This is a genomic window from Sphingopyxis sp. KK2, from assembly GCF_001990265.1.
Classification (GTDB): Bacteria; Pseudomonadota; Alphaproteobacteria; order Sphingomonadales; family Sphingomonadaceae; genus Sphingopyxis.
The window spans coordinates 1-56,158 of record NZ_LYVN01000002.1; the positions used below are offsets into that span (position 1 = coordinate 1).

Sequence of the window (56,158 nt, forward strand, 5' to 3'; positions counted from 1 at the left end):
CGCGGGCGGCAAGCCGATGGCCGACGTGCTGCGCGCGCGGCTGGAGAAATTGAGCTGCGATTTCGACCTCAAGGACAATTATTTCGCCTGGCAGGCGTTCGGGCGCGGCTATGGGCGCGGTGCCGACGCGCCGCTGCCGCCCTATCTGCAAGCCGCCAATTATGCGGCGGTCCAGACGCGCGCCGGGCGGGTGACGATGCTCCATGCGAATATGACCGACATGCTCGCCGCGGCCGGGGATGAAAGCTTCGATCGCTATATCTTCCTCGACGCGCAGGATTGGATGACCGACGCGCAATTGCTCGCGCTGTGGACCGAGGTTACACGCACCGCGCGGCCGGATGCGCGCGTGCTGTTTCGTACCGCCGCCGAGCCGAGCCTGCTGCCCGGGCGCCTGCCGGCGGCGTTGCTCGATCGCTGGGACTATCGCGCGGTGGATTCGCTCGGCTTCACCCGGCGCGACCGCTCGGCGATCTATGGCGGGGTCCATCTCTATGTCCTGAAGCGCTGAGCCATGGCCGGGGGGGAGGGCCATGCCGCGCTGATGGACGGGGTGTATCGCGGCCAGCGGCACATCTATGACCTGACGCGCAAATATTATCTACTGGGGCGCGACCGCATGATCGACGAGCTGCAGCCGCCGGTCGGCGGCCATGTGCTCGAGGTCGGATGCGGGACCGGGCGCAACCTGATCGCGGCGGCGCGCAGCTGGCCAGGCGCGCATTTCTATGGGATCGACATCTCGAACGAGATGCTCAAGAGCGCGCGCGCGGCGATCGCCAAGGCGGGTCTTTCGCGGCGGGTGACGGTGGCGCAAGGCGATGCGACCGATTTCGATGCGCAGGCGCTGTTCCGCGTCGGCAATTTCGATCGCATTTTTCAAAGCTATACCTTGTCGATGATTCCCGACTGGCAGGGCGCGATGCGCGAGGCGGTGCGCCATTTGGCGAGTAACGGCGCGCTGCATATCGTCGATTTCGGTCAGCAGGAGGCGATGCCCGACTGGTTCCGTGCGGGGCTGTTCGGCTGGCTCGCGCGCTTCCATGTCGCGCCGCGCGCGATGCTGCCCGAGGCGGCGCGCGAGATTGCGAGCGATATCGGTGCGCGCATGACCTTGGTGCGCCTTTATCGCGGCTATGCCTGGTCGGTGCGGATCGACAAGGGGCTGCGCCGCTAAGCCGCTTGCCAAGCGGCCTCGCACCTGCTCCCTTGGCTGCGGAGGGGCTGATGAACGAGACGATCGTGGCGGCGACGCGCGCCGACAGGCCGGAAATTGTCGAAACGCTGGCGCAGGCGTTCCAGACCGATCCGGCGCTGTCGTGGATATTGCCCGATCCCGACCATCGCGCGCGGGCGCTGCGCGGGCTGTTTCGGGTGCTGGTGCCCGCCGACATGCGCGCGGGTGTCGCGCTGCGCTCGGCAAGCGATGCGTCGGCGGCGCTGTGGCGCGCGCCCGGGCAGGCGCATAGCGGGACGCTGGAATTCCTGCGGACGGTCGTGCCGCTCGTCGCGACCTTCGGCACCGCGCTGCCGCGCGGACTCAAGGTGCAGGACGGCATCGACCGGCACCGGCCCAAGGGGCGCTTCTGGTATCTCCATTATGTCGGCGTGCGGCCCGGGCATCAGGGGAAGGGCCATGGCGGACGGATCATCCGGGCGCAGACGGCGGTCGCCGATAACCAAGGGCTGCCGTGCTGGCTCGAAACCGCGACGCCCGAGAATGTGCCGCTTTACGAGCGGCTGGGCTTCGTCACCCAGGTCGAATGGGACGTGCCGGGCGGCGGCCCGCATTTCTGGGGGATGATGCGGCCGGCGGCCTAGTCGTCGAAGCCGACGAAACGCACCGCTTCGGCGACGCTCTTGCGGTTCGACACCACGGCGTTGGCGGGGAAGTCGTCTTCGGGCCAGCCCAGCGCGACGCAGATCATGATGACCTGGTCGTCGGGGATCTGCGCATGTTCGCGCACCACCGGCGACTGCATGATGCCCTGGCTGTTGATGACGCAGCCGAGGCCGCGCGACCAGGCGGCGTTGACCAGCGCATTAGTCACCGCCCCGCAGTCGAAGGGCGCGATGTCGCTGCCGAGCAGCACGCGGTCATAGGTGACGACGATGCTGACCGGCGCGTCGAACTGGCGAAAACCGCGCAGCACCCAGTCCTGCCGCGCGTCCTTGTCGTCGCGCGCGATGCCCATCGCGCCAAACAATTGCTTGGCGATCTCGATCTGGCGCGCGCGATGGTCGTCGGCGATGCCGTCGAAGCGGCGGAACTCGCGGCTGTCGGGCTTGCCGGCAAGAATGCCCTCGGTATTGCCGCGGCGGATCGCGTCGAGCGCATCGCCGGTGACGACCGAGAAATTCCAGCACTGGTTGTTGAACGACGAGGGTGCGCGCATCGCGACCTCGAGGATCTCGGCGATCAGTGCTTTGGGAACGGGCTTGTCGAGGAAGCCGCGAATGCTGCGGCGTCCCCGGACAACCTCGTCGAAACCCGGTGCGCTGCTCACGCCGCCTTGCGCAGCTCGAGACGGTCCCAGATTTCGGCCAGCGCCTCGGTCAGCTCGCGCATCATCGCTTCGTCATGCGCCGGGCCCGGGGTGAAGCGCAGGCGTTCGGTGCCGCGCGGCACGGTCGGGAAATTGATCGGCTGCACATAGACGCCATATTCGGCGAGCAGGATGTCGCTGATCTTCTTCGCGCGCACCGGATCGCCGACCATCAGCGGCACGATGTGCGTCGTCGAGTCCATGACCGGCAGGCCGGCGTCGCGGAAGCTCTGCTTCAGATAGGCGGCCGCGGCCTGCTGCGCGTCGCGCTCGACGCTCGATTCCTTCAGGTGGCGCACGCTGGCGAGCACGCCCGCGACGAGCACCGGCGACAGGCTGGTCGTGAAGATGAAGCCCGGCGCGTAAGAGCGGATCACGTCGATGATGTTCTTGTCGGCGGCGATATAGCCGCCCATCACGCCGAACGCCTTGCCGAGCGTGCCTTCGATGATCGTCACGCGGCTCGCGGCTTCGTCGCGGTCGGTGATGCCGCCGCCGCGCGGGCCGTACATCCCGACGGCATGGACTTCGTCACAATAGGTCAGCGCGTTATATTTGTCGGCAAGGTCGCAGATCGCGTGGATCGGGGCGACGTCGCCGTCCATCGAATAGACGCTTTCGAATGCGATCAGCTTGGCGGCTTCGGGGTCGTCCTGCGCCATCAATTCTTCGAGATGCGCGAGGTCGTTGTGGCGCCACACGCGCTTTTCGCAGCCCGAATTGCGGATGCCCGCGATCATCGACGCGTGGTTGAGTTCGTCCGAATAGATGATGCAGTTCGGAAGCAGCTTGCCGAGCGTGCCGAGCGTCGCTTCGTTCGAGATATAGCCCGAGGTGAAGAGCAGCGCGCCTTCCTTGCCGTGGAGGTCGGCGAGTTCGGCTTCGAGGTCGACATGGTAATGCGTATTGCCGCCGATGTTGCGCGTGCCGCCCGAGCCGGCGCCGACGTCGTGCAGCGCCTCTTCCATCGCGGCGACGACCTTGGGGTGCTGGCCCATGGCGAGATAGTCGTTCGAGCACCAGACGGTGATCGGCTTTGGCCCGTTGTGGCCGGCAAAGCAGCGCGCGTTCGGGAAAGCGCCCTTGTTGCGCAGGATATCGATGAAGACGCGGTAGCGCCCCTCTTCGTGCAGCCGATCGATGGCGCGTGCGAAAATATCGTTATAGTTCACGTCTCAGCCCCGCAGTCAGGTGCCAATCCAGGCTTGTGGCGCCGCTCCCTCCAGCGGCTATTAACAGCGGGGCCAATAACGCCGAAAGTCCCCGAAAGCCAGTGCGAACGATTCGCAACTTGTGCGGAAAATCAGTGTGATCGAGGCGTCAGATCAGTTCGATGCGATCGAGGCCATAGGGGGCCAGGATCGCCAGCGGCGGCGGCGGGCGATCGTCGCTGCGCGTGAACACTGCGATGCCCGGCGCTGCCGCTTGTGGCCAAGGTTGACCATCGGTGAGGTAAGCGATGCGGCGCGCGATGCCCTCGGCGCCGTCGATCAGGCGGACTTCGGGACCCACTTCGGCCTGCAATTCGTCGGCGAGCAGCGGGAAGTGGGTGCAGGCGAGGACGACGACGTCGAGCCGGTCGCCGCCCGGCTGGTCGCGTAGCCCGGCGATGGCGCGCGCGATCACCGCCGGATCGACGGGCTCGCCGCGCAGCTTGGCCTCGGCGCCGGTGACGAGACCGGGGCTGCCGTGGCGCAGCACGGTCTTGCCTGCGGCGAAGCGTGCGGAGAGGTCGTCGACATAGGGCTGGCGCACCGTCGCCTCGGTGCCGAGCACGCCGATGACGCCGGTCCTGGTGAGTTCGGCGGCGGGTTTGATCGCCGGCACAGTGCCGACGATCGGCAGGTCGAGCGCGGCGCGGACGTGCGTCAGGGCGATCGTCGAGGCGGTGTTGCACGCGATCACCGCGAGCCGCGGCTGGTAACGCTCGACGAGCCGGCCGAGCAGCGCGGGCACGCGTGCGGCCAGTTCGGCCTCGCTCTTCTGGCCATAGGGCAGGCCCGCATAGTCGGCGGCATAGACAATCGGCGCGGTCGGCAGCAGCGCGCGGGTCGGCCCGAGTACGGTGAGCCCGCCGAGGCCGGAGTCGAAGAAAAGGATCGGGGCGTCGGCGTTCGGGGTTGGCATGGTGGCGCCGTAGCAGCGGCGGCGGGGCCGCTCAATGGGCGCCACGAGTTTGTCCGATTTGGCAGTCACCATGCGCGAATGCGTTGATTGCCGCGCTTAATGCCGCCACATAGGCGCAAAGGGAGCAGGGAGCCACATGACGACATATTTGCTGATCGCGGCGGGGTATCTGCTCGGATCGATCCCGTTCGGGGTGATCCTGACGCGCGCCTTTGGCGCGGGCGACCTGCGCCAGATCGGATCGGGCAATATCGGCGCGACCAATGTGCTGCGCACCGGGCGCAAGGGCCTTGCGGCGGCGACGCTGATCCTCGACGGCGCGAAGGGCGCGGCCGCGGTGCTGCTCGCGCGGCATTTCTTCCCCGAAACGGGCGATCATGGCGCGATGGTCGCGGGCGCGGCGGCGATGATCGGCCATTGCTATCCGGTCTGGCTGAAGTTCAAGGGCGGCAAGGGCGTCGCGACCTTGCTCGGCCTGTCGATCGCGCTCGCCTGGCCGATCGGGGCGATTTTCGCGGCGGTGTGGCTCGCTGCGGTGCTGTTGCTGCGCATCTCGTCGCTCGGCGGGATGCTGGGGGCGATCGCGGCGCCGGTTGCGGCGCTGGCGCTCGGCTATCCCGTTTATGCGATCGGCCTTGCGGGGCTCGCGATCATCGTGTTGTGGCGCCACCGCGAGAATATCGCGCGGCTGCGCGCCGGCACCGAGCCGCGCGTCGGCGCCAAGAAGGCGCCTGAATGACCGATGCCGAAAGGCTGGCGCGGCTGCGGCTCATCCGCACGCCGCATGTCGGCCCGGTCAGCTGGCACCAGCTGATGGCGCGTTTCGGGTCGGGCGAGGCGGCGCTTGCGGCACTTCCCGACCTCGTGCTGCGCGGCGGTGCGGGCCGCGCCCGCATCGCGCCGGCCGAAATCGCCGAGCGCGAGATCGAACGCGTCGCGGCGCTCGGCGCGCGGCACGTCTTCAGTGACGAGCCGGACTATTCGCCGCTGATGCGCGAGGTCGAGGGGGCGCCGCCGGTGGTCATCGTTCGCGGCGACACCGCGATGCTCCGGCGGCCGTGCGTCGCGATCGTCGGCGCGCGCAATGCCTCGGCCGTCGCGTGCCGCTTTGCGCGCCAGATGGCGGCAGACCTTGCGGCGCGCGATGTAACGGTGGTCAGCGGGCTGGCGCGCGGGGTCGACACCGCCGCGCATGTCGGAGCGCTCGGCGGGCGCACCGCCGCGGTGATCGCGAGTGGGATCGACATCGCCTTTCCGCCCGAAAATGCCGCCTTGCAGGAAAAGCTCGGGGCCGACCAGTTGCTGATCGCCGAGCAGCCGCCGGGCACCGAACCGCTCGCGCGTCATTTCCCGTCGCGCAACCGGATCATCGCCGGGCTGTCGCACGGGACATTGGTGATCGAGGCGGCGCCCAAATCGGGGTCGCTGATCACCGCGCGCCGCGCCGGCGACTATGGGCGCGAGGTGATGGCGGTGCCCGGATCGCCGCTCGATCCGCGCGCGCAGGGTTGCAACCTGCTGATCCGCGAGGGCGCGACCCTGATCCAGACCGTCGACGATGTGCTCGAGGCGCTCGGCCCGATCGACGCGCGCATGGTCCGCGAACCGGCACGCGCCTATGTCCCGACGCCCGCAGTGCCCGATGCGGGGGAGGGCGAACGGCGCCATATCGTCGAACTGCTTGGCCCGACCCCGGTCGCGATCGACGAACTGGTGCGCCAGTCGGGGTGCACCGCCGCAACGGTGCAGCTGGTGTTGCTCGAACTCGAGCTGGCGGGGCGGGTCGAGCGCCATGCGGGGGCAAAGATTTCGCGGCTGTGACGCGGCGCATAGCGGCTAACCCCAAATAAATTCACGATTCATCGCGGTTCAGCCACGGTTCAGCGGTTGGTCGTGAATCTAATGATATTGTATCACATGGCGGGGAGTTCGATGATGCGAAGCCGATTTCTGACAGGCGCGACGATGATGGCCGTAGTTGCGGGCGGCCTTGCCCCCGCGCCGCTGACCATCGCTTATGCCAAGCCCGGGACCTCGCAGCTGGGCTTTTGCCGCAACGCCGACCCGTTGCCGCGCCTCGACAATGAAGCGCCTGCGCCGAAGCCGCAGGTGAACGTCAGCACCAAGACCAAGGGCGGAGAGCGTGTGAGTAAACGTTCGGGGGCCGTTCGAGAGGAGGCGATATCGGTCGACGCTGCAGCGCCGATCTATGCGCCCGAACCGCCGATGCCGCCTCCGCCGCCACCCCCGCCGCCGATGGCTCCGCCGCCGCCTTCCTACGAGCCGCCGCCGGTGGGGTCGACGTCGGAGGTTGTGGTGACAGGGTCGGCCCGTGCCGCATCCGATGCCGGGTCGTCGAGGATCGCCGCACCGCCGGTGCCGGGCTCGTCGAGCGACTATACCGGGCGCCCACCGGTGCCGCCGCGCCCCTATCCGCAGCCGCAGCCGCAATCGGGGCAACTGACCGCTGGCGAGCATGACGACCTGCTCAATCCCGAACTCTACGCCGCCTATGTCAATCGCACCGATCTGGGTCAGGCGATCCGCACCTTGCCGCGCGTCGACACGATGCGCGTCGTGACGGTGAAGGTGAACGACCGCAACGGCCAGCCGATCCCCTTCGCCGACGTCGTCGTGACCTGCAGCGACGGCAACAGCATCACCATGGCGACGCAGGCCGACGGCAGTGCGGTCTTTTTCCCCGGACTCGACCGGCTGAGCGAGCGCATCACCGTGTCGGCGAAAAAGGCAGGGCGCAGCATCGCCGATGCGCGGCCGGTGCTCGTGTCCGATGCGCCGGGCGGGCAGGTCGTCGGGCTGACCGCCAGCCAGACGGCGACGAAGGCGACCAAGCTCGACCTGATGCTCGTCGTCGACACTACGGGCAGCATGGGCGACGAGATCCGTTATCTCCAGTCGGAGATGCGCGCGATCATCGCGTCGATCACCGCGAAGCATCGCGACCTCGATATCCGCGTCGGCTTTGTCTTCTATCGCGACATCGGCGACGAATATATCACGCGCACGGTGGTGTTCGATCGCGACATCGGCCGTGCACAAGGCACGCTGGCAGCGCAATATGCGACCGGCGGCGGCGATTATCCCGAGGCGATGGACCAGGCGCTGATCCGCGCGGTCGGGCAGGAATGGCGCCCCGACGCGGTGAAATCGCTGCTGCTCGTCGCCGACGCGCCGCCGCATAACGATCTGTTCGGACGCACCTGGCAGGCGGCCGAGGCGGCGCGCGCCAAGCGCATCCATATCACCCCGGTTGCCGCTTCGGGCGTCGCCGACGAGGCGGAATATGCGATGCGCGCGATGGCCGCAGCGACCCAGTCGCGCTATCTGTTCCTGACCGACGACAGCGGCATCGGCAATGCGCATGCGGCGCCGGCGATCGACTGCTATCTCGTCACGCGGCTCGACGCGCTCGTCCGCCGGGTGGTCGACAGCCAGATCAGCGGCCGCCGCATCGAGCCCGAGGACAGCGAGGTCATCCGCAGCGTGGGCAATTACGATGCGGGCAAATGCATATTGCCCGCCGACTTCAAATGGCAGGATTCATAAGCCGTTGACTTGCCCCCGCATCTGTTCGATGCGGGGGCCATGGGTCGCTTCGGGGATCCCCAGCCGCCGGTTTTATCCGGCCGCCGGGGTCGGAGGAAAGATCCATGAAGAAACTGCTGTCGGCCGTCGCCATCGCGGCGATGCTGTTCCAGCCTGTCGCCGTCATCGCCAAGGAAAAGGAGCCGGTAAAGATTGCCGGCCCCGCCAATGCCAAGGGCGTCACCACTGTCGCGGTCGGCGCATTCAACATCGGCTTCATCTTTGAATCGACCGACCAGAGCGCGGCCAGCGGCGGCCTGATCGGCGCGTTCGGCGGCACCACCAAGGCCAAGAGCGAATTGGTCGGGGTGACGCCAGAGATGATGCAAGCGGTCACCGACGCCGCCTATGCCGACTTCGTGACCCAGTTGACGGCCAATGGCTACACGGTCCAGGCACCGACCGACCTGTTCGGTCATGCCGCGCTGGCGAAGACCAAGCCGCAGGAGGCGCCGCTCGACATCAACATCGCGCTCGAAAAGGGCAGCAAGGGCAAGGCGACCTACTACAAGCCGACTGCGCTGCCCGGGCTGCACATGATCCCGGGCGACTTCACGGGATCGGGGATGAGCAGCATCGGCATCAACATGGCCGCCGGACAGGCAAGCATGGCATTCAACAATTACGCCAAACAGTCGGGCGTCGGAGTCATCGACGTCGTCTATCTGATCGACTTTTCGCAGCTCAAGCGCCCCGGCGCGTTCAGCTTCGGCGGGTTGCAGGTGAACAGCGCCTTGTCGGTGAGCGCCGATTATTCGCGCATCACGCTGATCGCGCCGAGCGGCAAGCAGTCGGTGATCACGGTCAAGGCTCCCGTCGCGGTCGAGGGCGAGTTCGTCGAGAAGAGCGACGCGTCGAGCGGCGCCGACAAGGCGATGCAGTCGGCGGGTAACGTCGTCGGCGGGCTCGCGGCGGTTGCGGGCTTCGGCGGGCTGCGCCTGGGCAAGACGCGCAAATTCGCTTTCACCGCCAAGCCCGGCAATTACGAAGAGGGCGCGGCGAAGGCGGCCAATCTCGCGAGCACGTTGCTGATCGGGAGGCTGACGCCGCTGCGTTGATCCTGGTGCGGGCGCTCTCTAAATCCTCTTGACGGGATAGCGGGGCGCCCGCCACCCTCGCGCGTACGTACGTGAGAGACAGCAGGACAAGCTTTTTACATGCAATTGGTTATTGTGGAATCGCCCGCCAAGGCGAAGACGATCGAAAAATATCTCGGCCGCGATTTCAAGGTGTTGGCCAGCTATGGCCATGTTCGCGACCTGCCGCCCAAGGACGGGTCTGTCGATCCCGACGACGGGTTCGCGATGCAGTGGCAGCTCTATCCCGACAAGGCGAAGCGGCTGAAGGAAATCCAGGACGCGGCGAAACAGGCCGATCGCCTGATCCTCGCGACCGACCCCGATCGCGAGGGCGAGGCGATCAGCTGGCACGTCCAGGAATTGCTGCGCCAGAAAAAGGCGCTGCCGCAGACGGTCGACCGCGTGACCTTCAACGCGATTACCAAGCAGGCGGTGACCGATGCGATGGCGGCGCCGCGTGCGCTCGATACCGACCTGATCGACGCCTATCGCGCGCGCCGTGCGCTCGACTATCTGGTCGGCTTCACCCTGTCGCCGGTGCTGTGGCGCAAGCTGCCCGGTGCCAAGTCGGCGGGACGCGTCCAGTCGGTCTCGCTGCGCCTGATCGTCGAGCGCGAGCGCGAGATTGAGGCGTTCAAGGCGCTGCAATATTGGTCGATCACCGGGCTGTTCGAAATGTCGGGGACGCCGTTCAAGGCGCGGCTGGCGCGCTGGCGCGGCGACAAGATCGAGCGGCTGTCGATCACCAGCGAGGCCGATGCGCGCGCCGCCGAGGCCGATGTGAAGGCGGGGCATTTCACCGTCGAGACGGTCGAGACCAAGCCGCTGACGCGCAACCCGCCGCCGCCCTTCACGACCTCGACGCTGCAACAGGAGGCTGCGCGCAAGCTCGGTTTCTCGGCGAGCCACACGATGCGCATCGCGCAGGGCCTCTATGAGGATGGCGCGATCACCTATATGCGTACCGACGGCGTCCAGATGGACGGCAGCGCGATCAGCGCCGCACGCAAGGCGATCGCGACGCGCTACGACGGCGGCTATGTCCCCGACCAGCCGCGCCAGTATCAGACCAAGGCGAAAAATGCGCAGGAAGCGCATGAGGCGATCCGTCCGACCGATTTTTCGAAGGACAAGGCCGGCAGCGGCGACCATGGCCGGCTCTATGAGCTGATCTGGAAGCGTGCGATGGCGAGCCAGATGGCGTCGGCGCGGCTCGAACGCACGAGCATCGATTTGAGCGACGGCACCGGCAAGACGATGCTGCGCGCGACCGGGCAGGTGGTGAAATTCCCCGGCTTCCTCGCGCTCTATGACGAGAGCCGCGATGATGCGGGCGACGATGACGATGCGCGCCTGCTGCCCGCGATGTCCAAGGGCGATGCGCCGGCAAAGACCGGGGTCGAGGTCGAAAGCCACGAAACCCAGCCGCCGCCGCGCTATTCGGAAGCGAGCCTCGTTAAAAAGATGGAGGAGCTCGGCATCGGGCGCCCGTCGACCTATGCGTCGATCCTCCAGGTGCTCAAGGACCGCGCTTATGTGACGGTCGAGAAGAACCGCTTCATTCCCGAAGAGAGCGGGCGGCTGCTCACCGCCTTCCTTGAGCGCTATTTCACCCGTTATGTCGAATATGACTATACGGCGGGGCTCGAGGAAGAGCTCGACGACGTGTCGGGCGGCCGCGCGCAGTGGCAGGCGGTGCTCGAAGCTTTCTGGCGCGATTTCAAGCCGCGCACCGGCGAGGTGATGGAACTCAAGCCGTCGGAGATCACCGCGGCGCTCGACGAATTCCTCGGCCCCTATCTCTTTCCCGACAAGGGTGACGGCAGCGATCCGCGCCTCTGCCCCAATTGCGGCACCGGGCGGCTGGCGCTGCGTGGCGGCAAGTTCGGGCCGTTCATCGCGTGCAGCAATTATCCCGACTGCAAGTTCACGCGCAAATTCGCCCAGCCGGGCGGCAGCGACGGTGGCGATACCGGGCCCGAGGCGATGGGCAATGATCCCGAATCCGGGCTGGAAGTGACGAAGCGCAGCGGGCGGTTCGGACCCTATATCCAGCTTGGCGACGGCAAGGAGGCGAAGCGTTCGTCGATCCCCAAGGATATTCCGGGCGAGGATTTCGACCTCGATTATGCGCTGCGGCTCTTGAGCCTGCCGCGCGAGGTCGGTGTGCATCCCGAAAGCGGCAAGCCGATCATGGCGGGGCTGGGGCGTTACGGCCCCTATCTGCTCCACGACGGCAAATATGCGAAGCTGACCGGCACCACCGAAATCTTCGAGATCGGCATGAACGCCGCGGTGGCGCGGATCGCCGATGCCGCCAATGGCGGCGGACGCGGCCGGACCAAGGCCGAACCGCTCAAGACCTTCGGCGCGCACCCGACCAGCGGCGGCGACATGAAGCTGATGGCGGGACGCTTTGGCCCTTATGTCACCGACGGCACGACCAATGCGACGCTGCCTAAGTCGATGGAGCCTGACGAGCTGACCGAAGAGGAAGCGATCGCGCTGATCGACGCGCGCGCCGCGAAGGGGCCGGCGAAGGGCAAGAAGAAAGCGGCGCCGAAGAAGGCCGCCGCCAAGAAGGCGCCTGCAAAGAAGAAGGCGCCCGCGAAAAAGGCGGCGGCGAAGGACGCCGAATAGCGTTGTGAACAAGCCCTATTCCCCGATGCGGCAGCCGTGATAGGCTGCCGCATCGGGAGAATGCCCATGCGCCGCTTGCTTGCCGCTCTACTCACCGCTTTTTCGATCCCTGCATGCCCTGCGGCTGCGCAGCAGGCCGGGAGCCTGATCACCGCCGAGCCGATGGTCGATACGCCGCCGGGGGTGCAGGCGTGGCGCGTCCAATATTGGACGACCAACGCAAAGAACGAGCCGTTGCGTGTCACGGGCATCGTCGCGGCGCCGCGCGAGGCGGTGCCGCCGCGCCCGCGCCGTGTCATCGCCTGGACGCATGGGGCATGGGGCGTGGCTGAGAAATGCGCGCCCTCGCTCAGCAGCAATTTCTTCGGCGCCTCGGCGGGTGTCGAGCCGTCGGTGCGTGCAGGCTATGTCGTCGTCGCGCCCGATTATATCGGGCTGAACAGCCCGATGATGCATCCCTTCCTGATCGGCGACGAGACTTCGCGCGCGGTGCTTGACGGGGTTCGCGCGGCGCGCGCGATCCCGGGTGCGGCGGCGGGGACCAGTTTCGCGGTATGGGGGGAATCGCAGGGCGGCCATGCCGCGCTGTGGACTGCCACCAACGCGCGGCGCTATGCGTCCGAACTGACGCTCGTCGGCGCCGCTGCGGCCGCGCCGCCGACCGACCTCGCCGCCAATCTGCGCGAAGGCAGCGACAAGAATGCCCGCGCGCTGCTGCTGTCCTTTGCGCTGCACAGCTGGTCGACCTTGTACGGCTATTCGATGGACGGGATCGTCAACAAGTCGAATGCGGGGATCATCCACCGGCTGGCCGAAAATAATTGCGTCAGCTTCGAGCGGAAGCCGAAGCTCGGCACGATCCTCGGCATCTTGACCGTCGCGCGCGTGACCAAGAAGAAGGACATCGGCGCGATCGAACCTTGGAAATCGCTCGCGAGCGCCAACAGCGTCGATCCGGCGCGCGTGCCGGGGCCGCTGCTGATCGCACAGGGCGACAAGGATGTGATCGTCGCGCCCGCCGTCACGCGCCGCTTTGCGCAGGCGGTGTGCCGCAACCGCACCAAGGTCCGTTATGTCGAAATGCCCGGCACCGAGCATGGCGCGAGCGCGAAGGACAGCGTCGCCGAAACGCTGGCATGGATCGGCGCGCGCTTCGACGGGCAGCCGCCGCCGGACGATTGCCGGCGGATTTAGCGGAATGATCTATCTAGCCGAAGGTCGTCGGATCGAGGCGATGAGAATTTGTTAACCAGCGGGTGGCATTCGGTTGATAGGCGCAAATGATCGACAGGAAGGCTAACAGATCGGCACCTACGGAGCCAATCATAATGCTGGGCGGGAGGTCTGCTAATAATAGCCCCGTAAAGCTCGCCAAGATTCCTACGCTCGCAAGGACGGCATATGCTCTTCGTGCAGCGCTGCTCCGGCGCCTGGTGATGGCATGAAAGAATAGCGATGCTAGACCAAAGCCTCCCAACCCGGCGATGATCAAGATGGTGTTCAGCGTTGCTGGGGCGGACATCCACTGAGGGCGGCCCTCGACAAGCAGGATGGTCGTCCATCCCAAAAGGCATACTTGCATAAATACCAAAGCCGAAGTCCACACGAGCCATTCGAAGGCGATGATCGATGGCGGCCGGTGCATATTTTCTCCCCCAATTCACGCAATTGGGGTCGATGTATAGGCAAATGCCGTGGTGCGCTACCGGCTCGTCAACTGGTGCATGCCACCAACGCGGTATGAAAAGTGCGCCCTGCGGCATTGTCACGCTGGATCAGCCGAACGGTCGATCCGGTTCGGCAATTTGTCTTGCCGGGCAGAAAGACCGCCGTTTCAGTCCCATTGAGCAGGCGGACGTGCGCGCGCGTCTTCAGGCTCTTGGCGCCGTCCTGCTCGATGCGGATGATCGTACCGGATATAATGGTTTCGGTCCCGGTCGACGAAACATAGCCCCAGCCCGCGATCAGGAGCACCGCGAGAACTGCAATGGCTATGGCCGACCAGTTCCTCAATATCGACCGAAGACGATGACGCGGCGTATCGAGCGGATCGACGGGCATCGGTTTGCCTAGTCGACCCAGTCGAGGCCCATGTCGCGATAAACGCCGCGGTCCTCGTCCCAGTTCGCCTTGACCTTCACATGCAGGAACAGATGGACCTTGCGGCCCAGCAACTCGGCGAGTTCGGCGCGTGCGCGGCTGCCGATTTCCTTGATGCGTTCGCCCTTGTGGCCGAGGATGATCGCGCGCTGGTTGTCGCGCGCGACGAGGATCTGCTGGTGGATCTCGGCGCTGCCGTCCTTGCGGTTGGTGAACTTCTCGGTCTCGACGGTCGACTGGTACGGCAGTTCCTCGTGGAGCTGGCGATAGAGCTGCTCGCGCGTGATTTCGGCGGCGAGCATGCGTTCGGGGGCGTCGCTGACCTCGTCCTCGGGAAAATGCCAGGGGCCTTCGGGCATCAGCTTTGCCAGATGCGCCTTGAGTTCGGGCACACCGTCGCCGCTGCTCGCCGAGATGAAGAAGGTTTCGTCGAAGGCGAGCCGGCTATTGAGCTCGGTCGCGATGGTTAGCAATTTGTCCTTCTTGGTCAGGTCGACCTTGTTGAGGACCAGATATTTCTTCTCGGGCCGGTTCGCGACGCCCTCGAGCACGCGCTCGACGCGGCCGGTCAGCTTGGCGGCGGCGTCGACCATCACGAGGATCGCCTCGGCTTCCTCGATGCTGCCCCACGCGGCGGCGACCATCGCGCGGTCGAGGCGGCGGGTCGGCGCGAAGATGCCGGGAGTGTCGATCAGCACGATCTGCGTCTCGCCCTCCATCGCGACGCCCATCAGCCGCGTGCGCGTGGTCTGCGCCTTGGGGCTGACGATTGCGACCTTCTGGCCGACGAGCGCGTTGACGATGGTCGATTTGCCCGCATTGGGCGCGCCGACGACGGCGACGAAACCGCAACGATGGGTCATTCCTTCAGTCCTTCCAGAATCGCGAGCATCGCGATTGCGGCGGCCTTTTCGGCCGCCTGTTTCGAGGCGCCTTCGCCCTCGGCCTGGGCGAGCTTGCCGACCGTCACGCCGACGCGGAAGCGCGGGGCATGGTCGGGCCCGTCGCGGCGGATCAGCCGATATTCGGGGGGCTTGCGGCCCTTGGCGGCGGCCCATTCCTGCAGCGCGGCCTTGGGGTGTTTCGGCGCCGCGACCTGCCCGTCGATCATCGCACCCCATTGTTTGACGATGAAGGCGCGCGCGGGTTCTTCGCCGAGGTCGAGCCACAGCGCGCCGATCAGCGCCTCGAGCACGTCGGCGGCGATATTGTCGCTGTGGCGGCCGCCGTCGCCGATCGCTTGGCTGCCAAAGCGGACATGCGCGTTGAGGTCGAGACCCTGTGCGATGCGCGCGCAGGTTTCGCCTGAGGCGAGCGCGTGGAGGCGCGACGAGAGCTCGCCCTCGGCGGCCTTCGGAAAGCGGCGGAACAGTTCGGATGCGATGACGAGGCCGAGCACGCGGTCGCCAAGGAACTCGAGCCGCTGATAATCGCCGGCGCCGCTGCTGCCATGGGTCAGCGCCTCATGGTACAGGCCGATGTCGCGCGGCGCGGCACCGGTGATGGCTGCGATCGTGTCGGCGGTGGCGCCGCCCGTCAAAAGCCATCCCCGATGCGGTCCCAGCGCGCCGCGGTGAACCAGCTGATCGGGTTGATCCAGCTCGCCGACCCGTCGGTCGAGAACATGCCGACCATCGCCTTGCCGACCAGATTCTCCTGCGGAACCCCGCCGCCAAGCCCGCCTTCTTCCATCGGTACGCGGCTGTCGGCGCTGCGGTCGCGGTTGTCGCCCATCAGGAACACCTTGCCATCGGGCACGGTGTAGAGCGTCGTGTTGTCGACGGGCAGATCGACGATATCGAGCACCGCATAGCTCTTGCCGTTGGGCAGCGTTTCCTTGAAGCGCGGGAAGCGGCACTGGCGCGTGCCGTCGGTCGCCTTGATCTCGAAGGCGACGCTGTAACAGGTGTTGAGCAGGCTGTCGTCCTTCGGCACCGGCAGGCCGCGGTTGCGCAGTTCGACGCGCGCCGCCTCCAGCATATTGTCGGTCACCGGGATGACGAGGTCGGGCATCGCTTCGCGCGGCAGCGTCTTGCCGTTGAGCCAGACGATGCCGTCAACGACCTGCACTGTGTCGCCGGGAACGCCGATCACGCGCTTGATCCAGTCGTCGCGGTTCTGCGGCGGCGCCTTGAACACGACGACGTCGCCGCGCTCGGGGGTCTTGGCAAAGATCCGACCGGGGATCAGCGGCACGCTGAACGGCAGGCTGTATTTCGAATAGCCATAGGCCATCTTGTTCACGAGCAGATAGTCACCGATCAGCAGCCGGGGCTGCATTGATTCCGACGGAATATTGAAAGGCGACAGGAAAAAGCTGCGGAAAATCAGCACCGCGATCGCCAGCCAGGCGAGGAAGCGGACGGTGTCGATCGCCTCTTCCTTGGCACTCATCGGGGCGGCGGCGGGAGTGGGGTTCGCAGCGCCGGCGACGGGCGGCGTCTCGGCGGAAAGGCTGGCTTCGGTCATGGCGCGGCATTTGGCGACGAATAGGTCTGCGTGCAAGCAAATATCGGTGGATCGCACTGGCGCGCAGGGCGCGGCGGACCTATGGAAACGGCCACCGGACAGCATAAGGAAGCCGATATATGACGACAGCCGACCAAGCCTGGCAGGCGCTCGCCGACTGGCAGCCGCAGCGGTTGACCGATCTCGTTGCCGCCGACCCCGCCGAGCGGCTGGGCAAGCTGGTTTCGACCGTTGCCGACATCCGCTTCGATTTCGCCAAGACGCATCTCGACGATGCCGCGATCGGGGTCCTGTCCGAACTTGCGGCGGCGCAGGACTTCGCCGGGCGCCGCAAGACGCTCTTCGCCGGCGGCATCGCCAACCCGACCGAGGATCGCGCCGCCGAACATAGCGCCGAACGCGGCGACGGTGCCCCCGAGTCCGTCCACCGCGCGCAGGCGCTGCACCAGCGGATGCGGATGCTGATCGACGCGATCGAGGCGGGTGCCTTTGGCGAGATACGCCACCTGCTCCATATCGGTATCGGCGGGTCGGCGCTGGGCCCCGACCTGCTCGTCGATGCGCTCGGCCGTAATGGATCGCGCTATGACGTCGCGGTGGTGTCAAACGTCGACGGCGCGGCGCTCGCCGAGGCTTTCGCGAAATTCGACCCGGCCTGCACCTTGGTCGCAGTCGCGTCGAAGACCTTCACGACGACCGAAACCCTGCTCAACGCCGCGTCGGCGCTCGAATGGCTCGAGGATGCCGGGGTGCCCGATCCCTTCGGCCGCGTCATCGCGCTGACCGCGATGCCCGAGCGCGCGATGGAGTGGGGCGTCGACGAAACGCGCATCCTGCCGTTCAGCGAGAGTGTCGGCGGCCGCTATTCGCTCTGGTCGTCGATCGGCTTTCCCGCTGCGCTCGCGCTCGGCTGGGACGCCTTTGCCGACATGCTCGAGGGCGCGGCCGAGATGGACCGCCATTTCCGCCTGTGCAACGGCGCCGACAATGTCCCGCTGCTCGCGGCCTTCGCCGACCAGATATATGCCAACCGCCTCGGCTGCCAGACGCGCGCGGTCTTCGCCTATGACGAACGGCTGCGGCTGCTCCCTTCCTATCTCCAGCAGCTCGAAATGGAATCGAACGGCAAGGCGGTGACGCTCGACGGCGAGCCGCTGGCGCGCGAAAGTGCGGTGGTCACCTGGGGCGGGGTCGGCACCGACGCGCAGCATGCGGTGTTCCAGCTGCTTCATCAGGGCACGCATCTGATCCCCGTCGAATTCGTCGTCGCGCGCGAGCCCGACCATCTGCTCGACGAGGCGCATCACGAAACGCTCGTCGCGAACTGCATCGCGCAGGGCGCGGCGTTGATGACCGGGCGGACGAGCGACGACGGCGCGCGCAACTATCCCGGCGACCGGCCGTCGACGACGATCCTGCTCGACCAGGTCACGCCGCGCAGCCTCGGCGCACTGATTGCCTTTTACGAGCACCGCGTCTTCGCCAATGCGGTGCTGCTCGGCATCAATCCCTTCGACCAGTTCGGGGTCGAACTCGGCAAGGAGATGGCCAAGGGGCTCGCCGCGGGAACGGTCGAATTCGATCCCGCGACGCAGGCGCTGATGGCGGCGGCGCTGGGCGAATAGAATGAGCGCAAAATTCGATTGGCAAGCGACGCCCGCGTAACCACATAGGCGGCCGCTGCGAATGCCAGCCAGCATCTTCAGGGGTCCTTCATGAGCAATTTCGACTATGATCTTTTCGTCATCGGCGCCGGGTCGGGCGGGGTGCGCGCTTCGCGTATCGCCGCATCGCATGGCGCGCGTGTTGCGGTGGCCGAGGATTATCGTGTCGGCGGCACCTGCGTCATCCGCGGCTGCGTGCCGAAGAAGCTGCTCGTCTACGGCGCCCATTTCGCCGAGGATCTGAAGGACGCGCGCCATTTCGGCTGGGACGTGCCCGACTGCAAGTTCGACTGGGACCGTCTGCGCGACAATGTCCAGGCCGAGGTCACGCGGCTCGAAGGCCTTTATGGCCAGACGCTCGACAACCACAAGGTGACCGTGCTGAAGACGCGCGCGACGATCGCCGGGCCGCAGAAGGTGCGGCTGGCCGACGGCACCGAGCTGACCGCCGAACGCATCCTCGTCGCGACCGGCGGCTGGCCGCACGTCCCCGAATTCCCGGGCAGCGAGCATGCGATCACCTCGAACGAGGTCTTTCATCTCGAGAAGCTGCCGAAGCGTGTCGTGATCGCGGGTGGCGGCTATATCGCCAACGAGTTTGCCGGCATCTTCAACGAATTCGGTAGCAAGGTGACGATCGTCAATCGCGGCGACACGATCCTGCGCGGTTATGACGAACAGATCCGCGACCGGCTGCTGCAGATTTCGATGACCAAGGGCATCGATTTCAAGTTCAACGCACCCTTCCAGTCGATCAGCAAGAATGACGACGGATCGCTCACCGTGATGCTTGAAGGCTGCGAGCCGATCACTGCCGACGCGGTGCTTGTCGCCGCCGGGCGCGTCCCGAACACCAAGGGCATCGGGCTGGAGGAGGTCGGGGTCGAACTCGACGAGCATGGCGCGATCAAGGTCGACGAGACCAACCAGTCGTCGGTGCCGAGCATCTATGCCGTCGGCGACGTCACCAACCGCATCCAGCTCACCCCCGTCGCGATCCGCGAGGGGCAGGCTTTTTCGGACAGCGTGTTCGGCGGCAAGCCGACGGTGGTCGATTACCAGAATGTCCCGAGCGCGGTGTTCAGCCATCCGCCGATCGGCGCGGTTGGCATGACCGAGGCGCAGGCGCGCAACAAGCTCGGCAGCATCCGCGTCTACACGAGCGATTTTCGCGCGATGAAGAATGTCCTCGCCGGCCGTAACGAGCGCGCGCTCTACAAGATGGTCGTCAACGCCGCGACCGACCAGGTCGTCGGGCTCCACATGATCGGCCCCGATGCGCCGGAGATATTGCAGGCCGCCGCAATCGCGGTGAAGGCCGGGCTGACCAAGGCCGATTTCGATGCAACAGTGGCGCTGCATCCGAGCATGGCCGAGGAACTGGTGCTGCTGAAATAGGGTTCGGCCCTGTAACGCAAATGCGCTATCTTCGCCCGGATAACGGACGAGGGAGGGGCGCATGGCGGGCACGGTTCTGGTCACGGGGGGCAGCGGCTATATCGCGGGCTTCCTGATCCGACAGCTGATCGACAACGGCTGGCACGTCCACACGACGGTGCGCAGCCTGAAGCGCGAGGCCGAGGTGCGCGGCTGGCTGAACGTCGACAATGACAAGCTCGCCTTTTTCGCCGCCGACCTCGAACATGACGCCGGCTGGGCCGAGGCGGTCGCGGGCTGCAGCCATGTCGCGCATGTCGCGTCGCCCTTTCCGCTCGATGTCCCCAGGCACGCCGACGATCTGGTGATCCCCGCGCGCGAAGGCGCGTTGCGCGCGCTGCGCTTCGCGCGCGCGGCAGGGGTGAAACGCTTCGTCCTGACCTCGTCGATGGCGGCGGTCGCCTATGGCCATGGCAAGGGCCGCGATCTCTATAACGAAGCCGACTGGAGCAACCTCGATAACCCCGAGGTCATGCCCTATCCGCGCTCGAAGACCGTCGCCGAGCGCGCCGCGCGCGACTGGGTGGCGGCCGAGGGCGGCGATATCGAATTTGCCTCGGTCAACCCCGCGGCGGTGTTCGGGCCGTTGCTGTCGGACGATCTGTCGACCTCGATCGAGGTCGTGAAGCAGCTTCTCGAGGGAAAGGTGCCGATGTGTCCCGATGTCGGTTTCGGTATCATCGACGTGCGCGACGTCGCCGACATGCACTATCGCGCGCTGACCGTCGATGGGATCCGGGACGAGCGTTTCGTCTGCTCGGGGCCGTTTTTGAAGTTCATCGACGTCGCGAAAATCCTGAAGGCCAATCTGGGCGAACAGGCGCGCAAGGTGCCGACGAAGAAGATGCCCGACTGGTTGCTCAAGGCGCTGGCGATCTTCCGGCCCGAGCTGAAACAGGTCGTCGCCGAACTCGGCAATGTCCGCGGCGGCGACAGCAGCCATGCGATGGCGCGGCTCGGCTGGACGATGCGACCGCCCGAGGAAGCGATCCTCGCGACGGCGCAGGATTTGATCGGCCGGGGGATTGTGAAGGTCTGAAAACAAGTGAACCCCGGCGAAAGCCGGGGCCCAGTTGATTTGGCCGATGGGCCCCGGCCTGCGCCGGGGAACATTTAGGCAATCGTCGGAACGATCCCGCCTTCCGCGCGGATCGCGGCGCCGTTGGTCGCTGCGGCGAGCGGGCTTGCGAGGAACGCCACCGTCGCGCCGATCTCGTCGGCGTCGATCAGCCGGCGGATCAGTGACAGCGGGCGCAGTTCCTCGAAAAAGGCCGTTTCGCGCTCGGCCTCGGGCGCGTCGGGGTTCGACACCACCGACTGGATAAAGTCGACGATGCCCTCGGACCGCGTCGGGCCCGGCAGCACCGAATTGACCGTCACGCCGGTCCCCTTGGTCTGCTCGGCGAGCCCGCGCGCGATGGTCAGCTGCGCGGTCTTGGTCATGCCGTAGTGGATCATCTCGGCGGGGGGCAGCAGCCCGCTCTCGCTCGCGATGAAGATCACGCGGCCCCAGTTTTTTTCGAGCATCTTCGGGAAATAATGCCGCGACAGCCGCGCACCGCTGACCACATTGACCTCGAAGATATGGTGCCAGTCGGCGTCGCTGATGTCGGCGAAGGCCTTGGCCTCGTAAATGCCGAGGTTGTTGACGAGGATGTCGACCGCAGGAACCGCGGCGATCAGCGTCGCGGCGCCCTCGGCGGTCGCGGGGTCGGCGAGCACCGCGCGGATCGTGCCGGCCCGCGCCAGTTCGGTGGCGGCTTCGTCGAGCTTCGCCTGGTTGCGGCCGGTGATGACGACCTCGACGCCCGCCTCGGCGAGGCGCTTGGCGATCGCGAAGCCGATGCCGGCGGTCGATCCGGTGACGAGGGCGGTCTTACCTTGCAGTTTCAGGTCCATGATGCGTCTCCTTGGATGGAAGTGCCTTGATGAACCCGAAGATAGCGCGGTCGCCTATTGTTGATTAGAATGTCGCTTATCATTTCAGAAGTGATTCAAAATCAGGAATGGCGATGGACAATCGGTTCGGCGATATCGAAACCTTTCTCGCGGTGGCGAGCGGCGGCAGCTTCGCGGCAGCGGCCAAGGCGCTGCGGCTCACGCCTTCGGCGGTCAGCCGCAGCATCGCACGGCTTGAGCAGCGGCTCGGCACGATCCTCTTTCGCCGCACGACGCGCTCGCTCGCGCTGACCGCCGAAGGCAGCGCCTATCGCGATCGGATGAGCGTGCTGCTCGCCGAGATCGAGACGGTCGAGGAGGGGCTCGGGCGTGAGAAACAGGGGCCGCGCGGGCTGCTGCGGGTCAACGCCTCGCCGTCGATCGGGGTGCCGTTGCTGCCGATCCTGCCGAAGTTCATGGCGCGCTATCCCGAGATCGTCCTCGATCTCACGCTCTCGGACACGATCGTCGATTTGGTCGAGGAGCGCGCCGATATCGCGATCCGCATCGGCCCGCTGCGCGATACCAGCCTGCGCGCCAAGAAGCTGGGGCATAGCCGTATGGTGCTCGTTGCCAGCCCCGAATATCTCGCGCGGCGCGGGATGCCGCAGACGCCCGACGATCTCGAAACGCATGACTGCCTGCGTTTCAGCTTCCGCCGCTCGATCGACAGCTGGCCCTTTCGCATCGGCGGCCGCGTCGTGCATCGCCCGGTGCCCGGCAGCTTCTTCGGCAATTCGGGCGAACTGGTGCGCCAGATGGCGGTCGCCGGCGGCGGGGTTTCGCGCCATGGGCAATTCCATGTCGCCGCCGACCTCGCGGCGGGGCGGCTGGTCGAATTGCTGGCGGATTATCACCCCGGCGACGGCGAGGACATCCATGCGCTCTACGCGCCCGAGGACCGCGCCGCCGCGCGCATCCGCGCCTTCCTCGATTTTCTCGACGAAGAACTGGTGATCGCGCCTTAGCCGATGCGGTAGGGCACGACGTCGCGGCGGTCGGGATCGACCAGGATTGGGCGGTCGCTCGGCGGGAAGGCGCGCTGGTCGCAATCGTCGCGCGGGCAGATACGGCACGACGATCCGATGCGCGTCGCGGCTTGCGGCGCGGCGACATCGACCCCGTCGGCATAGACGAAGTCGGCGGCATATTGCGCTTCGCAGCCGAGCGCGACGGCGTAGCGGCGCGGGCTGCGCGCATAGCTGCCCGACGGTTTCACCAGCCCCTTCGCCATCGAAACATAACGCAGCCCGTCGGGGGTCTCGGCGAGCTGGAAGAGGATGCGGTCGGGGATCGCCGCCGCCTCATGGACCACCCACAAGGGGCAGGCACCGCCGAAGCGTGCGAATTGCAGCCGCGTTGCCGAGTGGCGCTTGGTGATATTGCCCGCCATGTCGACGCGGCAGAAGAACATCGGGATGCCGCGGGCGCCGGGGCGCTGCAGCGTCGACAGGCGGTGGCACGCCTGCTCGAAGCTGACGCCATAGTCCATGCGCAGCCGGTCGATATCGTGGCGCACCGCGCGCGCGCTGGCGCGGAAGGGCGCGTAGGGCATCAGCACCGCGCCGGCGGCGTAATTGGCGAGCCCGACGTGGAGCAATTGCCGCGCCGCCGCGGTGCGCAGCGGCGAAGCCTCGACCACCGCGGCGATTTCGTTGGCGAGTGCGAGCGCGGCGAGTTGGTGCGCGAGCTGGAAGCGGCGGCTTTCGGCGGGCTGCGACGGGTCGATCACCAGATGGCGCATCGTCGCGTCATAGTCGCGCAGCGCCTGCGTCTGATTATAGACGATCGAGATGCCGAGCGCGTCGCGCAGGCGGCGTTCGATCGTCTCGATCGTGGGGGAGGGCGAGCGGCCGCGCAATTGCCCCGCGAGTATCTCGGCGGCGCGGTCGATGCTGTCGACATAGTTTCCGGCGTCGTGGAACCAGTCGCGCACCTCCTCCCACGGCAGGCGGCTGCCCTCGGCGGTGCCGCCGGTGAGTGCCTCGTCGATGATCTGCAGCCGTTGGCCCGCGCGGCGATAGGCGGCGTGGAGCGCGACGAACTGATCGGCGAGCTGCGGCTGCTGGAGCGCGGCGCGTTCGAGCTGTTCGGGGGGCAGGGGGGAGGCGGCGAAGAGCGGGTCGGCGGCGGCTTCGCGCAGCGCGCCGGCGCGGCGGTCGCCGGTATCGGCGGCGACTTCCTCCCATTCGAGCGGGAAGAGGCGTTGCAGGCGGTCGAGCAGCGCGGGCGTCAGGGGGCGGTCGTCATGCTCGATCTGGCTGAGGTAGGAGGCGGAGATGCCGAGCTGCGCGGCGAAGTCGGCCTGGCGGATCGCGCGGGTTTCCCGAAGTTGGCGAAGTTGTCGCCCAGCGTAGAGTCGGGTTGGCTGCATGATCGGCATGCTACTTTGCAAAGTATGACTTTGCAACTTTGCAAATTCGCATTTGCATCGGAGGCGAAGCGGGCGCAGACGGCGCATTCGATTTATCCGGAGAGACTTATGTCCGCCAATATCGCCGAAATGGAACGCCGCCGCGCCGCCGCCGCCCTGGGGGGCGGGCAGAAGCGCATCGATGCGCAGCACAGCAAGGGCAAGCTGACCGCGCGCGAGCGGCTGAACGTGCTGCTCGACGAAGGCTCGTTCGAAGAGCTCGACACCTATGTCGAACATAATTGCACCGATTTCGGCATGGAAAATCAGAAGATTCCGGGCGACGGCGTCGTCACCGGCAGCGGCACGATCAACGGCCGCCTCGTCTATGTCTTCAGCCAGGACTTCACGGTTTTCGGCGGTGCGCTGTCCGAGCGCCACGCCGAGAAGATCATGAAGGTGATGGACAATGCAATGAAGGTCGGCGCGCCGGTGATCGGCCTGAACGACAGCGGCGGCGCGCGCATCCAGGAGGGCGTCGCCTCGCTCGGCGGCTATGCCGAGGTGTTCCAGCGCAATGTGCTGGCATCGGGCGTGGTGCCGCAAATCTCGCTCATCATGGGCCCGTGCGCGGGCGGCGCGGTTTACAGCCCCGCGATGACCGACTTCATCTTCATGGTGAAGGACAGCTCGTACATGTTCGTGACGGGCCCCGATGTTGTCAAAACGGTGACCAACGAGGTGGTGACGCAGGAGGAACTGGGCGGTGCGATCACGCACACGACCAAGAGTTCGGTCGCCGATATCGCGTTCGAGAACGACATCGAGGCGCTGCTCGCGACGCGCGATTTCTTCGATTATTTGCCCGAAAACAACCGCAGCGGCGTGCCCGAGAGGCCGACCGATGACCCGTGGGACCGCGCCGAGCCGAGCCTCGACACGCTGATCCCGCCCAATGCGAACCAGCCGTACGACATGCACGAACTGATCCGCAAAACGGTCGACGAAGGCGATTTCTTCGAGGTGCAGCCGGCGCATGCGGGCAACATCATCTGCGGCTTCGGACGCATCGAGGGACGCACGATCGGCATCGTCGCGAACCAGCCGATGGTGCTGGCGGGCGTGCTCGACATCAATTCGTCGAAGAAGGCGGCGCGCTTCGTCCGCTTCTGCGACGCGTTCGAAATCCCGATCGTCACCTTCGTCGACGTCCCGGGCTTCCTGCCCGGCACCGCGCAGGAATATAATGGCATCATCAAGCATGGCGCGAAGCTGCTGTTCGCCTATGCCGAGGCGACGGTGCCCAAGATCACGGTGATCACGCGCAAGGCCTATGGCGGCGCCTATGACGTGATGGCGTCGAAGCATCTGCGCGGCGACCTCAACTATGCCTGGCCGACCGCCGAGATCGCGGTGATGGGCGCGAAGGGCGCGGTCGAGATCATCTTCCGCAGCGACATCGGCGATCCCGAAAAGATCGCGCAGCGCACGAAGGAATATGAGGACCGCTTTGCGAACCCCTTCGTCGCGGCGTCACGCGGTTATATCGACGAGGTCATCCACCCGCACAACACGCGCAAGCGGATCGCGTTGGGGCTGCGCAAGCTGCGCAACAAGCAGTTGGAGAACCCCTGGAAGAAGCATGATAATATTCCGCTTTAGTGCCGCCATTCTGGCTTCGGCTGCGGCGCTGGTGATATTCGCTGGTTGTCAGCGAACGATGACGATGTCTGAAATCTTGGCCAGCGATTTGGAGCAGGAACATCTTTCTTGGCAATTTGGCGAACGGCTCGACCTTCTTTCGGAAAACAAGGATTTGATGAGAAGCGAGATGAAAGCTTCCGGTTTTGAACTGAAGGATCGAGGTGATGGCTGCGGCGCATGGGAGCTCCCGGAAAATCCAAAACGCGTATGGGCGTTTGTGCAGTATTGCGAGAATGAGGATGACTCCGTCGCTTACACCAGATTTGGGATTTCAAGGTCGGGTATGACTTATGACTGAAGGTCAGCCCGACCTTCCTCTCCGCAAACGGGTGGAATGAGAATGGGCTGTGACGGTCGCCACAGGCGTCCGGGCAGACTGGAGACAAGGGTGAAGGACGGTTAGGATGCCGCCGCGATGTCCTTGATTCCAAATGAGGTTTATGATGCGTAACTTGCTTCTTGGTGCCCTGCTTGTCCCCGCGCTGCTGGCTTCGCCGGCGGCGTCGGCGTTCGATCCCGATACCCCCGTCGGTGCGCCCGAACCCGCCTTTCCGGTGGTGCTGGAGAGCGAGGAAAGCACGACGATCGATCTGGCGTTCCGCACCGCATTCGACCTGCCCAAGGGCGCCGAGGCGACCGCAACGCGCGAGATCGACGGGCGGACCTATCAGTTCCGGCCCGCGGCGATCCACCTGCTGCCGAACAATGTCGGCGTGCTGCTGAGCCTCGGCAGTCTGGAGGATGCGGGGCATGGCGATAATGGGGTCAATGCGATCCACTATCTGCAGGGCGGTCCTTCGGGGTGGCAGACGCAAGGCGAATGGCTCGACCGCGGCGGCGTCGGGACCGTGGGCAATGCCGCGACCAGCTGGGCGTTCAGCGATGCGATCGGCAAGAACCCCTATCTGGTCACTGCGGGCGGCGGCGTGTGGCAGGGATGCCTGATCAGCAGCGCGGTGCTGACCGAGTTGGCGCCGGACGGGCCGGTCGATCGCGGCAGCTTTACCGACGCGATGAGTTCGGGTGCCGGGCTGGGGCAGAAGGAGCAGGGCTATGACGGCGCGATCGTCGCGGCCGAGCCCGACAAGAGCTTCACTGTCGCCTATACGGGCAGCAAGGCGTTCAGGCAGCGCTATGTGCTGAAGGACGGCAAATATGAACTGGTCGGCAAAGACCAGGTTCCGGGTTGTTGAGGCGCGGGTGATGGAATGGCTTTGGGCCGCGATTTCGGTGTGCTGGACGATCGGCGCCTGGGTCGTTGCCCGGACCGCCTGGACGATCGCGCGCCACTGGGGGCAGGCCGGCGTGGTTGATCGCGGAATGGGCCGCGGTCTCGACCGCGAGGATAATCCGGTCGGCTTTGCGCTGGCCTATCGCGGGACGCAGTTTGTCGCGGTGCTGGCGCTGGTTTTCGTCGCGATCGGGATCGCGATTACGTTGGGATGGATATCGAGGGCTTTATGAAACTGGGACGTTTGAACCATATCGGCGTTGCGACGCCGTCGATTGCCGACAGCATCGTCTTTTACCGCGACGTGATGGGCGCGACGAAGATCCATGATCCCTTCGACCTGCCCGAGCAGGGCGTCAAAGTGTGCTTCGTCGATACGCCGGGCGCCGATGGCGCGCTGAACGGGACGCAGATCGAACTGGTCGAGCCCTTGCCGGGCAACACCTCGATCGCAGGCTTTCTCGAGAAGAACCCGGCGGGGGGGCAGCATCATATTTGTTATGAAGTGCCCGACATCCATGCCGCCAAGGCCGCGTTCGAGGCGCTGGGCAAGCGCGTGCTCGGCGAGCCGCGGATCGGGGCGCACGGGACGCTGATTTTCTTCTTGCATCCCAAGGATATGGGCGGGGTGCTGACCGAGATCATGGAGACGCCGAAGGAGGCGCATTGAGACCACTTACCCCCTCTCCCGTCGGGAGAGGGTTGCGAAGACTTGGCGCCGAAGGTGCCTAGTCGAAGCTGGGTGAGGGGATGCACGCTATCGAGAGGGCAGAGACCCTCACCAACTCCGCCTAGGCCTACGGCCAAGGCTTCGTATCCTCTCCCGGTGGGAGAGGAAAATTGGAACGAGACTGCATATGACCGACAAACCGACGCTCGACCAATGGGCTGCCGCCGCCGACAAGGAAGTGAAGGGCAAGGAGCTCAGCTGGGCGACGCCCGAGGGGATCGACGTCAAGCCGCTCTATACGGCCGACGACGTCACGACCGACCCCGGGCTGCCCGGTTTCGCGCCCTTCACGCGCGGGGTGCGTGCGTCGATGTACGCCGGTCGCCCGTGGACGATCCGGCAATATGCGGGTTTCTCTACCGCCGAGGAATCGAACGCCTTTTATCGCCGCAACCTCGCGGCGGGGCAGAAGGGGCTGTCGGTCGCCTTCGACCTCGCGACGCACCGCGGCTATGACAGCGACCATCCGCGCGTCGTCGGCGACGTCGGCAAGGCGGGGGTCGCGATCGACAGCGTCGAGGATATGAAAATCCTGTTCGACGGCATCCCGCTCGACCAGATGTCGGTCAGCATGACGATGAACGGCGCGGTGATCCCGATCCTCGCCTTCTTCATCGTCGCGGGCGAGGAGCAGGGGGTCGAGCGCAAATTGCTCGACGGGACCATCCAGAACGACATCCTCAAGGAGTTCATGGTCCGCAACACCTATATCTATCCGCCCGAGCCGAGCATGCGGATCATCAGTGACATCTTCGGCTATACCAGCCGCGAGATGCCCAAGTTCAACAGCATCTCGATCTCGGGCTATCATATGCAGGAAGCCGGCGCGACGCAGGTGCAGGAGCTGGCCTTCACGATCGCCGATGGCGCCGAATATGTGCGTTACGGCGTCGCATCGGGCCTCGACATCGACAAGTTCGCGGGGCGTTTGAGCTTCTTCTTCGCGATCGGCATGAACTTCTTCATGGAGATCGCCAAGCTGCGCGCCGCGCGCGTGCTGTGGCACCGCGTGATGACCAACCTTGGCGCCAAGGACGAGCGCAGCAAGATGCTGCGCACGCACTGCCAGACGTCGGGGGTCTCGCTCACCGAGCAGGACCCGTACAATAACGTCATGCGCACGACGATCGAGGCGATGGCGGCGATGCTGGGCGGCACCCAATCGCTGCACACCAACGCGCTCGACGAAGCCATCGCGCTGCCGACCGACTTTTCGGCGCGTATCGCGCGCAATACGCAGATCGTCATCCAGGAAGAGACGGGGATGACCAAGGTCGTCGATCCGCTCGGCGGCTCTTATTATGTCGAGGCGCTGACGCAGGAGCTGGTCGACAAGGCGTGGGAGATCATCGAGCGTGTCGAAAAGGAAGGCGGCATGGCGAAGGCCGTCGCCGCCGGCTGGCCCAAGGCGATGATCGAGACCGCCGCCGCCGCGCGGCAGGCACGCGTCGACCGCGGCGACGATGTGATCGTCGGGGTGAACAAATATCGCCTCGCCAACGAGGACCTGCTCGAAACGCTCGAGGTCGACAACACGAAGGTCCGCGAGGCGCAGATCGCGCGGATCAACAAGACCAAGGCGGGTCGCGACGAGGCGGCGTGCCAGGCGGCGCTGAAGGCGCTGCGCGACGCGGCCGCAGGCGAGCAGTCGATCGAGAACAACCTGCTCGCGCATGCGGTCGAGGCGGCGCGCGCGCGCGCGACGCTCGGCGAAATCTCGTCGGCGATGGAGGAAAGCTTCGACCGTTACGGCACCCAGCCGACCCCGGTGAAGGGCGTCTATGCCGCGCCCTATGAGGGCGATGCGCGCTGGCAGCAGGTGCTCGACGGCGTCGCGGCGGTCGAGCGCCGCATGGGGCGCAAACCGAAGCTGCTCGTCGCCAAGATGGGGCAGGACGGGCATGACCGCGGCGCGAACATCATCGCCTCGGCGTTCGGCGACATGGGCTTCGACGTCGTGTCGGGGCCTTTGTTCCAGACGCCCGAGGAGACGGTGGTGCTCGCGCTCGACAGCGGCGTCGACGTCGTCGGCGCGTCGAGCCTGGCCGCCGGGCACAAGACCTTGATCCCCGAACTGATCGGCAAGCTCAAGGAAGCCGGCCGCACCGACATCAAGGTGATCGCGGGCGGGGTGATCCCGCCGCAGGATTACGACTATCTGCGCGACGCCGGGGTGCAGGGCATCTACGGCCCCGGATCGAATGTCGTGGAGTGCGCCGCCGACGTGCTGCGCTTGCTCGGCCACAATATGCCCCCTCTTGGAGAAGCCGCATGACCATGGAAACCCGCACCGACTGGACCCGCGAGGAAATCGCCGAGCTGTTCGACCTGCCGTTCGACGAGCTGATGTGGGAAGCGCAGGGCGTCCACCGCCGTCATCACGCGCGCGGCGAGGTGCAGCTTTGCACCTTGCTCAGCATCAAGACCGGCGGCTGCGTCGAGGATTGCGGCTATTGTTCGCAGTCGAAGCATGCCGACAGCGGCCTCAAGGCGACCAAGCTGATGGACGTGCGCGCGGTGCTGCAGGCGGCGGCCGAGGCGAAGGATTCGGGTTCGAAGCGCTTCTGCATGGGCGCCGCCTGGCGCAACCCCAAGGAGCGCGACATGCCCGCGATCGTCGAGATGGTCGAGGGCGTGCGCCAGATGGGCATGGAAACCTGCATGACGCTGGGCATGCTGACCAAGGAACAGGCGCAGACGCTCGCGGTCGCGGGGCTCGACTATTATAACCACAATATCGACACGAGCCCGGAGAATTACGAGAATATCATCTCGACGCGGACCTTCCAGGATCGGCTCGACACGCTCGAGGAAGTGCGCGCGGCGGGGATCAACGTCTGTTCGGGCGGGATCGTCGGGCTGGGCGAGAACCGGCAGGACCGCGTCGGCTTCATCCATGCGCTCGCGACCTTGCCCGAACATCCGGGCAGCGTGCCGATCAACGCGCTGGTGCCGGTGAAGGGCACCGTGCTCGGCGACATGCTCGCCGACACGCCGCTCGCGAAGATCGACGACATCGAATTCGTGCGCACCGTCGCGGTCGCGCGCATCACCATGCCGCGCTCGATGGTCCGCCTGTCGGCGGGGCGCGAGAGCATGTCGGAGGCGACGCAGGCCTTGTGCTTCATGGCGGGCGCGAACAGCATCTTCACCGGCGACAAGCTGCTGACGACGGGCAACCGCGGCGACAGCGCCGACGCGGCGCTGTTCGCGAAGCTGGGCATCGTGCCGATGACGAGCGAAGAGCCGATGCGGATGGGCGTGCTGACGGAAGCGGCCGAATAGTGACCCGCAAGCCGCTCCTTGCCCTGCTGACCTCGGTGCTGTTGCTGCCCGCCTCGTGCGCGTGCGGCTATACGGCGAACCGGATGCAGGGGGTGCGGATGGGGACCGAGGGCGGCGAGGCGTCGCCGCTTTGGGTCGAGAATTTGCTGTGGATCGGGGCGCTGGCGCTGATGCTCGTCTGGGCGCGGCAGGTGTCGAAGATCTATCGCAGCGAACCGGCGGCGAAGGAGGCGGGCGAATGATGCTGATGTCGTTGATGCTGCTCGCTGCGGCGGCGCAGGAGCCCGCGGTCGATTGCGAGAACGCGCAATATCAGGTCGAGATGAATTTCTGCGCAGGCAAGGAATATGATGCCGCCGATGCCGAACTCAACGCGCAATGGAAGCTCACCGTCGCGGCGCTGAAGGCGCGCGACAAGACCATCGACCGCAGTTACGACAGCCAGCCGACGCATTATGACACGCTGCTCGCGGCGCAGCGCGCGTGGCTCACCTATCGCGACCAGCACTGTCTCTCCGAAAGCTTCGCCGCACGCGGCGGGAGCATGGCGCCGATGCTGCACAGCGGCTGCATGGCGCGGCTGACCCAAGAACGTACCGAACAACTCAAGGCACTTGTCGAGGAAAATTGATGTTCAAGAAAATCCTGATCGCCAATCGCGGCGAAATCGCCTGCCGCGTTATCAAGACCGCGCGCCGCATGGGCATTGCGACCGTCGCCGTCTATTCGGACGCCGATGCGCGCGCGCCCTTTGTGCAGATGGCCGACGAAGCCGTCCACATTGGCGCTTCGCCTGCGGCCGAATCCTATCTGATCGCCGACAAGATCATCGCGGCGTGCAAGGAAACCGGCGCCGAGGCGGTGCATCCGGGCTATGGCTTCCTGTCCGAACGGACCAGCTTTGCCGAGGCGCTCGCGAAGGAAAATATCGCCTTCATCGGCCCGCCGGTGAACGCGATCGCCGCGATGGGCGACAAGATCGAGTCGAAGAAGCTCGCGATGGAAGCGGGCGTGAACGTCGTCCCCGGCTTCGTCGGCGAGATCGAGGACACCGAGCATGCGGTGCGCATCTCGGACGAGATCGGCTATCCGGTGATGATGAAGGCCAGCGCCGGCGGCGGGGGCAAGGGCATGCGCCTCGCCTATAGCGAGCAGGACGTCCGCGAGGGGTTCGAGAGCGTCAAGCGCGAGGGGCTCAACAGCTTCGGCGACGACCGCGTGTTCATCGAGAAATTCATCCTCAACCCGCGCCATATCGAGATCCAGATCCTTGGCGACCAGCATGGCAACACGCTGTACCTCAACGAGCGCGAGTGCAGCATCCAGCGCCGCCACCAGAAGGTCGTCGAGGAAGCGCCGTCGCCCTTCGTGACGCCCAAGATGCGCAAGGCGATGGGCGAGCAGTGCGTCGCGCTGGCGAAGGCGGTCGGCTATTACAGCGCGGGCACGGTCGAACTGATCGTGTCGGGCGCCGACCCGACGGGCGAGAGCTTCTATTTCCTCGAAATGAACACCCGGCTTCAGGTCGAGCATCCGGTGACCGAGGCGATCACCGGGATCGATCTGGTCGAGCAGATGATCCGCGTCGCCGCAGGCGAAAAGCTCGAGCTGAAACAGGAAGATGTGAAGCTCGACGGCTGGGCGATCGAGAACCGCGTCTATGCCGAGGATCCCTATCGCGGCTTCCTGCCCTCGACGGGGCGCCTCGTGCGCTATCGCACCCCCGTGCCGGCGTGGGAGGGTGACGAGCGTGGCGACGAGGGCGTGCGCGTCGACGCGGGGGTCGAGGAGGGCGGCGAAGTGTCGATCTTCTACGACCCGATGATCGCCAAGCTGATCACCTGGGGCGAGACGCGCGACGAGGCCGCCGATTTGCAGGTCGCGGCGCTCGACCGCTTCGAGCTCGAGGGGCTCGGTCACAATATCGACTTCCTGTCGGCGATCATGCAGCACCCGCGCTTTCGCTCGGGCGAGCTGACCACCGGCTTCATCGCCGAGGAATATCCCGAAGGCTTCCACGGCGCCGACACCGACGCCGATGTGACGCGCGCGCTGGCGGCGATCGCGGGCTTCATGGCGTCGGCCGAGGCCGACCGCGCGCGGCGCACCGATGGCCAGCTCGGCGACCGGCTCGAGCCGCCCGCCAAATGGCAGGTGACGATCGACGGCACCCCGCACAAGGTCAAGGTCGGCGAGAAGCATATCAAGGTCGATGGCGACAAGGTCGACATCGCGCTGGAGTATACGCCGGGTGACAAGCTGGTGGTGGCCGACATCGACGACAGCGAACTCGCGGTGAAGGTCGCCAAGACGCGCACCGGATGGCGCATGACGACGCGCGGGCGCATCCATAATGTCCGCGTCCTGCCGTGGCATGTCGCGCCGCTGAGCGCGCACATGATCGAGAAAGTGCCGCCCGACCTGTCGAAATTCCTGATCTGCCCGATGCCGGGGTTGCTGGTGGCGCTGCACGTCGGCGAGGGCGACAAGGTCGAGGCCGGCCAGCCGCTCGCGACGGTCGAGGCGATGAAGATGGAGAATATCCTGCGCGCCGAAAAAACGGGCGTGGTGAAGACGGTGAATGCCGCGCAGGGCGACAGCCTGGCGGTGGATGCGGTGATCCTGGAGATGGAATAGGAGCTTCGGGCCAATCCCGTTTTTCGTCATTCCCGCGAAAGCGGGAATCCAGCTAAGACGACGCCAAAGCTGGATTCCCGCCTTCGCGGGGATGACGAAGGGTTGGAAATGCACCTGAATCACGAAAACGACGCCCCCGCCGCCGACCCGATCGCCTTTGACGATTTCCTGAAGGTCGATATCCGCATCGGCACGATCGTCGAGGCCGAACCCTATCCCGAAGCGCGCAAGCCCGCGTTCAAGCTGAAGATCGACTTCGGCCCTGCGATCGGGGTGAAGAAGAGCAGCGCGCAGATCGTCGACCGCTATGCGCTGGAGGAACTGGCGGGGCGGCAGGTCGCCGCGGTGGTCAATTTCCCGCCGCGCCAGATCGGCAAGTTCATGTCCGAGGTGCTGACCTTGGGCTTCGCCGACGAGGAAGGCGCGGTGATCCTATTCGCGCCCGACCGCGCGGTGCCGAACGGGTCGCGGCTGTTTTGATCGCCCGACCCAGAAAGTCCGTCATTGCGAGCGTAGCGAAGCAATCCAGAGTGGCGTACACCGCTCTGGATTGCTTCGCTATGCTCGCAATGACGGGAATTGGGGAGCGGGGTTTGGGGGAGGGACGATCATGACATTACCGGTAACCGCCTTCGTCGGCGCCGTGTGCGCGCTGTTGCTGCTGTTCACCGCGATCCTGACGGTGCGCCAGCGGCTGCGCCTCAGCGCCGCGTTCGGCGACCATGGCGATGCGAAGCTGATCGCGGCGAGCCGCAGCCACGGCAATCTGGCCGAACATGCGCCGATCGTCGTCATCCTGCTCGGGCTGCTTGAAAGCGCGCGGGCGAACCATATGGCGCTGATGGTGATCGGCGCGATCTTCCTGATCGGCCGCGTCGCGCATATCGCGGGGCTGCACGCGCCGGTCGAGCCGGGGAAGCCGCCGGTGACGCGGCAGATCGGCGTCGTTGCGACATGGGCGAGCCTCCTGGTTCTGGGCGGGTGGACGTTGTGGATATTGGCGACGGTGAATTTGTGAACGAGGACGCCGTTGCGGCGGCGGCCCCCTATCGGCCGCTGCCTTTCTGGCTGCTGCTCAGCACCTATCTGTTGCCGATCGTCTTCGTCTGGCTGTTCCTGCGCCGCTGCTACAGCCCGTCGCTGCGGCGTGCCGCCTTCACCTTCGCCATTCCGGTGACGGTCTTTCCGATGCTCGGCGAGATACCGCTCTAATCCTCGACCAGCGCCACCGCGCGAATCCACCCCGCGCTCGCGCGTTCAATCTTCACCGGGAAGCAGCTCAGCGTCCAGCCGGTGGCGGGCAGGGCGGCGAGGTTGGTGAGCTTTTCGATCTGGTAATAGGGCTGGATGCGGCCCGCCTTGTGCCCTTCCCAGATGATCTTGGGGTCGCGCGTCTCGGCCCACCGCTTCGCGGTGTGGCTGAACGGCGCATCCCAGCTCCACGCGTCGGTGCCGACGACCTGTACGCCGCGTGTCGTCAGGTACAGCGTTGCTTCCTCGCCCATGCCGCAGCCCTGGTCGGTGAAATTGTCGGTGCCGTAGATCGCGCCGGACTGGACGAGCACGATATCATAAGGCTGGAGCGTATGGCCGATGCGCGCGAGTTCGGCCTCGACCTCGGCAGCGGTGACGACATGCCCCGCGGGGCGGGCCGAGAAATCGAGCTTCACGCCCGGACGGAAGAAGAGGTCGAGCGGCGCCTCGTCGATGCTCGGCGCCGGGGTGGCGCCGCGATCGGTGGTCGAATGGAAATGCCAGGGCGCGTCCATATGCGTGCCGTTGTGTGTGCTCAAGGTCAGGCTTTCGACCGCCCAGCCTTCGCCGTCGGGCAGGTCGTCCTGCGTCAGCCCCGGAAAGAACATCGCGATCTGTTGCCATGTGTTTTCGTGGGTCATGTAGGTGATCTGCGGGCGCATCACCGGCGGGTCCGACACGACGTCGTTGGTGATCGGGATCGAAAGGTCGATGAACTGGGTCATGGTGCGATGCTGCGCCCACGCGCCCGCTTGTGCAAGGCCGAACAGCCTCTATGACGGAGGCAGATAAACAACGCATTTGGGGGAATGTCACGCGATGAGCGAGGCCGCAGTCTATCAGCCGACCAAGAAGGATATCCGCATGGTCATCGCCGCGTCGTCGGCGGGGACAATCTTCGAATGGTATGATTTCTTCATCTACGGCACGCTCGCGGCGATCATCGGCAAGGCCTTTTTCCCCAGCGACAATGCGACGCTCGAAATCCTGCTCGTCTGGGCGGGGTTCGCGGTCGGTTTCGGCTTCCGGCCGCTGGGCGCGGTGCTGTTCGGTTTCCTCGGCGACCGGCTCGGGCGCAAATATACGTTTCTCGTCACCGTCACGCTGATGGGCGTCGCGACTGCCGGCGTCGGGCTGATCCCGTCGGCGGCGACGATCGGCATCGCGGCGCCGATCATCGTCATCCTGCTGCGCGTGCTGCAGGGCCTGGCGCTTGGCGGCGAATATGGCGGGGCCGCCGTGTATGTGGCGGAGCACTCACCGCCCGAGCGGCGCGGCTTCTATACCAGCTTCATCCAGGCGAGCGTCGTCGGCGGCTTCGTGCTCAGCCTGATCGTCGTGCTGGGATGCAAGGCGCTGATGTCCGACGCAGTGTGGGAAAGCTGGGGCTGGCGCGTGCCGTTCCTGCTGTCGCTGATCCTGCTCGCGATCTCGCTGTGGATGCGGCTCAAGCTGTCCGAAAGCCCGGTGTTCCAGGCGATGAAGGCCGAGGGCGAACTGGCGAAGAACCCGCTCAAGGAGAGCTTTACCTTCCCGGGCAACCCCAAGCGCATCTTTGTCGCGCTGTTCGGTATCGCCGCGGGACTCACCGTAATCTGGTACACCGCGATGTTCTCGGGCCTCGCCTTCCTCAAGGGGCCGATGAAGGTCGAGGATACGGCGGCCGAGATCATCGTCGGTTTCGCCGCCGCGCTCGGCATGGGCTTCTTCCTGTGGGCGGGGCATATCTCCGACAAGATCGGGCGCAAGAAGCCGATCGTGTGGGGCTATGCCGCGACGCTGGTGCTGCTCTTCCCGCTGTTCTGGCTGATGGGCAGCGTCGGCAATCCCGCGCTCACCGCCGCGGCCGAAAAGGCGCCGGTGGTGGTGACGGGGTCGCAGTGCAGCTTCGATCCCTTTGCCTCGAAACAGACGACCGCGTGCGGCAAGACGCTGGGCGAACTCACCAAGCTCGGCGTGCCGTACACGGTGGTGGACAGCGGCAGCGGTTTCGACAGCGTCAAGGTCGAGATCGGCGGCCGCGAAGTTGCGGGCGAGGACCCGGGGGTGCTCAAGCCCGCGCTCGAGGCGATGGGCTATGATTTCGAAAAGCAGGTGCCGGGGGCGCTCGGCATCGCGGTGATCCTTGTCGCACTGCTCGGTTTGAGCGCACTGTCGGGTTTCACCTATGGCCCGGTTGCGGCTCTGCTGTCCGAAATGTTCCCGCCGCATGTCCGCTATTCGTCGCTGTCGATCCCCTATCACCTCGGCACCGGCTATTTCGGCGGGTTCCTGCCGCTGATTGCGAGCTTCATCATCGCCAAGACGGGCAATGCCTATGCCGGGCTGTGGTACACCTGGATCGTGGTGCTGGTGGCGTTCCTCGTCGCCGCTTTCATGCTCAAGGAGCCGGTCGAGGGGCAATGGGACAAGGCGGCACCCGCACCGGGGCCGGCGAACTGATCGGCATTGGCGCTGCCGCCGATCGCGGCTAGGGGCAGGGGCATGATCGATATCGCGCCGCCGCTTCGCCTTCGCCTCGACGCCGGGGCGCTTGTCGCCAACTGGCGCTGGCTGGCGGCACAAGGCGGAAGCGCGGCCTGCGGTGCGGCGATCAAGGCCAATGGCTATGGGCTCGGCGCGCGCGAAGTGATGCACCATCTGGCGGCCGCAGGGTGCCGCGATTTCTTTGTCGCGTCCTGGGCCGAGGCGGCGGCGCTGATGCCGCTGCCCGCGGGCGTGGCGCTGTCAGTGCTCCACGGGGTGGGCGAGGCCGATATGGTCGCGGCGCGGACGCTGCCGGTGCGGCCGGTGCTGAACAGCGTCGAGCAGGTCGCGCGCTGGCGCGCGGGCGGCGACGCGCGGCCGTGCGACGTCATGGTCGACACCGGGATGAGCCGGCTCGGGTTGCGCGTCGAGGAGGCGCTGGGCGGCGCGCTCGATGGGCTGGTCATCGAGACCCTGCTCAGCCATCTCGCCTCGGCCGATGAGGACAGCGCGCAAAATGCGCAGCAGCTCGCGGCGTTTGGGGCGCTGCGCGAGGCTATTCCAGCGCGGCGCTACAGCCTCGCGAACAGCGCGGGGATATGTCTCGGCGCCGACTACGCCTTCGACCTGACGCGGCCCGGCATCGCGCTCTATGGCGGGCTGCCGCGCGCCGATGCGGCGGGGCAGCTGCGCCAGGTGGTCTTTCCCGAGGCGCGCGTGCTGCAACTGCGCGACGTGCGCGCGGGCGAGACCGTCGGTTATGGCGCGAGCTGGACCGCAGCCGCCGACAGCCGCATCGCGGTGACCAATCTGGGCTATGCCGACGGCTATCTGCGCTGCCATGCGGGTCATGGCGGTGCGACATGGAACGGCGCGGCGCTGCCGCTGATCGGGCGCGTGTCGATGGACCTGACGGCGTTCGATGCCAGCGGTGCGGGCACGCTGGGCGAGGGCGACTGGCTGGCGATCGATTACGACCTGCCGACGACGGCGACGGCGAGCGGGCTCTCGCAATATGAATTGCTCACCGGGCTGGGCGACCGTTTCGAGCGTCGCTGGGGCTGAGCAGAGGCGCCCGGGTAGCGGGAGAAAGCGGACCGGCATCCTCCCTGTGGCGAAGCCATGGGGCGGGGGAGCGCAGCGAAGCGGTGGTGGACGGCCGCGGAAAGCCTGCACGACGACTGACAGCGTCAGCCCCTCCGTCAGCGCTTCGCGCTGCCAACTCCCCGTCGCTGCGCGACAGGGAGGATATTGAACGTCCGTTCCCGACCTCAAAACCACCACGCCCCAAAAGAAAAAGGCCGCCTTCCCGAAGGAAGGCGGCCCGTTTCGGTGGCCGGAGCCGACTGGCTTACCAGCTGGCTTTGATACCGGCGTAGAAGTAACGGCCGAAGCTGTCGAACGGATCGCCCGCAGCGGTGCCAAGCAGGCCCAGCGGCGGCAGCTTGTCGAACACGTTGTCGACGCCGACGTAGAAGTTGAACTTCTTGTCGATTTCGAGGTTCGCGCGGAAGCTGTGGTAGAACACGTCCGGATAGGTGACTTCGGCGAACGCATCGGGGTTCGTCGGCGGCAGGAGCACGATGTCGCCCGGGGTACAGGTTCCGCCGCCCAGCGGGATGTTGCCGCTGGTCGGGCAAGCGCCCTTGTACGGATGCTGGGCTTCGTAGGTGCCGATGGTCTGCTTGCCGATATAGCGAACGGTCCAGCCGAGATCGAATTCACCGAAGTCGTAGTTGATGCTGGCGTTCGCAGCCCAACGCGGATCACCGAGTTCGCTCATCTGGCGGTTCGGTTCGAGCGCATTGAGCGGGTTGGTGAAGTTGTCGAGGCGCAGCAGGTGCGTCGCGATGGCGCGGAACGACAGGCGGTGGCCGTTGTCGAACGTCCGGCGATACTGGACGTCGAGGTCGACACCTTCGGTCTTCTGCGCCGCGAAGTTCACGCCGCCCGAGATCACCGCCGGTTCGATGAAGAAGCCGGCCGAGTTACGCTGCACGGTCGCGCAGAACGGGTTGTCGATGCCCGTCGAGCTATCATAGCACAGGTCGATGATCTGCTGCGCGCCAAGCGCCGAGATCAGGCTTTCGACCTTGATCTTGTAATAGTCGACGGTGAAGTTGAAGCCCGGCAGGAAGCTGGGTTCAACGACGATGCCGAGCGTCAGGCTCTTGCCGATTTCGTTCTGCAGGGTGGGGTTGCCGCCCGACAGGAAGCCCGTGGTCTGGCTGTTCGCGATCGTGTTGATGAAACCGACCGGAACGCCCGCTGCGGCGCAGTTCGCGACGCGATTCGGCCCGTTGTTGATGCGGCTGACGTCGCACGGGTCGGCAATCTGCGCGAAGTTTTCGCTCGGCGTCGAGAACAGGTCGCTCTGCGTCGGGGTACGAACCGACTTTGCGTAAGCGGCGCGGAAACGGACGTCCGGGATCGGCGCATACAGGCCCTGGACGTTATACGCCCAGACGGTGCCGGCGGCGCTGTTATAGTCCGAAACGCGCGCAGCGGCGCTGACCGACAGTTCTTCGGCGAAGGGCATGTTGGCGAGCAGCGGAACGCTGACTTCGCCGAATGCTTCCTTCACGGTCAGCTTCGCGGGGTCGAACGGCGGGATCGCGTTGAGGAACGTGCCGCCGCTGGCGACCAGGTCGTCATAGGCCGAATAGGCGGTTTCTTCACGATATTCGGCGCCGAAAGCGAAGCCGATCGGACCACCCGGCAGTTCGAACAGCTGCGACAGGTCGCCGTTGACGCTTGCCGTGGCAACGAATTCCTCAGCCTTTTCCTTGCGGAGCGAGTCGGTGTTGATGAACGCGAGCGCTGCGGCGCTGGGCTGGCCGCTGCCGAACAGGTTGATCGGCACGCAGTCCGGGCGGTCGTTCGTCGTGATCGCGTCGGCGTTGACGCGGCAGACGATCTGGCCCGAGCTGTTGCGCACGGCGTCATAGGCAAGCAGGAAGCCGTCCAGATTGCCCTGTTCGTCATACAGCTTGAGGTTGTTCAGCGACTTCATACGCGTGTCGAGACGGCCGTAGTTCGCCGAGATTTCGTAACCCCAGTCGTCGTTGAACGTGCCTTCGACACCAGCGACGATGCGGTAGGTTTCACGCGTGTGATATTCGCCGCGGCCGCCGAAGTCCGTGTTGAAACGCGAAATCGCGAAGGGGGTAGCGTCAGGCGTTGCGCCGCAGACACCGAAGCCCGAGAGCGTCTGGAAGGCTTGAGTGGTAAGGAACGGGTTGTCGCAACGCAGTTCCGGAATAGCCGCAAACTGTTCGTCGGTATTTGCAAAGAAACCGGCGAGCGAGCCTTGGAAGAAGCTCGGCTGACCTTCCTGAACCGCGTTCACGCGAACATATTTGGCTTCGATGAACGGACGGAAGGCGTCGCTGACGTCATAGTGCGCGAGCAGGTTGATCGCATAGCGCTTCAGGCCGGCAGCGAGCTGGCCGGTGTTGCGCAGCGTCGAGCCCGCGCCGCCCTGCTGGTTACCGGTCGAACCGATGTCCGAGAAGGAGTCGTCGGGCGTGTCGATGAAGAGATCGCCGTTCGGAGCGAAGCGCAGGTAACGACGACGCGCGGCCGACGTGGCGTCGATCGCCCCGAGGGTGCCGCCGTCGCTGATCGATGCGTTCTTGATGCCGCACAGGAAGGTGCTGTCGGGAATGCCGTCGCCCGCCTGGGTCTCGTCGGTGGTGCGGTCGGTCTGCTGGAACTGGCAGCGGCCCGAATAGGCGCCGGTCAGGCCGTCACGGTCGGTGAAGTAGAGCGGATCGGATTCGGCATATTCGGCCGACACGGCGATGTTGCCGCGGCCGTCGGCGAAATTCTTGCCCCAGGTGCCGCTGACGAACAGGTTGCCGCGGTCGCCGCGCGACGAGACGCCGCCCTGCGCGCGCAGGCTCAGGCCGTCATAGTTGCGCTTGGTGATGAAGTTGACGACGCCGGCGACGGCGTCCGAGCCGTAGATCGCCGAGTTGCCGCCGGTGACGATGTCGACGCGCTCGAGCAGGTCGACCGGGATCGTGTTGACGTCGACCAGATAGTCGCCCGGCAGCGCGGTGATGTGACGTTTGCCGTTGACGAGCACCAGCGTGCGCGAAATGCCGAGGCCGCGAAGATCGAGGATGTTCAGGCCGGCGGTGCCGATGAAGCGGGTCGAGTTGCCCTGGCTGAAGGTCGAGCGCAGCGACGGAAGGTCGTTCAGCGCGTCACCCAGCGAGACGTCGCCGGTGTCGGTCAGATCGCCGACATCGACCGAGGTCAGCGGAACCGACGATTCGAGCGTCGGGCGCGAAATGCGCGATCCGGTGACGACGATCGCGCGGTCGGTATTTTCGTCCGAATCGCAGACGCCATTCTCATTGGCGTCGACGCAATCGGCGGCAGCTTGTGCGAAAACAGGCTGGCTCACGGACATGGCTACTGCAACGGCAGCAGCACCCATAAGCAGGTGCGACTTGTTCATTTGGTAACTCCCCGGTTGCCCGTTCAAAAATAGAGATGAACGGATTGACAGCTAGAAAGCCCGAAATCGGAAAGCGCACAACCCCTGGGGGGCAAATTTTCCACCGCTTTGCCGCATCGTCATGACATTGTGTCATTTTCGCAACACTGGTCGACGCTGACTGGGGAAAGGCCTTGAATAATAAGCTTGTTGCAGCGCGACATGAAGCGGCGAGGGGATGGGCAAGGATGCAGTCATTATGTCAATGCAACGGTTTCTTGTGAAACTATATTACTTTTGAGCGGTGGTGACGTCGATAACGAGGTCGCGATTGCCATCGCCGGGCTCCACCCGGCTTTGCCTATTAAGACAGTATCGCGAAGCTGCGCTCACGAATCGCCATTGGCCCTTCGGCTCATGTTGCGATGCATCATATATTGGTGCTAATGCCCATGTTCCGAATTCAAATAAGCCGGAGCGGCGGGGTCGCCTTTGCCACCGGACCAGGGAGCAGCATCACCATGGCGAAGTCCAAGGCGCCGACCGATGGCGACACGGTCATCATCAAGAAATATGCGAACCGACGCCTCTATGACACCGAGCGCAGCTGCTACATCACGCTCGAGGATCTGGGCACGATGGTGCGCGACGGGCGCGAATTCAGCGTGCTCGATGCCAAGAGCGGCGAGGATATTACGCATAATGTGCTGACCCAGATCATCATGGACGAGGAAACGCGCGGCGAGACGCTGCTGCCCGTCAATTTCCTGCGCCAGCTGATCGGGATGTACGGCGACAAGATGCAGTCGATGGTGCCGCAATATCTCGAAGCCTCGATGGCGACCTTCCGCAAGAACCAGCAGGATGTCCGCGCCGCGCTCGAAGGCGCCCTCGGGTCGAACCCATTGGCCGAGCTGACGCGCCGGAACCTCGAAATGTTCCAGCAGGCGACCAGCGCCTTCATTCCGGGCGCCTCGAACACCAAGGCGAAGGACGCCGAAATCGCCGCGCTCAAGGCCGAAGTCGCCGAACTGAAGGCCGAGCTCGCCAAGAAATAATCGGGGCGCTCTCCCGCCCCCAGCATAGAAATCAGGACAAATGGTCAAACATGCGCTCAGCGTAACCCGGCAGGCCGACTTCGCGGCCTGGTATCAGGATGTCATTGCCGAAGCCGACCTCGCCGAGGAATCGGGGGTGCGCGGCTGCATGGTCATCAAGCCGTGGGGCTATGGCATCTGGGAACGAATCCAGACGGTGATGGACGCCGCGATCAAGGATGCCGGCGTCCAGAACGCCTATTTCCCGCTCTTCATTCCCTTGAGCTTCTTTGAAAAGGAAGCCGACCATGTCGATGGTTTTGCAAAGGAAATGGCGGTCGTTACCCACCATCGCCTGATCGCGAACGACAAGGGCAAGCTGGTTCCCGATCCCGAGGCGAAGCTCGAGGAGCCGCTGATCGTGCGCCCGACGTCGGAGACGGTGATCGGCAGCGCGATGAGCCGCTGGGTGCAGAGCTGGCGCGACCTGCCGCTCAAGGTCAACCAGTGGGCGAATGTTGTGCGCTGGGAGATGCGCACGCGCATGTTCCTGCGCACCAGCGAATTCCTGTGGCAGGAGGGCCATACCGCGCACGCCGACCGCGACGACGCGATGGCCGAAACGCTGCGCGCGCTCGAAATGTACCGCGCCTTCGCCGAGGATGTGCTCGCGATGCCCGTCGTGGCGGGCGAAAAGCCCGAGAATGAGCGTTTCCCGGGCGCGGTCGCGACCTATTCGATCGAGGCGATGATGCAGGACGGCAAGGCGCTGCAAGCCGGCACCTCGCATTATCTCGGCACCGGCTTCGCCGAGGCGGCGAACATCCGCTACCAGGACAAGGACGGCGGCCACAGCCTGTGCCACACGACGAGCTGGGGCACCTCGACGCGAATGATCGGCGGCGTCATCATGACGCATGGCGATGACGACGGGCTGCGCTGTCCGCCGCGCATCGCGCCGCACCAGATCGTGATCGTGCCGATGCTGCGCGAGAATGACGAAGACGCGGCGATCCTCGATTATTGCCGCGATCTCGAGGTGCAGCTCAAGGCGCTCGACGCGTTCCGCGAACCCGTGCGCGTGCTGCTCGACACCGGCGGCGCCAAGGCGCAGACCAAGCGCTGGGGCTGGGTCAAGAAGGGCGCACCGGTGATCGTCGAGATCGGCCCGCGCGACGTAGCCGGCGGCAATGTCGCGGTGATCCGCCGCGACCGGCTGTATCAGGAGAGCGGCAAGCTCGACACCGCGTTCGTCGCGAAGGGCGATTTCGTTGCCGCCGCGGTGGCGACGCTCGAGGAGATCCAGGCCAATCTCCATGCCGAGGCCAAGGCGCGGCTCGATGCGAACATCAGCCGCGATGTCACGGATCTGAAAGCGCATTTCGCGGGCGACGACAAGTTCGTCGGCTGGGCCGAGGTGCAATGGTCGCGCCCGAGCGGTGCTGCGCTCGACAAGATCGTCGAGCAGCTGAAGGCGCTCAAGCTGACGATGCGCAACACCCCGCTCGATGCCGCCCCGGCAGACGGCGCCTGCTTCTTCACCGGCGAGCCGGCGGTCGAACGGGTACTCGTCGGGCGGACCTATTGATTTTGTTCGCGCGGAGACCCGGAGACGCGGAGAGGTTGCGCCTGCCGCAAAGCGGCTCTTCTCGTCCATCGCTGCGGCCCGCCGCGTCGTTGAAGGAGAGAATGGGCCTGTCGGCCCGAACTGACATCTCCGCGTCTCCGCGTCTCCGCGCGAACCATTTGGACGTCCGATGAAAAAGCCCAAGCCGCAGCCCGGCCTGCCCACGCCCGACCAGATCATGCGTTTCATCGAGCAGAGCCCCGGCGCGGTCGGCAAGCGAGAGATCGCCAAGCATTTCGGGCTCCACGGCGCCGACAAGATCGCGCTGAAGGCGCTGCTCAAGGACATGACCGACGAGGGGATCGTCGATCTGGCGCCGGGGCGCGCGTTCCACAAGCACGGCGGATTGCCCAAGGTAACGGTGCTGCGCGTCGTCGCGATCGAGGGCAGCAACCTCTGGGCGGTGCCCGATCGCTGGGAAGCCTCGACCCCGCCGCCGCGGGTGCGCGTGATGGAGCAGGGGCGCAAGGGCGCGCTCGGCATCGGCGACCGCATCCTTGCGCGCACCGAGGAACGCGGCAGCGGGCATGTCGCGCATCCGATGAAGCGGTTGCAGGCGAGCGCCGAGCTGATCGTCGGCGTGCTCGTCCACGACGTCGGCCCGGGCGGCAAGGCGATGACCTGGCTGCGCCCCGCCGACAAGCGCGCGCGCTTCGACTTCGCGGTCGCCGACATGGGCGATGCGGCGATCGGCGACCTCGTGCGCGCCGAACTGACCGGCCGCGGGCCCGCGACCAAGGCGAAGGTGATCGAACGCATCGGCGATCCCTTTGCGCCCAAGGCGCTGAGCATGATCGCGATTGCGCGCCACGAAATCCCGCATGTCTTCAGCGGCGAGACGATCGCCGAGGCCGAGCGCGCGGCGAAACTGCCGCTGACGCCCGAGGGGCGCGAGGATCTGCGCGCGCTGCCGATCGTCGCGATCGACCCGATCGACGCGCGCGACCATGACGATGCGGTGTGGGCGGCGCCCGACGAGGATCCGGGCAACAAGGGCGGTTTCCGGGCGATCGTCGCGATTGCGGACGTCAGCTATTATGTGCGGCCAGACGGCGAACTCGACCGCGAGGCGCGGCGGCGCGGCAACAGCGTCTATTTCCCCGACCGCGTCGTGCCGATGTTGCCCGAAATCTTGTCCGCCGGCGTCTGTTCGCTGAAGGCGGGCGAGGATCGTGCCGCGATGGCGTGCCATCTCGTCATCGACAGCCATGGCAAGGTGACGTCATGGCGTTTCACCCGCGCGCTGGTGCGGCTGCGCGCGAACATCGCCTATGAACATGCGCAGGCAGCCTATGACGCGAACGAGGCGCGCGAGGCGTGGGACGGCGATGTGCTGCCTGCGCTCAAGGCGCTTTGGGCTTGCTGGGCGCTGCTCGCCAAGGCGCGCGCGGCGCGCAATCCGCTCGACCTCGACCTGCCTGAGCGGCAGGTGATCCTCGACGAGGCGGGCGGCATCGCCGAAATCCGCGTCCGCGACCGGCTCGATTCGATGCGGCTGATCGAGGATTATATGATCGCGGCGAATGTCGCGGCGGCGAAGGCGCTCGAGGCGAAGAAATCGCCGGTGATGTATCGCATCCACGAGCCGCCGAGCCGCGAGAAGCTCGTCAGCCTCAAGGAATATCTCGAAACCTTCGAACAGAGCTTCGCGCTGGGACAGGTGATCACGCCCGCGGTGTTCAACCGGCTGATCGACGGTTTTTCAGAGGACGACCGACTGCCCGAGATTATGCAGGCAATCCTGCGCAGCCAGACGCAGGCCTATTATGGCCCCGCCAATTCGGGCCATTTCGGCCTCGCGCTCGGCAGCTATGCGCATTTCACGTCGCCGATCCGCCGCTATGCCGATTTGATCGTCCACCGCGCACTGGTCGACAGCTATCGACTCGAAGTGCCTGGAAAGGCGAAGGATTTGCCGCAGCGTACCGGGCTGGGCGAGGCCGATGCCAAGGGGCTGTCGCGCATCGGCGAGGCGATCAGCGCGCTCGAACGCCGCGCGATGGAGGCCGAGCGCGAGACGATCGACCGCTATGTCGCGGCCTATCTGGCGAACAAGGCGGGCGAGATCGTCGCGGCGCGGATCACCGGGGTGCAGCCCTTCGGCTTTTTCGCGACGGTCGACGGCCTGGGCGGCGACGGGCTGGTGCCGGTGTCTATATTGGGCAGCGAGCGCTTCTTCTATGACGAGGCGGCGCGGACGCTGGTCAGCGAGCATGGCCGGGTGAGTTTCAGCACCGGGCAGCGGCTCGACCTGCGGCTGATGGAGGCGAACCCGGTGAGCGGCGCGCTGCGCTTCGAGTTGCCCGATGCGCCCGAGGGCGGCTTTCGCGATCGTCCGGTGCGGCGCGACGGGCTGAAGAAGGACAAGGCGGGCAAGCATGTGGTCGGCAAGCGCGGGCGGCCGGCGAATATCAAGCACAAGGGCAAGCGTCGTTAGTTAGGACTCGTCATTGCGAGCGAAGCGAAGCAATCCAGAGTAGCGTAAGCCGCCCTGGATTGCTTCGCTTCGCTCGCAATGACGAAGTTTAGGAAGGCTGGGCCAGCCTCGCCAACAGCGCCGCGCTCTCCGCATCGGCCGGGAAAAAGGCCTCGATCGCCAGTTCGGACAGCGTGATGTCGACCGGCGTGCCGAAGATCGTCACCGTCGACACGAAGGAAATCCGCCCCGCGATCGTGTCGAGGACCAGCGGCACGGCGATGCTGCTCACCGCGCCGTGATTGTCGTTCGCCGGCCCCGGATAGGCGGCGATCTCGTCGCGCAGTGCGATCAGCCCGGCGTCGGCGCTCGCCTCGATCTGCAGGTCGAGCCGGTGCAATATATGCGCGCGCCACAGGCCGTAGTTGACGATCTGCGGCGCAAGGCCGTCGGGATGGAGCGCGATGCGCAGCACGTTGATCGGCGGCGTCAACAACTCAGGCGAAACCTGTTCGATCAGGATAGCGATGGCGTCATTCGCCGCGACCATGTTCCAGTGCCGGTCGACCGCGAGCGCGGGATAGGGCTCATGCCCCTTCAGCACATGTTCGACGATCGCCTTCATCGCCGCCATTTCGGGGCTGTCGAGCGCGCGTTCCTGATAATCGGGGGCATAGCCCGCGGCGAGGAGCAGCGCGTTGCGCGCGCGGTGCGGGACCTCGAGGCAGTCGGCGATCCGCTGGAGCATCGCGGCGCTGGGTTTCGAGCGGCCGGTCTCGATGAAGCTGAGGTGGCGCGTCGACATTTCGGTGTCGAGCGCGAGGTCCATCTGGCTCATCCGGCGCCGCATGCGCCATTCGCGCAATTGTTCGCCGAGCGGTGCTGCCTTCATCAAACGTCTCCTTCGCCGCCGCAGCTATACCCCGGCTTTCGCGATTTCCATTACCTGTCACGTAATCGACGCGCTGCATTCGGGGGCATAGTTGGGCCGGGTTCGAAAGGAGAACCCCTATGTCGATTTCCAATCTCAAGACCGTCCTGATCGTCGACGCGATCACCTGCACCGGCGTCCTCGCGCTCGGGCTACTCGCGCTGGAGCCGGTTGCCGCGCTGCTCGGGCTGCCGGTCGTTGTCGTAACCTTCGGCGCCTGGATTTGCCTCGCCGCTGCGCTCCCGATGTTCGCCGCCGCCGCGCAGGCCGTCCCCAACGCCGCGCTCGTCAAGCTGATCGCGGTGGGCAATCTCGGTTGGGTCGCCGCGAGCTTTGCCGTCGTTGCGGTCTTCGCTGCGCAGATGACCGGCCTCGGCATCGTGATCGTGCTGGCACAGGCGGTCGCCGTGCTCGCCTTTGCGATCATCGAATGGAAAGGCGCGGCGCCGCGCCTCGCGCACGCCTAACTCAGCGCATCGAGTCGGGCGATGTCGATGCCGCCCGGCACCAGCATCACCGGGCAGGGGAGCGTTCCGGCATCCTGTCCGGTGAAATGCGCGACCAGCGGTCCCGGCGCGCCCGAGGCCGCGGTCGCGAGCACCAGTGCGGCGACCTCGTCATTCTCCGCTATCACCTGGCAGACGACCTCGGCCGGCTTGCCCTGGCGGACCATGATCTGCGGCGTGACATTGGCTTCCTGCTGGACCGTGTCGGCCGCCGCCGACACCAAAGTCTCGGCATGTTCGCGCGCTTCGGCCTCGATCGTCGCCTGCACGCCGCCGAACGCCACGAAATCCTGCGGCGGGATGATCGCCAGCACCATCACGCCGCCGCCGGTGCGCGCCGCGCGCCGCGCCGCGAAACGGAGCGCCAGCGAGGCCTCCGGACTGTCGTCGATCACGACCAGATAAGTACGCATGCCCCGACCCCGCTATGCTTTTTGCGAGGGCAGAGTGCGTCACATTCGTATGAAAGGCAAGTTTGCGCCGATGGACCTTGACCGCAAACGCTCTTATGGCGAGGAACAATCCGTAGCGGCAGGCGCGGCCTGCAAGACTGACAGGGACAAGCCAGAAGATGCCGATCGAACTCAAAATGCCCGCCCTTTCGCCGACGATGGAGGAGGGCACGCTCGCCAAATGGCTGGTCAAGGAGGGCGATACGGTGAAGTCGGGCGACCTGCTCGCCGAGATCGAAACCGACAAGGCGACGATGGAGTTTGAGGCGATTGATGAAGGCGTCGTCAGCCAGATTCTCGTCGCCGAGGGCACCGACGGGGTGAAGGTCGGCACCGTGATCGCGACGATCACCGCCGAAGGCGAGGACGCTGGCGCCGCCAAGGCCGCCCCGGCTGCCGCCGCGCCGGCACCGGCCGCGAAGGAAGAAGCGCCGAAGGCCGCTGAACCTGCTCCGGCGCCTGCGCCCACGCCCGCACCGGCGCCGGCGCCGGTCGCGGCGCCCGCCGCCTCGGGCGACCGCATCAAGGCGAGCCCGCTCGCCAAGCGCCTCGCTGCCGAGCGCGGCATCGACCTGTCGACGATCAAGGGCAGCGGCCCTGGCGGCCGCATCGTCAAGGATGACCTCGACGGCGCCCCCGCAGGCACCGCAGCGGCGCCCGCCGCCGCGCCGGCTCCGGCCGCTGCTGCTCCTGCCGCGCCCGCTGCTGCCGCGCCGGCCGCCGCCGCGCATGGCGACATCCCCGATTTCGGCATCCCGCACGAGGACAGCAAGCTGTCGGGCATGCGCAAGACGATCGCGCGCCGCCTGAGCCAGTCGATGCAGGAATCGCCGCATATTTACCTCACGGTCGATATCCGCCTCGATGCGCTGCTCAAGCTCCGCGGCGAGCTTAACGCCAGCCTCGAAGGGCGCGGCGTCAAGCTCAGCGTCAACGACATGCTGATCAAGGCGCTTGCGGTCGCGCTCGAGCGCGTGCCGTCGTGTAACGTCAGCTTTGGCGGCGACGTGATGCGCCATTACAAGCGTGCCGACATTTCGGTCGCGGTGAGCATCCCCGGCGGGCTGATCACCCCGATCATCGTCGATGCGGGCGGCAAGTCGATGTCGAAAATCTCGACCGAAATGGCCGAACTCGCGGCGAAGGCGAAGGAAGGCAAGCTCCAGCCCAGCGAATATCAGGGCGGCACCGCCAGCATCTCGAACATGGGGATGATGGGGATCAAGCAGTTCACCGCGGTGATCAACCCGCCGCAGGGCATGATCATGGCAATCGGCGCGGGCGAGAAGCGCCCCTATGTGGTCGACGACGCGCTGGCGATCGCGACCGTGATGTCGGCGACGGGCAGCTTCGACCACCGTGCGATCGACGGCGCCGATGGCGCGCTGTTGATGAAGACCTTCAAGGAACTGGTGGAAAGCCCGCTGGGGCTGGTGGCGTAATTTCGTGCCGATGAATGCTTTTCGTAGTTGGAATGAAAGCCCCATGTTTAAAGGGCAGTCCTCAGACTCAGCTATCTCGCGGATGAGTTTGAACTACGTGCTTCTTGGAACGGCATTCTGTGGGAATGAGCCGAGCGCAAACGCCCTTCGAAAAACGTATGGACGACAGCAATTCGAGCTCGATCGCAAGGCTTTGGATAGGTTGTTGTTCGTCTATTATGCGGATCGCTTGAGAGCAAAAATCGAAGATGAGCTTCGGATATTTCTTGAAGACAAGCCGGTTCGCATTTTGAAGGTTGATCCGTCAATCGGAGGTAAGCTTCCTAGTAAAATAAGCGCAAAATCTATTGCGGGGTTGGTGCAGCATGCGGGTGATCGATTGACCCGAGGATCGATCAAAAAAATCCAAAGCAGATTTTTTGATTTATTTGGGTTTCCGTTATTCTCCGATGCAGAGATAAGCTATTTGAATTACGTCTTTTCTCTCCGGAATATGCTGGTCCATCGCAGTGAACTTGCCGACTTGCGCTTTTTGAAAGAAACTAGGGCTAAGTGGACCCTCGGGGAAGAAGTAGCCATGCACCCGGTTAGAAAATTAGGCGGTGTAGGCATTCGCCTGCCGCATCTCCTGTCTCGTAGGCTTTCAGGTCACGACGCCGCAAAAAAATCGCTCAAACATTGTCGAGGAAATCAATGAATCCGCTAGAATACGACCTCATCGTCCTCGGCTCAGGTCCCGGCGGCTATGTCGCCGCAATCCGCGCGGCGCAGCTTGGTCTCAAGACCGCGATCGTCGAGCGCGAGAATCTTGGCGGCATCTGCCTCAACTGGGGCTGCATCCCGACCAAGGCATTGCTGCGTTCGGCCGAAATCTATCATTATATGCAGCATGCCGGCGATTACGGCCTGATTGCGCAGCAGATCAGCGCCGATATCGACGCGGTGGTGAAGCGCAGCCGCGGCGTCGCGAAGCAGCTGAGCCAGGGCGTCGCCTTCCTGATGAAAAAGCACAAGATCACCGTCCATATGGGCGAGGGCAAGCTCACTGCCCCCGGCAAGATGGAAGTGAAAGGGGAGAAGGGGACCGAAACCCTGACCGCCAAGGATATCATCGTCGCGACCGGCGCGCGCGCACGCGACCTGCCGTTCGCCCCCGCCGACGGCAAGCGCATCTGGACCTATCGTCATGCGCTCGTCCCGCCCGAAATGCCGACCAAGCTGCTCGTGATCGGATCGGGCGCGATCGGGATCGAATTTGCGAGCTTCTACAAGGATATGGGGTGCGACGTGACCGTCGTCGAAATGCTCGACCGGCTCGTTCCCGTCGAGGATGCCGATGTCTCGGCCTTCCTCGAAAAGCAGCTCAAGAAGCAGGGCATGACGATCCACACCGGCGCCGGGGTCGAGGAGCTGAAGGCCACCGCGAACGGCGTCTCGGCGAAGATCAAGGGCAAGGACGGCAAGGTCGAAAGCGCCGAGTTCAGCCACGCGATCGTCGCGATCGGCATCGTCCCCAACACCGAGAATATCGGGCTGGAAGCCTTGGGTGTGAAGACGACCAAGGGCCATATCGACACCGACGCTATGTGCCGCACCAACGTCCCCGGCCTGTGGGCGATCGGCGACGTCACCGCGCCGCCGTGGCTCGCGCACAAGGCGATGCACGAATCGGTGATTTCGGTCGAGGCGATCGCGGGCAATCACCCGCACGCGATGGACCCGCGCAATATCCCCGGCTGTACCTATTGCCGTCCGCAGATCGCCAGCGTCGGGCTGACCGAAGCCAAGGCGAAAGAACTCGGTTACGAGGTCAAGGCCGGCACCTTCCCCTTCATTGGCAACGGCAAGGCGATTGCGCTCGGGGAAGCCGAAGGTTTCACCAAGACCGTCTTCGACGCCAAGACCGGCGAACTGCTCGGCGCGCATATGATCGGCGCTGAGGTCACCGAGCTGATCCAGGGCTATACGATCGGCAAGACTGCCGAGCTGGTCGAGGATGATTTCATCGGCACCGTCTTCCCGCATCCGACGCTCAGCGAAACGATGCACGAGGGCGTGCTCGCGGCGTTCGGACGGCCGCTTCACATCTGAACTCTCCCATTATCGTCATCCCCGCGAAGGCGGGAATCCAGCTTCTCCGCGCGGAGTGAAAAAGCTGGACCCCCGCCTTCGCGGGGGTGACGAAAAGGACCATATGAACAGCAAAATCCATCGCTTCCTCATCGCCGCCGCCATATTGCTCACCGGCGTCATCCTGCTCGGTTTCGCGGTCGTCGCGGGGTGGACGCAGGCGACGGACCTGCGCATTTCGACCGGGCTGGTGCTGCATGTCGGCAAGAGCGACCCCGCCTTCATCGCCTTCATGCAGGGCGCGAGCTGGATCGGCGGCGGGTTGCAGCGCTGGGTGATCGTGATCGGGCTGACCTTGCTCGTCTGGCGGCTGTGCGGCCCGCGCTGCGCGGTCGCGCTGGCGGGGGCCGCGTTGCTGTCGAACCTCGCGTCGAGCCTGCTCAAGCTCGGCTTCGGCGTGTCGCGCCCCGACCTTATCCCGCATCTCGACCATCAGACGAGCTTTTCCTACCCCAGCGGCCATGCGACCAACGCCGCGGTCGTCTATCTGATGCTCGCCTGGCTGGTGCCCCCGCGCTGGCGGCGCGCGGCGTGGAGCCTCGCGGGGGTGATGATCCTGCTCAACGGCATGTCGCGGATGATGCTCGGCGTGCATTGGGCAAGCGACATCGTCGGCGGGACGATGCTCGGCACCGCCTTCGCGCTGCTCGGCGCCGCGTGGGTGCGGCGCGGGAAAGCCACCGCATAAGAATATCCTAACCGCTTGGCGCTATGATCGCGCCGAACGGAGGAGGATTTTCGCATGGGTTCGATCGGCAGTGTCTTTCGCTGGCTCGCGGCGCTGATTCCCGTTGCCTATATCGGCTTCTTCTTGTGGCATTTCATGGGCGTCGGCGGCAACACCGCCGAGGGCATCGTCGGCATCGGGCTCGGCCCGACCGTGCTCGGCCTGTCGATCGTCGCGCTGCTCTTCCTGATCGGGCCGCTGGTCAAGCTGCTCCGCGTCGCGTCGGGCGCGAACCGCGTGCCGGGCGCGAGCGTCAAGGTCGGCGACGACCTGCCCGCGACCGAGGGTTTCGACGCCGATGCCGCCTTCGCCCGCTATATGAGCAAGCGCGGCGAAAACCCCGCGGTGGTCGAGGAAGCGGCGTCGGCCGAACCCCAACGCCCGCAATTCGGCCGCAAGACCGGCTGACCGCCGATGGTGATCGTCCAGTATAGCGGCGGCCAGCTCGTCACTCGCGCGCTGCTGTTCTTCGTCGGCGGCTTTGCGCTGATGGGGACGCTGATCGGCGCGCCGCTCGGCCTCTACCTGATCGCTTATGGCATCCGCGCGCTGGTGAAGGCGATGGCTCCGAACAAGGCGGCGATCACCCAGCATGCGCGCGGGATCGAAATCCGCACGCTGTGGACGAAGCGCTTCGTCTCGTTCGACCATTATACGCATGTCAGCGCCGAAACGATCTTCTTCAGCGCCGCCGGGCTGCCGATCCCGGGGCCGGTGATGCTGGTGATCCATGCCGACAAGGGCGGGATCGCGGGCAAGCGCAAGATCCGCATTCCGCTCGGTTACCTCAAGCTCGTCGAACGCGCGGTGCCGCTGGTCGGCGAGGCGATCGAGATTTTCGCGATGCCGCACCGCGAAGCGGGCGCGACCTGGCACAAGGTGCTCGACGAGAAACGCGCCGCCGAGGGCGGACCGCCGCCGCCGCGCCAGCTTGCGACCGCCGAGGAACGCGCCGCCGCGCGCCGCGATCCGCTCGAAGGCGCGGCGCGCGGGCAGCTCGACCGTCCGCCGGTACGCGGTTTCGGGCGCAAGGTCGCCTGATCCCCTCGATCGCCAATTGCCATGGGCGCGTGCCAGCGGCTAGGTTCGCCGCATGGCTCAAGGCACGCATGATTTCGTCCCCGATCCGCGCAACGACGCGATCCTGATCAACGTCAACGGCACGCTCGTGCCGCGCGCCGAGGCGACCGTGTCGGTGTTCGACAGCGGCTTCATGCTCGGCGACGGGGTGTGGGAAGGCATCCGCGTCCACAAGGGGCGCATGGCGTTTCTCGACCAGCATCTCGATCGCTTGTTCGAGGGGGCGAAGGCGATCGCGATGGACATCGGGATCAGCCGCGAGGCGCTGATCCAGCGGCTCTACGACACGATCGCGGCGAACCAGATGGACGGATGCCACATCCGCCTGATGGTGACGCGCGGCATCCGCTCGACCCCCTATCAGGACCCGCGCGTCGTGATCTCGCCCGCGACGATCGTCATCATCGCCGAGCATAAGGACCCGCTGCCGTCGACGGTAGAGAAGGGGCTGACGCTGTTCACCGTCCATGTCCGCCGCGGCGACCCCGCGGTGCAGGACCAGAAGCTCAATTCGCACAGCAAGCTGAACTGCATCACCGCGTGCATCCAGGCGGCGCAGGCGGGAGCCGACGAAGGGCTGATGCTCGACCCGCACGGCTTTGTCGCGACGTGCAACTCGACGCATTTCTTCATCGTGCGCAAGGGCGAGGTGTGGACGTCGAGCGGCGATTATTGCCTCGGCGGCATCACGCGCGCCAATGTCATCCGCATCTGCCGCGAGGCGGGCATCCCGGTGTATGAAAAGAATTTCTCGCTCACCGACGTCTATGGCGCCGAGGAGGCGTTCGTGACGGGCACCTTCGCGGGGGTGGTGCCGGCGCATACGATCGACGGGCGCAAGCTGACCGACGGGCGCGGGCCGATGGTCGAGCGGTTGCAGGGGCTCTACAAGGTCTTGATCGAGCGCGATATCGCGGGCGAGGCCTGAACATGGCGGGCGGCGTCCGCATCGCCCCGAGCGAGGAGCAGCTCAAAATTGCGATGTGGTCGGGGCCGCGCAACCTGTCGACCGCGATGATGCGCAGCTTCGGCGCCCGCGCCGATACCCATGTCAGCGACGAGCCTTTTTACGGCGCCTATCTGAAAGAGACGGGCGATCCGCAGCCGATGATGGACGAAGTGATGGCATCGATGGACTGCGACTGGCACGGCGTCGCACGCGCGATGACCGGGCCGAACCCCGCGGGCACGTCGATCTGGTATCAGAAGCATATGGCGCACCATATGGTCGGGCCGATCGCGCACGACGACCTGCCCGGGCTGCGCCACGCCTTCCTGATCCGCGACCCGGCGCGTGTCGTCGCGAGCTATGCCGCGAAGCGCGTCGCGGTGCGCCCCGACCATCTCGGCACCGACAAACAGGTCGAGTTCTTCGACCGCGAGGCCGACCGGCTCGGCCATGCGCCGCCGGTGATCGACAGCGCCGACATCCTGCGCGACCCGCCCGCGATGCTCGCAAAACTGTGCGCCGCGCTCGGCATCGCATGGGACCCCGCGATGCTGCGCTGGGAGGCGGGGCTGCGCGACACCGACGGCATCTGGGCGTCGCACTGGTACGACGCGGTGATGTCGAGCACCGGCTTCGGCGCGCCCGACAAGCCGGTGCCCGACCTCGATACGCAGGGGCAGGCGGTCGCCGAGGCGTGCCGTCCCGGCTACGACTATCTGGCGCGGTACAAGATTCCGCTGTCCTAATTTCCCCGGCTTTGCCATCAACCGGTCAGGGCATTCAAAACAGGCGGAACCATCATGCAATCACGAGTGAAGTTCGGGACTTTTCTGCGGCGAATCGCGTTTGGCGGAACCGCGCTTCTGGCGGTCGCGGCGCCGCCTGCGCAGGCGCAGGACGCCAGCGGCAAGACGGTCATCACCGCCGCGCGCTATGTCGACGTGCTGACCGGCAAGACGGTCGATTATCCTGCGATCTTCGTCGGCGCCGACGGCCGCATCACCGGCATTGCGGACTCGCGTACGGTGCGCTGGGGATCGGACGTCAAGCATATCGACCTCGGCAACCGGACGCTGTTGCCCGGCCTGATCGACATGCATGTCCATATCGACGGTCCCGCCGACATTGGCGGCTATAACGGCCTCGAA

Annotated in this window: 55 protein-coding genes (1 of these 55 cut by a window edge); 41 read left to right on the forward strand and 14 right to left on the reverse strand. The window is 65.6% G+C overall.

All coding sequences use genetic code 11. The annotated features are described in order from the left end of the window. The 3 genes from B1A78_RS00425 to B1A78_RS00435 form a co-directional block, all read left to right on the forward strand. On the forward strand, window positions 1-511 hold a 511-nt coding region (locus tag B1A78_RS00425; protein WP_144037615.1), incomplete at its 5' end, for a DUF3419 family protein. A gap of 3 nt (window positions 512-514) precedes the next feature. Beyond that, the gene (locus tag B1A78_RS00430) at window positions 515-1,177 is read left to right on the forward strand and encodes a class I SAM-dependent methyltransferase (protein ID WP_077145068.1); all 663 of its coding nucleotides are present in this window, start codon (window positions 515-517) and stop codon (window positions 1,175-1,177) included. A gap of 50 nt (window positions 1,178-1,227) precedes the next feature. Further along, window positions 1,228-1,821, forward strand: coding sequence for a GNAT family N-acetyltransferase (locus B1A78_RS00435; protein WP_077145069.1), 594 nt, complete (start codon window positions 1,228-1,230; stop codon window positions 1,819-1,821). On the opposite strand, the gene B1A78_RS00440 is transcribed toward B1A78_RS00435, so the two are convergent. The 3 genes from B1A78_RS00440 to murI form a co-directional block, all read right to left on the reverse strand. Beyond that, complete coding sequence (locus B1A78_RS00440; RefSeq protein ID WP_077145070.1) at window positions 1,818-2,507, reverse strand: nitroreductase; 690 nt, start codon at window positions 2,505-2,507, stop codon at window positions 1,818-1,820. The genes B1A78_RS00435 and B1A78_RS00440 overlap by 4 nt on opposite strands. Beyond that, a complete protein-coding gene (gene hemA / locus B1A78_RS00445) occupies window positions 2,504-3,718 on the reverse strand; it encodes a 5-aminolevulinate synthase (protein WP_077145071.1) in 1,215 nt (404 codons plus the stop codon). Before hemA ends, B1A78_RS00440 begins: the two co-directional genes overlap by 4 nt. 148 nt (window positions 3,719-3,866) lie before the next feature. Further along, on the reverse strand, window positions 3,867-4,673 hold the full coding sequence (murI, locus tag B1A78_RS00450; RefSeq protein WP_077145134.1) for a glutamate racemase: 807 nt from the start codon (window positions 4,671-4,673) through the stop codon (window positions 3,867-3,869). A 136-nt stretch (window positions 4,674-4,809) separates the two neighbouring features. Between murI and plsY the strand changes: the two genes are divergently transcribed. From plsY to B1A78_RS00480, 6 genes are all read left to right on the forward strand, one after another. Beyond that, the gene (gene plsY / locus B1A78_RS00455; RefSeq protein ID WP_077145072.1) at window positions 4,810-5,412 is read left to right on the forward strand and encodes a glycerol-3-phosphate 1-O-acyltransferase PlsY; all 603 of its coding nucleotides are present in this window, start codon (window positions 4,810-4,812) and stop codon (window positions 5,410-5,412) included. Beyond that, window positions 5,409-6,494 (forward strand): DNA-processing protein DprA, encoded by a 1,086-nt coding sequence (gene dprA, locus B1A78_RS00460; RefSeq protein ID WP_077145073.1) that lies wholly within the window; start codon window positions 5,409-5,411, stop codon window positions 6,492-6,494. Before plsY ends, dprA begins: the two co-directional genes overlap by 4 nt. A 144-nt stretch (window positions 6,495-6,638) precedes the next feature. Continuing rightward, entirely contained in the window at window positions 6,639-8,240 is a 1,602-nt protein-coding gene (locus B1A78_RS00465; protein ID WP_077145135.1) for a VWA domain-containing protein, read from the forward strand. Between the two features lie 104 nt (window positions 8,241-8,344). Then, window positions 8,345-9,337: a hypothetical protein gene (locus tag B1A78_RS00470; protein ID WP_077145074.1), complete on the forward strand. Its 993-nt coding sequence runs from the start codon at window positions 8,345-8,347 to the stop codon at window positions 9,335-9,337. A 99-nt stretch (window positions 9,338-9,436) separates the two neighbouring features. Further along, entirely contained in the window at window positions 9,437-11,998 is a 2,562-nt protein-coding gene (topA, locus tag B1A78_RS00475) for a type I DNA topoisomerase (protein ID WP_077145075.1), read from the forward strand. A gap of 66 nt (window positions 11,999-12,064) precedes the next feature. Beyond that, on the forward strand, window positions 12,065-13,192 hold the full coding sequence (locus B1A78_RS00480; protein ID WP_077145076.1) for a lipase family protein: 1,128 nt from the start codon (window positions 12,065-12,067) through the stop codon (window positions 13,190-13,192). A gap of 13 nt (window positions 13,193-13,205) precedes the next feature. Here the strand turns inward: B1A78_RS00480 and B1A78_RS00485 are convergent, their stop codons facing one another. The 5 genes from B1A78_RS00485 to lepB all read right to left on the reverse strand — a co-directional run bounded on the left by B1A78_RS00485 (window position 13,206) and on the right by lepB (window position 16,492). Beyond that, entirely contained in the window at window positions 13,206-13,643 is a 438-nt protein-coding gene (locus B1A78_RS00485; protein ID WP_077145077.1) for a hypothetical protein, read from the reverse strand. Window positions 13,644-13,711: 68 nt separating this feature from the next. Continuing rightward, a complete protein-coding gene (locus B1A78_RS00490) occupies window positions 13,712-14,059 on the reverse strand; it encodes a hypothetical protein (protein WP_144037616.1) in 348 nt (115 codons plus the stop codon). Between the two features lie 8 nt (window positions 14,060-14,067). Further along, the gene (gene era, locus B1A78_RS00495; protein ID WP_077145079.1) at window positions 14,068-14,961 is read right to left on the reverse strand and encodes a GTPase Era; all 894 of its coding nucleotides are present in this window, start codon (window positions 14,959-14,961) and stop codon (window positions 14,068-14,070) included. After that, the gene (rnc, locus tag B1A78_RS00500) at window positions 14,958-15,638 is read right to left on the reverse strand and encodes a ribonuclease III (protein ID WP_077145080.1); all 681 of its coding nucleotides are present in this window, start codon (window positions 15,636-15,638) and stop codon (window positions 14,958-14,960) included. Before rnc ends, era begins: the two co-directional genes overlap by 4 nt. Continuing rightward, window positions 15,635-16,492 (reverse strand): signal peptidase I, encoded by an 858-nt coding sequence (gene lepB, locus B1A78_RS00505; protein WP_077145136.1) that lies wholly within the window; start codon window positions 16,490-16,492, stop codon window positions 15,635-15,637. Before lepB ends, rnc begins: the two co-directional genes overlap by 4 nt. Before the next feature lie 194 nt (window positions 16,493-16,686). Here lepB and pgi point away from each other — a divergent pair, with 194 nt between their 5' ends. From pgi to B1A78_RS00520, 3 genes are all read left to right on the forward strand, one after another. Further along, window positions 16,687-18,192: a glucose-6-phosphate isomerase gene (pgi, locus tag B1A78_RS00510; RefSeq protein WP_077145081.1), complete on the forward strand. Its 1,506-nt coding sequence runs from the start codon at window positions 16,687-16,689 to the stop codon at window positions 18,190-18,192. A gap of 90 nt (window positions 18,193-18,282) precedes the next feature. Beyond that, on the forward strand, window positions 18,283-19,629 hold the full coding sequence (gene gor, locus B1A78_RS00515) for a glutathione-disulfide reductase (RefSeq protein ID WP_077145082.1): 1,347 nt from the start codon (window positions 18,283-18,285) through the stop codon (window positions 19,627-19,629). Between the two features lie 61 nt (window positions 19,630-19,690). After that, on the forward strand, window positions 19,691-20,707 hold the full coding sequence (locus B1A78_RS00520; protein WP_077145083.1) for an NAD-dependent epimerase/dehydratase family protein: 1,017 nt from the start codon (window positions 19,691-19,693) through the stop codon (window positions 20,705-20,707). A 74-nt stretch (window positions 20,708-20,781) separates the two neighbouring features. On the opposite strand, the gene B1A78_RS00525 is transcribed toward B1A78_RS00520, so the two are convergent. Continuing rightward, window positions 20,782-21,567, reverse strand: coding sequence for an SDR family NAD(P)-dependent oxidoreductase (locus B1A78_RS00525; RefSeq protein WP_077145084.1), 786 nt, complete (start codon window positions 21,565-21,567; stop codon window positions 20,782-20,784). A gap of 113 nt (window positions 21,568-21,680) precedes the next feature. On the opposite strand from B1A78_RS00525, the gene B1A78_RS00530 reads away from it, so the two are divergent. Further along, window positions 21,681-22,574, forward strand: a complete 894-nt coding sequence (locus B1A78_RS00530) for a LysR family transcriptional regulator (protein ID WP_077145137.1) — start codon at window positions 21,681-21,683, stop codon at window positions 22,572-22,574. Here B1A78_RS00530 and B1A78_RS00535 read toward each other — a convergent pair. Next, window positions 22,571-23,989: a helix-turn-helix transcriptional regulator gene (locus tag B1A78_RS00535; protein ID WP_077145085.1), complete on the reverse strand. Its 1,419-nt coding sequence runs from the start codon at window positions 23,987-23,989 to the stop codon at window positions 22,571-22,573. The two genes, B1A78_RS00530 and B1A78_RS00535, sit on opposite strands and share 4 nt — an antisense overlap. Window positions 23,990-24,088: 99 nt before the next feature. Between B1A78_RS00535 and B1A78_RS00540 the strand changes: the two genes are divergently transcribed. The 13 genes from B1A78_RS00540 to B1A78_RS00600 all read left to right on the forward strand — a co-directional run bounded on the left by B1A78_RS00540 (window position 24,089) and on the right by B1A78_RS00600 (window position 34,758). Then, a complete protein-coding gene (locus B1A78_RS00540) occupies window positions 24,089-25,621 on the forward strand; it encodes an acyl-CoA carboxylase subunit beta (RefSeq protein WP_077145138.1) in 1,533 nt (510 codons plus the stop codon). Then, on the forward strand, window positions 25,602-25,961 hold the full coding sequence (locus tag B1A78_RS00545; protein WP_144037618.1) for a hypothetical protein: 360 nt from the start codon (window positions 25,602-25,604) through the stop codon (window positions 25,959-25,961). Before B1A78_RS00540 ends, B1A78_RS00545 begins: the two co-directional genes overlap by 20 nt. Window positions 25,962-26,106: 145 nt before the next feature. Beyond that, entirely contained in the window at window positions 26,107-26,856 is a 750-nt protein-coding gene (locus tag B1A78_RS00550; RefSeq protein ID WP_144037619.1) for a hypothetical protein, read from the forward strand. 10 nt (window positions 26,857-26,866) lie between these two features. Then, the gene (locus B1A78_RS00555; RefSeq protein WP_077145088.1) at window positions 26,867-27,127 is read left to right on the forward strand and encodes a hypothetical protein; all 261 of its coding nucleotides are present in this window, start codon (window positions 26,867-26,869) and stop codon (window positions 27,125-27,127) included. Next, the gene (gene mce / locus B1A78_RS00560) at window positions 27,124-27,564 is read left to right on the forward strand and encodes a methylmalonyl-CoA epimerase (protein WP_077145089.1); all 441 of its coding nucleotides are present in this window, start codon (window positions 27,124-27,126) and stop codon (window positions 27,562-27,564) included. Before B1A78_RS00555 ends, mce begins: the two co-directional genes overlap by 4 nt. A 187-nt stretch (window positions 27,565-27,751) precedes the next feature. After that, window positions 27,752-29,899 (forward strand): methylmalonyl-CoA mutase, encoded by a 2,148-nt coding sequence (gene scpA / locus B1A78_RS00565; RefSeq protein ID WP_077145090.1) that lies wholly within the window; start codon window positions 27,752-27,754, stop codon window positions 29,897-29,899. Next, window positions 29,896-30,909, forward strand: coding sequence for a biotin synthase BioB (bioB, locus tag B1A78_RS00570; RefSeq protein ID WP_077145091.1), 1,014 nt, complete (start codon window positions 29,896-29,898; stop codon window positions 30,907-30,909). The genes scpA and bioB overlap by 4 nt, the downstream gene beginning before the upstream one ends. Then, on the forward strand, window positions 30,909-31,151 hold the full coding sequence (locus tag B1A78_RS00575) for a hypothetical protein (RefSeq protein ID WP_077145092.1): 243 nt from the start codon (window positions 30,909-30,911) through the stop codon (window positions 31,149-31,151). The genes bioB and B1A78_RS00575 overlap by 1 nt, the downstream gene beginning before the upstream one ends. Then, window positions 31,148-31,540 carry a lysozyme inhibitor LprI family protein gene (locus B1A78_RS00580; RefSeq protein ID WP_077145093.1) on the forward strand — a complete coding sequence of 131 codons (393 nt, stop codon included), beginning with the start codon at window positions 31,148-31,150 and terminating at the stop codon, window positions 31,538-31,540. Before B1A78_RS00575 ends, B1A78_RS00580 begins: the two co-directional genes overlap by 4 nt. Beyond that, window positions 31,540-33,546 carry an acetyl/propionyl/methylcrotonyl-CoA carboxylase subunit alpha gene (locus B1A78_RS00585; RefSeq protein ID WP_077145094.1) on the forward strand — a complete coding sequence of 669 codons (2,007 nt, stop codon included), beginning with the start codon at window positions 31,540-31,542 and terminating at the stop codon, window positions 33,544-33,546. Before B1A78_RS00580 ends, B1A78_RS00585 begins: the two co-directional genes overlap by 1 nt. A gap of 108 nt (window positions 33,547-33,654) precedes the next feature. After that, window positions 33,655-34,026 carry a tRNA-binding protein gene (locus B1A78_RS00590; protein WP_077145095.1) on the forward strand — a complete coding sequence of 124 codons (372 nt, stop codon included), beginning with the start codon at window positions 33,655-33,657 and terminating at the stop codon, window positions 34,024-34,026. A 130-nt stretch (window positions 34,027-34,156) separates the two neighbouring features. Then, window positions 34,157-34,564, forward strand: a complete 408-nt coding sequence (locus B1A78_RS00595; protein ID WP_083733680.1) for an MAPEG family protein — start codon at window positions 34,157-34,159, stop codon at window positions 34,562-34,564. Next, entirely contained in the window at window positions 34,561-34,758 is a 198-nt protein-coding gene (locus B1A78_RS00600) for a hypothetical protein (protein WP_077145097.1), read from the forward strand. The genes B1A78_RS00595 and B1A78_RS00600 overlap by 4 nt, the downstream gene beginning before the upstream one ends. Here the strand turns inward: B1A78_RS00600 and B1A78_RS00605 are convergent. Further along, window positions 34,755-35,525: a cyclase family protein gene (locus tag B1A78_RS00605; protein WP_077145098.1), complete on the reverse strand. Its 771-nt coding sequence runs from the start codon at window positions 35,523-35,525 to the stop codon at window positions 34,755-34,757. The two genes, B1A78_RS00600 and B1A78_RS00605, sit on opposite strands and share 4 nt — an antisense overlap. A 94-nt stretch (window positions 35,526-35,619) precedes the next feature. Here B1A78_RS00605 and B1A78_RS00610 point away from each other — a divergent pair, with 94 nt between their 5' ends. Both B1A78_RS00610 and alr read left to right on the forward strand, forming a co-directional pair. After that, window positions 35,620-37,242, forward strand: coding sequence for an MFS transporter (locus B1A78_RS00610; protein WP_077145099.1), 1,623 nt, complete (start codon window positions 35,620-35,622; stop codon window positions 37,240-37,242). 42 nt (window positions 37,243-37,284) lie between these two features. Then, window positions 37,285-38,331: an alanine racemase gene (gene alr, locus B1A78_RS00615; protein WP_077145100.1), complete on the forward strand. Its 1,047-nt coding sequence runs from the start codon at window positions 37,285-37,287 to the stop codon at window positions 38,329-38,331. 286 nt (window positions 38,332-38,617) lie between these two features. Here the strand turns inward: alr and B1A78_RS00620 are convergent, their stop codons facing one another. Then, window positions 38,618-41,686 carry a TonB-dependent receptor domain-containing protein gene (locus B1A78_RS00620; RefSeq protein WP_372236859.1) on the reverse strand — a complete coding sequence of 1,023 codons (3,069 nt, stop codon included), beginning with the start codon at window positions 41,684-41,686 and terminating at the stop codon, window positions 38,618-38,620. A gap of 548 nt (window positions 41,687-42,234) precedes the next feature. Here B1A78_RS00620 and phaR point away from each other — a divergent pair. The 3 genes from phaR to B1A78_RS00635 all read left to right on the forward strand — a co-directional run bounded on the left by phaR (window position 42,235) and on the right by B1A78_RS00635 (window position 46,814). After that, window positions 42,235-42,771, forward strand: coding sequence for a polyhydroxyalkanoate synthesis repressor PhaR (gene phaR / locus B1A78_RS00625; RefSeq protein ID WP_077145102.1), 537 nt, complete (start codon window positions 42,235-42,237; stop codon window positions 42,769-42,771). Between the two features lie 40 nt (window positions 42,772-42,811). Beyond that, the gene (locus tag B1A78_RS00630) at window positions 42,812-44,338 is read left to right on the forward strand and encodes an aminoacyl--tRNA ligase-related protein (RefSeq protein ID WP_077145103.1); all 1,527 of its coding nucleotides are present in this window, start codon (window positions 42,812-42,814) and stop codon (window positions 44,336-44,338) included. A 169-nt stretch (window positions 44,339-44,507) separates the two neighbouring features. Continuing rightward, on the forward strand, window positions 44,508-46,814 hold the full coding sequence (locus tag B1A78_RS00635; protein WP_077145104.1) for a ribonuclease R family protein: 2,307 nt from the start codon (window positions 44,508-44,510) through the stop codon (window positions 46,812-46,814). Window positions 46,815-46,902: 88 nt separating this feature from the next. Here the strand turns inward: B1A78_RS00635 and B1A78_RS00640 are convergent, their stop codons facing one another. Then, window positions 46,903-47,685, reverse strand: a complete 783-nt coding sequence (locus B1A78_RS00640) for a helix-turn-helix domain-containing protein (RefSeq protein ID WP_077145105.1) — start codon at window positions 47,683-47,685, stop codon at window positions 46,903-46,905. Between the two features lie 119 nt (window positions 47,686-47,804). On the opposite strand from B1A78_RS00640, the gene B1A78_RS00645 reads away from it, so the two are divergent. Continuing rightward, window positions 47,805-48,191 carry a hypothetical protein gene (locus tag B1A78_RS00645; RefSeq protein WP_077145106.1) on the forward strand — a complete coding sequence of 129 codons (387 nt, stop codon included), beginning with the start codon at window positions 47,805-47,807 and terminating at the stop codon, window positions 48,189-48,191. Here B1A78_RS00645 and B1A78_RS00650 read toward each other — a convergent pair. After that, a complete protein-coding gene (locus B1A78_RS00650) occupies window positions 48,188-48,643 on the reverse strand; it encodes a universal stress protein (RefSeq protein ID WP_077145107.1) in 456 nt (151 codons plus the stop codon). The two genes, B1A78_RS00645 and B1A78_RS00650, sit on opposite strands and share 4 nt — an antisense overlap. Before the next feature lie 158 nt (window positions 48,644-48,801). On the opposite strand from B1A78_RS00650, the gene B1A78_RS00655 reads away from it, so the two are divergent. The 9 genes from B1A78_RS00655 to B1A78_RS00690 form a co-directional block, all read left to right on the forward strand. Beyond that, the gene (locus B1A78_RS00655; protein WP_077145108.1) at window positions 48,802-50,124 is read left to right on the forward strand and encodes a pyruvate dehydrogenase complex dihydrolipoamide acetyltransferase; all 1,323 of its coding nucleotides are present in this window, start codon (window positions 48,802-48,804) and stop codon (window positions 50,122-50,124) included. Between the two features lie 4 nt (window positions 50,125-50,128). Further along, window positions 50,129-50,821, forward strand: coding sequence for a hypothetical protein (locus tag B1A78_RS22155; protein WP_218667918.1), 693 nt, complete (start codon window positions 50,129-50,131; stop codon window positions 50,819-50,821). Beyond that, window positions 50,818-52,215, forward strand: coding sequence for a dihydrolipoyl dehydrogenase (gene lpdA / locus B1A78_RS00660; RefSeq protein WP_077145109.1), 1,398 nt, complete (start codon window positions 50,818-50,820; stop codon window positions 52,213-52,215). The genes B1A78_RS22155 and lpdA overlap by 4 nt, the downstream gene beginning before the upstream one ends. 103 nt (window positions 52,216-52,318) lie before the next feature. Next, on the forward strand, window positions 52,319-52,942 hold the full coding sequence (locus B1A78_RS00665) for a phosphatase PAP2 family protein (protein ID WP_077145110.1): 624 nt from the start codon (window positions 52,319-52,321) through the stop codon (window positions 52,940-52,942). Between the two features lie 54 nt (window positions 52,943-52,996). Beyond that, window positions 52,997-53,389 carry a hypothetical protein gene (locus B1A78_RS00670; protein ID WP_077145111.1) on the forward strand — a complete coding sequence of 131 codons (393 nt, stop codon included), beginning with the start codon at window positions 52,997-52,999 and terminating at the stop codon, window positions 53,387-53,389. A gap of 6 nt (window positions 53,390-53,395) precedes the next feature. After that, the gene (locus B1A78_RS00675; protein WP_077145112.1) at window positions 53,396-54,022 is read left to right on the forward strand and encodes a hypothetical protein; all 627 of its coding nucleotides are present in this window, start codon (window positions 53,396-53,398) and stop codon (window positions 54,020-54,022) included. A gap of 52 nt (window positions 54,023-54,074) precedes the next feature. Then, entirely contained in the window at window positions 54,075-54,989 is a 915-nt protein-coding gene (locus tag B1A78_RS00680; protein WP_077145113.1) for an aminotransferase class IV, read from the forward strand. Between the two features lie 2 nt (window positions 54,990-54,991). Continuing rightward, window positions 54,992-55,756: a sulfotransferase family protein gene (locus B1A78_RS00685; RefSeq protein ID WP_083733684.1), complete on the forward strand. Its 765-nt coding sequence runs from the start codon at window positions 54,992-54,994 to the stop codon at window positions 55,754-55,756. A gap of 54 nt (window positions 55,757-55,810) precedes the next feature. Next, on the forward strand, window positions 55,811-56,158 hold the start of the coding sequence (locus B1A78_RS00690) for an amidohydrolase family protein (protein WP_077145114.1). The gene runs 987 nt beyond the window's last position; only the first 348 of its 1,335 coding nucleotides appear in the window; the start codon lies at window positions 55,811-55,813; its stop codon lies beyond the right edge, outside the window.

Bases quoted from the DNA above. Each gene is read 5' to 3' on its own strand.
- B1A78_RS00680 (WP_077145113.1), top strand. From the start codon at position 54,075: ATGGCTCAAGGCACGCATGATTTCGTCCCCGATCCGCGCAACGACGCG.
- B1A78_RS00665 (WP_077145110.1), top strand. From the start codon at position 52,319: ATGAACAGCAAAATCCATCGCTTCCTCATCGCCGCCGCCATATTGCTC.
- bioB (WP_077145091.1), top strand. From the start codon at position 29,896: ATGACCATGGAAACCCGCACCGACTGGACCCGCGAGGAAATCGCCGAG.
- B1A78_RS00550 (WP_144037619.1), top strand. From the start codon at position 26,107: ATGCGTAACTTGCTTCTTGGTGCCCTGCTTGTCCCCGCGCTGCTGGCT.
- murI (WP_077145134.1), bottom strand. From the start codon at position 4,673: ATGCCAACCCCGAACGCCGACGCCCCGATCCTTTTCTTCGACTCCGGC.
- B1A78_RS00545 (WP_144037618.1), top strand. From the start codon at position 25,602: ATGATAATATTCCGCTTTAGTGCCGCCATTCTGGCTTCGGCTGCGGCG.
- B1A78_RS00470 (WP_077145074.1), top strand. From the start codon at position 8,345: ATGAAGAAACTGCTGTCGGCCGTCGCCATCGCGGCGATGCTGTTCCAG.
- B1A78_RS00435 (WP_077145069.1), top strand. From the start codon at position 1,228: ATGAACGAGACGATCGTGGCGGCGACGCGCGCCGACAGGCCGGAAATT.
- B1A78_RS00645 (WP_077145106.1), top strand. From the start codon at position 47,805: ATGTCGATTTCCAATCTCAAGACCGTCCTGATCGTCGACGCGATCACC.
- B1A78_RS00640 (WP_077145105.1), bottom strand. From the start codon at position 47,685: ATGAAGGCAGCACCGCTCGGCGAACAATTGCGCGAATGGCGCATGCGG.
- B1A78_RS00655 (WP_077145108.1), top strand. From the start codon at position 48,802: ATGCCGATCGAACTCAAAATGCCCGCCCTTTCGCCGACGATGGAGGAG.
- era (WP_077145079.1), bottom strand. From the start codon at position 14,961: ATGACCCATCGTTGCGGTTTCGTCGCCGTCGTCGGCGCGCCCAATGCG.
- pgi (WP_077145081.1), top strand. From the start codon at position 16,687: ATGACGACAGCCGACCAAGCCTGGCAGGCGCTCGCCGACTGGCAGCCG.
- B1A78_RS00630 (WP_077145103.1), top strand. From the start codon at position 42,812: ATGGTCAAACATGCGCTCAGCGTAACCCGGCAGGCCGACTTCGCGGCC.
- alr (WP_077145100.1), top strand. From the start codon at position 37,285: ATGATCGATATCGCGCCGCCGCTTCGCCTTCGCCTCGACGCCGGGGCG.
- scpA (WP_077145090.1), top strand. From the start codon at position 27,752: ATGACCGACAAACCGACGCTCGACCAATGGGCTGCCGCCGCCGACAAG.
- B1A78_RS00675 (WP_077145112.1), top strand. From the start codon at position 53,396: ATGGTGATCGTCCAGTATAGCGGCGGCCAGCTCGTCACTCGCGCGCTG.
- B1A78_RS00530 (WP_077145137.1), top strand. From the start codon at position 21,681: ATGGACAATCGGTTCGGCGATATCGAAACCTTTCTCGCGGTGGCGAGC.
- B1A78_RS00670 (WP_077145111.1), top strand. From the start codon at position 52,997: ATGGGTTCGATCGGCAGTGTCTTTCGCTGGCTCGCGGCGCTGATTCCC.
- B1A78_RS00520 (WP_077145083.1), top strand. From the start codon at position 19,691: ATGGCGGGCACGGTTCTGGTCACGGGGGGCAGCGGCTATATCGCGGGC.
- B1A78_RS00620 (WP_372236859.1), bottom strand. From the start codon at position 41,686: ATGTCCGTGAGCCAGCCTGTTTTCGCACAAGCTGCCGCCGATTGCGTC.
- B1A78_RS00540 (WP_077145138.1), top strand. From the start codon at position 24,089: ATGTCCGCCAATATCGCCGAAATGGAACGCCGCCGCGCCGCCGCCGCC.
- B1A78_RS00525 (WP_077145084.1), bottom strand. From the start codon at position 21,567: ATGGACCTGAAACTGCAAGGTAAGACCGCCCTCGTCACCGGATCGACC.
- topA (WP_077145075.1), top strand. From the start codon at position 9,437: ATGCAATTGGTTATTGTGGAATCGCCCGCCAAGGCGAAGACGATCGAA.
- B1A78_RS00465 (WP_077145135.1), top strand. From the start codon at position 6,639: ATGATGGCCGTAGTTGCGGGCGGCCTTGCCCCCGCGCCGCTGACCATC.
- B1A78_RS00590 (WP_077145095.1), top strand. From the start codon at position 33,655: ATGCACCTGAATCACGAAAACGACGCCCCCGCCGCCGACCCGATCGCC.
- gor (WP_077145082.1), top strand. From the start codon at position 18,283: ATGAGCAATTTCGACTATGATCTTTTCGTCATCGGCGCCGGGTCGGGC.
- dprA (WP_077145073.1), top strand. From the start codon at position 5,409: ATGACCGATGCCGAAAGGCTGGCGCGGCTGCGGCTCATCCGCACGCCG.
- B1A78_RS00430 (WP_077145068.1), top strand. From the start codon at position 515: ATGGCCGGGGGGGAGGGCCATGCCGCGCTGATGGACGGGGTGTATCGC.
- B1A78_RS00480 (WP_077145076.1), top strand. From the start codon at position 12,065: ATGCGCCGCTTGCTTGCCGCTCTACTCACCGCTTTTTCGATCCCTGCA.
- B1A78_RS00580 (WP_077145093.1), top strand. From the start codon at position 31,148: ATGATGCTGATGTCGTTGATGCTGCTCGCTGCGGCGGCGCAGGAGCCC.
- B1A78_RS00610 (WP_077145099.1), top strand. From the start codon at position 35,620: ATGAGCGAGGCCGCAGTCTATCAGCCGACCAAGAAGGATATCCGCATG.
- B1A78_RS00650 (WP_077145107.1), bottom strand. From the start codon at position 48,643: ATGCGTACTTATCTGGTCGTGATCGACGACAGTCCGGAGGCCTCGCTG.
- B1A78_RS00485 (WP_077145077.1), bottom strand. From the start codon at position 13,643: ATGCACCGGCCGCCATCGATCATCGCCTTCGAATGGCTCGTGTGGACT.
- B1A78_RS00535 (WP_077145085.1), bottom strand. From the start codon at position 23,989: ATGCCGATCATGCAGCCAACCCGACTCTACGCTGGGCGACAACTTCGC.
- B1A78_RS00585 (WP_077145094.1), top strand. From the start codon at position 31,540: ATGTTCAAGAAAATCCTGATCGCCAATCGCGGCGAAATCGCCTGCCGC.
- B1A78_RS00685 (WP_083733684.1), top strand. From the start codon at position 54,992: ATGGCGGGCGGCGTCCGCATCGCCCCGAGCGAGGAGCAGCTCAAAATT.
- phaR (WP_077145102.1), top strand. From the start codon at position 42,235: ATGGCGAAGTCCAAGGCGCCGACCGATGGCGACACGGTCATCATCAAG.
- B1A78_RS00555 (WP_077145088.1), top strand. From the start codon at position 26,867: ATGGAATGGCTTTGGGCCGCGATTTCGGTGTGCTGGACGATCGGCGCC.
- plsY (WP_077145072.1), top strand. From the start codon at position 4,810: ATGACGACATATTTGCTGATCGCGGCGGGGTATCTGCTCGGATCGATC.
- B1A78_RS00595 (WP_083733680.1), top strand. From the start codon at position 34,157: ATGACATTACCGGTAACCGCCTTCGTCGGCGCCGTGTGCGCGCTGTTG.
- mce (WP_077145089.1), top strand. From the start codon at position 27,124: ATGAAACTGGGACGTTTGAACCATATCGGCGTTGCGACGCCGTCGATT.
- B1A78_RS00490 (WP_144037616.1), bottom strand. From the start codon at position 14,059: ATGCCCGTCGATCCGCTCGATACGCCGCGTCATCGTCTTCGGTCGATA.
- B1A78_RS00635 (WP_077145104.1), top strand. From the start codon at position 44,508: ATGAAAAAGCCCAAGCCGCAGCCCGGCCTGCCCACGCCCGACCAGATC.
- lepB (WP_077145136.1), bottom strand. From the start codon at position 16,492: ATGAGTGCCAAGGAAGAGGCGATCGACACCGTCCGCTTCCTCGCCTGG.
- B1A78_RS00605 (WP_077145098.1), bottom strand. From the start codon at position 35,525: ATGACCCAGTTCATCGACCTTTCGATCCCGATCACCAACGACGTCGTG.
- lpdA (WP_077145109.1), top strand. From the start codon at position 50,818: ATGAATCCGCTAGAATACGACCTCATCGTCCTCGGCTCAGGTCCCGGC.